The 57,671-nt window shown below is 39.5% G+C and carries 40 protein-coding genes (2 of these 40 cut by a window edge); 19 read left to right on the top strand and 21 right to left on the bottom strand.

Annotated features, from left to right (window positions below):
* Both UABAM_RS23730 and UABAM_RS23725 read right to left on the bottom strand, forming a co-directional pair.
* Positions 1-686, bottom strand: partial view of a hypothetical protein gene (locus tag UABAM_RS23730; protein ID WP_151970482.1) — the beginning only. Its footprint begins 3,847 nt before the window's first position; only the first 686 of its 4,533 coding nucleotides appear in the window; it begins with the start codon at positions 684-686; its stop codon lies beyond the left edge, outside the window.
* Between the two features lie 597 nt (positions 687-1,283).
* Complete coding sequence (locus UABAM_RS23725) at positions 1,284-1,949, bottom strand: superoxide dismutase (RefSeq protein ID WP_152022049.1); 666 nt, start codon at positions 1,947-1,949, stop codon at positions 1,284-1,286.
* Between the two features lie 346 nt (positions 1,950-2,295).
* Between UABAM_RS23725 and UABAM_RS23720 the strand changes: the two genes are divergently transcribed.
* The 10 genes from UABAM_RS23720 (at position 2,296) to UABAM_RS23675 (ending at position 13,420) form a co-directional block, all read left to right on the top strand.
* Positions 2,296-2,706, top strand: a complete 411-nt coding sequence (locus tag UABAM_RS23720) for a hypothetical protein (RefSeq protein WP_151970481.1) — start codon at positions 2,296-2,298, stop codon at positions 2,704-2,706.
* Positions 2,707-2,942: 236 nt separating this feature from the next.
* Positions 2,943-4,097 (top strand): peroxiredoxin family protein, encoded by a 1,155-nt coding sequence (locus UABAM_RS23715; RefSeq protein ID WP_173013535.1) that lies wholly within the window; start codon positions 2,943-2,945, stop codon positions 4,095-4,097.
* 7 nt (positions 4,098-4,104) lie between these two features.
* Positions 4,105-5,868 carry a serine/threonine-protein kinase gene (locus UABAM_RS23710; protein ID WP_151970479.1) on the top strand — a complete coding sequence of 588 codons (1,764 nt, stop codon included), beginning with the start codon at positions 4,105-4,107 and terminating at the stop codon, positions 5,866-5,868.
* Positions 5,865-6,665, top strand: coding sequence for a cysteine peptidase family C39 domain-containing protein (locus UABAM_RS23705; RefSeq protein ID WP_151970478.1), 801 nt, complete (start codon positions 5,865-5,867; stop codon positions 6,663-6,665). The genes UABAM_RS23710 and UABAM_RS23705 overlap by 4 nt, the downstream gene beginning before the upstream one ends.
* A 10-nt stretch (positions 6,666-6,675) precedes the next feature.
* Positions 6,676-7,176: a phosphatidylglycerophosphatase A family protein gene (locus tag UABAM_RS23700; RefSeq protein ID WP_151970477.1), complete on the top strand. Its 501-nt coding sequence runs from the start codon at positions 6,676-6,678 to the stop codon at positions 7,174-7,176.
* 10 nt (positions 7,177-7,186) lie between these two features.
* On the top strand, positions 7,187-7,933 hold the full coding sequence (locus UABAM_RS23695; RefSeq protein ID WP_173013534.1) for a Nif3-like dinuclear metal center hexameric protein: 747 nt from the start codon (positions 7,187-7,189) through the stop codon (positions 7,931-7,933).
* Between the two features lie 14 nt (positions 7,934-7,947).
* On the top strand, positions 7,948-9,741 hold the full coding sequence (locus UABAM_RS23690) for a dynamin family protein (protein WP_151970475.1): 1,794 nt from the start codon (positions 7,948-7,950) through the stop codon (positions 9,739-9,741).
* A gap of 15 nt (positions 9,742-9,756) precedes the next feature.
* Positions 9,757-10,461 carry a DUF4852 domain-containing protein gene (locus UABAM_RS23685; RefSeq protein WP_173013533.1) on the top strand — a complete coding sequence of 235 codons (705 nt, stop codon included), beginning with the start codon at positions 9,757-9,759 and terminating at the stop codon, positions 10,459-10,461.
* A 2-nt stretch (positions 10,462-10,463) separates the two neighbouring features.
* Complete coding sequence (locus UABAM_RS23680; protein ID WP_151970473.1) at positions 10,464-12,686, top strand: serine/threonine-protein kinase; 2,223 nt, start codon at positions 10,464-10,466, stop codon at positions 12,684-12,686.
* Positions 12,683-13,420, top strand: a complete 738-nt coding sequence (locus UABAM_RS23675; protein WP_151970472.1) for a sugar nucleotide-binding protein — start codon at positions 12,683-12,685, stop codon at positions 13,418-13,420. Before UABAM_RS23680 ends, UABAM_RS23675 begins: the two co-directional genes overlap by 4 nt.
* Before the next feature lie 405 nt (positions 13,421-13,825).
* Here UABAM_RS23675 and UABAM_RS23670 read toward each other — a convergent pair whose 3' ends face one another.
* The 3 genes from UABAM_RS23670 to UABAM_RS23660 all read right to left on the bottom strand — a co-directional run bounded on the left by UABAM_RS23670 (position 13,826) and on the right by UABAM_RS23660 (position 19,000).
* The gene (locus UABAM_RS23670; protein WP_151970471.1) at positions 13,826-14,959 is read right to left on the bottom strand and encodes a hypothetical protein; all 1,134 of its coding nucleotides are present in this window, start codon (positions 14,957-14,959) and stop codon (positions 13,826-13,828) included.
* A gap of 120 nt (positions 14,960-15,079) precedes the next feature.
* Positions 15,080-16,543 carry a cysteine--tRNA ligase gene (gene cysS / locus UABAM_RS23665; protein ID WP_151970470.1) on the bottom strand — a complete coding sequence of 488 codons (1,464 nt, stop codon included), beginning with the start codon at positions 16,541-16,543 and terminating at the stop codon, positions 15,080-15,082.
* Positions 16,544-16,630: 87 nt separating this feature from the next.
* The gene (locus tag UABAM_RS23660; RefSeq protein ID WP_151970469.1) at positions 16,631-19,000 is read right to left on the bottom strand and encodes a HEAT repeat domain-containing protein; all 2,370 of its coding nucleotides are present in this window, start codon (positions 18,998-19,000) and stop codon (positions 16,631-16,633) included.
* A gap of 464 nt (positions 19,001-19,464) precedes the next feature.
* On the opposite strand from UABAM_RS23660, the gene UABAM_RS23655 reads away from it, so the two are divergent.
* From UABAM_RS23655 to UABAM_RS23645, 3 genes are all read left to right on the top strand, one after another.
* Positions 19,465-21,087: a S8 family peptidase gene (locus UABAM_RS23655; protein ID WP_151970468.1), complete on the top strand. Its 1,623-nt coding sequence runs from the start codon at positions 19,465-19,467 to the stop codon at positions 21,085-21,087.
* Positions 21,088-21,156: 69 nt separating this feature from the next.
* Entirely contained in the window at positions 21,157-21,399 is a 243-nt protein-coding gene (locus UABAM_RS23650) for a hypothetical protein (RefSeq protein ID WP_151970467.1), read from the top strand.
* 120 nt (positions 21,400-21,519) lie between these two features.
* Positions 21,520-25,767 carry an ion transporter gene (locus tag UABAM_RS23645; protein WP_151970466.1) on the top strand — a complete coding sequence of 1,416 codons (4,248 nt, stop codon included), beginning with the start codon at positions 21,520-21,522 and terminating at the stop codon, positions 25,765-25,767.
* A 109-nt stretch (positions 25,768-25,876) separates the two neighbouring features.
* Here the strand turns inward: UABAM_RS23645 and UABAM_RS23640 are convergent, their stop codons facing one another.
* Together UABAM_RS23640 and thrS are read right to left on the bottom strand one after the other, a co-directional pair.
* Positions 25,877-26,176: a GTP-binding protein gene (locus UABAM_RS23640; RefSeq protein WP_173013532.1), complete on the bottom strand. Its 300-nt coding sequence runs from the start codon at positions 26,174-26,176 to the stop codon at positions 25,877-25,879.
* 78 nt (positions 26,177-26,254) lie between these two features.
* Positions 26,255-28,069 carry a threonine--tRNA ligase gene (gene thrS / locus UABAM_RS23635; protein ID WP_151970464.1) on the bottom strand — a complete coding sequence of 605 codons (1,815 nt, stop codon included), beginning with the start codon at positions 28,067-28,069 and terminating at the stop codon, positions 26,255-26,257.
* Between the two features lie 859 nt (positions 28,070-28,928).
* Here thrS and UABAM_RS23630 point away from each other — a divergent pair.
* Together UABAM_RS23630 and UABAM_RS23625 are read left to right on the top strand one after the other, a co-directional pair.
* A complete protein-coding gene (locus UABAM_RS23630; RefSeq protein WP_151970463.1) occupies positions 28,929-29,156 on the top strand; it encodes a hypothetical protein in 228 nt (75 codons plus the stop codon).
* Positions 29,157-29,502: 346 nt separating this feature from the next.
* The gene (locus tag UABAM_RS23625; protein ID WP_229759300.1) at positions 29,503-32,646 is read left to right on the top strand and encodes a S41 family peptidase; all 3,144 of its coding nucleotides are present in this window, start codon (positions 29,503-29,505) and stop codon (positions 32,644-32,646) included.
* A 113-nt stretch (positions 32,647-32,759) separates the two neighbouring features.
* Here the strand turns inward: UABAM_RS23625 and UABAM_RS23620 are convergent, their stop codons facing one another.
* Complete coding sequence (locus UABAM_RS23620) at positions 32,760-33,179, bottom strand: Fur family transcriptional regulator (protein ID WP_173013531.1); 420 nt, start codon at positions 33,177-33,179, stop codon at positions 32,760-32,762.
* Between the two features lie 238 nt (positions 33,180-33,417).
* Entirely contained in the window at positions 33,418-34,419 is a 1,002-nt protein-coding gene (locus UABAM_RS23615; RefSeq protein WP_151970461.1) for a CobW family GTP-binding protein, read from the bottom strand.
* A gap of 310 nt (positions 34,420-34,729) precedes the next feature.
* Here UABAM_RS23615 and UABAM_RS23610 point away from each other — a divergent pair, with 310 nt between their 5' ends.
* The 3 genes from UABAM_RS23610 (at position 34,730) to UABAM_RS23600 (ending at position 37,746) form a co-directional block, all read left to right on the top strand.
* The gene (locus UABAM_RS23610) at positions 34,730-35,584 is read left to right on the top strand and encodes an endonuclease/exonuclease/phosphatase family protein (RefSeq protein ID WP_151970460.1); all 855 of its coding nucleotides are present in this window, start codon (positions 34,730-34,732) and stop codon (positions 35,582-35,584) included.
* 254 nt (positions 35,585-35,838) lie between these two features.
* A complete protein-coding gene (locus UABAM_RS23605) occupies positions 35,839-36,018 on the top strand; it encodes a hypothetical protein (RefSeq protein ID WP_151970459.1) in 180 nt (59 codons plus the stop codon).
* Between the two features lie 96 nt (positions 36,019-36,114).
* Positions 36,115-37,746, top strand: coding sequence for a nucleoside recognition domain-containing protein (locus tag UABAM_RS23600; protein WP_151970458.1), 1,632 nt, complete (start codon positions 36,115-36,117; stop codon positions 37,744-37,746).
* A 132-nt stretch (positions 37,747-37,878) separates the two neighbouring features.
* On the opposite strand, the gene UABAM_RS23595 is transcribed toward UABAM_RS23600, so the two are convergent.
* The 5 genes from UABAM_RS23595 to UABAM_RS23575 form a co-directional block, all read right to left on the bottom strand.
* Positions 37,879-38,271, bottom strand: coding sequence for a type II secretion system protein GspG (locus tag UABAM_RS23595; RefSeq protein ID WP_173013530.1), 393 nt, complete (start codon positions 38,269-38,271; stop codon positions 37,879-37,881).
* 319 nt (positions 38,272-38,590) lie between these two features.
* A complete protein-coding gene (locus tag UABAM_RS23590) occupies positions 38,591-39,931 on the bottom strand; it encodes a hypothetical protein (RefSeq protein ID WP_151970456.1) in 1,341 nt (446 codons plus the stop codon).
* A gap of 260 nt (positions 39,932-40,191) precedes the next feature.
* Positions 40,192-41,709, bottom strand: coding sequence for an acyl-CoA dehydrogenase family protein (locus UABAM_RS23585; protein WP_151970455.1), 1,518 nt, complete (start codon positions 41,707-41,709; stop codon positions 40,192-40,194).
* 4 nt (positions 41,710-41,713) lie between these two features.
* Entirely contained in the window at positions 41,714-44,749 is a 3,036-nt protein-coding gene (locus tag UABAM_RS23580; RefSeq protein ID WP_151970454.1) for an AMP-binding protein, read from the bottom strand.
* A 19-nt stretch (positions 44,750-44,768) separates the two neighbouring features.
* On the bottom strand, positions 44,769-45,806 hold the full coding sequence (locus tag UABAM_RS23575) for a MupA/Atu3671 family FMN-dependent luciferase-like monooxygenase (protein WP_151970453.1): 1,038 nt from the start codon (positions 45,804-45,806) through the stop codon (positions 44,769-44,771).
* Between the two features lie 389 nt (positions 45,807-46,195).
* Between UABAM_RS23575 and UABAM_RS23570 the strand changes: the two genes are divergently transcribed.
* The gene (locus UABAM_RS23570) at positions 46,196-47,497 is read left to right on the top strand and encodes a sterol desaturase family protein (protein WP_151970452.1); all 1,302 of its coding nucleotides are present in this window, start codon (positions 46,196-46,198) and stop codon (positions 47,495-47,497) included.
* A gap of 121 nt (positions 47,498-47,618) precedes the next feature.
* Here the strand turns inward: UABAM_RS23570 and UABAM_RS23565 are convergent, their stop codons facing one another.
* The 7 genes from UABAM_RS23565 to UABAM_RS23535 form a co-directional block, all read right to left on the bottom strand.
* Positions 47,619-48,776, bottom strand: a complete 1,158-nt coding sequence (locus UABAM_RS23565; protein ID WP_173013529.1) for an acyltransferase family protein — start codon at positions 48,774-48,776, stop codon at positions 47,619-47,621.
* Between the two features lie 20 nt (positions 48,777-48,796).
* Positions 48,797-51,883, bottom strand: coding sequence for an efflux RND transporter permease subunit (locus UABAM_RS23560; protein WP_151970450.1), 3,087 nt, complete (start codon positions 51,881-51,883; stop codon positions 48,797-48,799).
* A complete protein-coding gene (locus UABAM_RS23555; RefSeq protein WP_151970449.1) occupies positions 51,870-53,705 on the bottom strand; it encodes an efflux RND transporter periplasmic adaptor subunit in 1,836 nt (611 codons plus the stop codon). The genes UABAM_RS23560 and UABAM_RS23555 overlap by 14 nt, the downstream gene beginning before the upstream one ends.
* A gap of 293 nt (positions 53,706-53,998) precedes the next feature.
* The gene (locus tag UABAM_RS23550; protein WP_151970448.1) at positions 53,999-54,937 is read right to left on the bottom strand and encodes a diacylglycerol/lipid kinase family protein; all 939 of its coding nucleotides are present in this window, start codon (positions 54,935-54,937) and stop codon (positions 53,999-54,001) included.
* Entirely contained in the window at positions 54,934-55,758 is an 825-nt protein-coding gene (locus UABAM_RS23545; protein WP_151970447.1) for an SDR family NAD(P)-dependent oxidoreductase, read from the bottom strand. Before UABAM_RS23545 ends, UABAM_RS23550 begins: the two co-directional genes overlap by 4 nt.
* Positions 55,759-55,769: 11 nt before the next feature.
* Positions 55,770-56,630: a phosphatidate cytidylyltransferase gene (locus UABAM_RS23540; protein WP_151970446.1), complete on the bottom strand. Its 861-nt coding sequence runs from the start codon at positions 56,628-56,630 to the stop codon at positions 55,770-55,772.
* A gap of 20 nt (positions 56,631-56,650) precedes the next feature.
* Positions 56,651-57,671 carry the 3' end of a type I polyketide synthase gene (locus UABAM_RS23535; RefSeq protein WP_173013528.1) on the bottom strand. The gene runs 6,551 nt beyond the window's last position, so the window shows 1,021 of its 7,572 coding nt (coding positions 6,552-7,572); its start codon lies off the right edge, out of view; the stop codon is at positions 56,651-56,653.

The following is a 57,671-nucleotide window of genomic DNA, read 5'->3' as shown; positions in this document are numbered from 1 at the left end:
TCTTCGTCCATAGATATTACGGAAAAAAAACGACTGTTGTACTTTTCCATTTCGCTAAAACAATTGCTAAAAGTTCCCTGCAAGTTTTCTTCATACAAAATTTCGGGCATATGATCAAAAATTAGAAATATGTACAGAGAGCATTCTCGTGCAAACAACTGTATTAGTTTGATAAGATCTACCGTCATTGGTTTCGGACACGGATTTTTTTCTAGACAGTGCAAGAATTCAAAAAAGGAAAACTCCACCATATCCTTGCGCAGATAATTGGCAAGATCAGGTGCCACAAGCAAAGCTTTATTTAACCATGTCTTTGCTTTTAATACACGCTCTAACTGCTGATAGCGATAAGGACTCTGCCGACAAGATTGTTCTAACCCCGTTACAATACTCAAATATACATCCTGCTCGTTTTCACATCCTTTCATACATATATACAAAGGAATATAGTTTGTCATTTCCTTCGAATTGAGAACTTGTCTATATAAATATTTGAGTAGAGCTGTTTTTCCGACTCCGCTTGAACCGACTAGTAGATGTAAGTGTCTTTGAAAGTGAAATGGATTTTGAACGAAGTTATTTAAATCCAAAAACATATCGGTAATAATTTTGTGGCGCCCGCAGAAAAAGACAGGATTTGTATTTGCGGGAGAAAAACGCTTTGCTATTATCTTTGAATTTTTCATCTATTTTGCGACCAAAAAAAAGGCATCGGATATAATAAAAACAAAAAACTACCATAGCTAATATCATGGGGATTTATCACAAAATTTAAAGCTGAAGGCAGGTGCATAATCGGAAAATCGATATTATAGAGTGTTGAAAAAATGAACTTGCAAAATGGACCTGCAAAATGCAGAGTGAAGATAATTGTAGAAAAAACATGGCTATCTCTGTGAAATCTTATCTGAAAAAAAGTTATAAACACAGCAAATTCACATAACAAAACATACTCAAAACCGCCCAAAAATCCCAAGGCGCAACTACAAGGAGTGATTGCGAAAAGAATTGCCAATAGTACATCGTATTTACGAACAAGGGAGGTAAACAAAAAAAGCAAAATACGTATGACAAACCACAGAGGATATATATATTCGCTACTCAACATTTTACATCCATATTTAGATTTTAAAAAACTACAACACTGAATATTTCGGTGGCATCGGTCATAAAAATAATCTAAGCGGGTATTCCCTGGAATACCACATGGCTATCGGGTTAGATAGCCAATTTCACATGGCAATATTTATTTTGGCATGTATATGGAATACCAGGGCACCACTTTATGACATAGCCTTGGCAAATCTCGCTTCAATTACTTTCCAATTGACAACGTTCCACCAAGCTTTTATGTAGTCACCACGCAGATTTTGATATTTCAAATAATACGCATGTTCCCAGACATCAAGGCCTAGAATAGGAACAGCACCGTGGCTCACAGGGTTGTCTTGATTTGGAGTTGTAACAATCTCCAATTTTTTGTCTTTTACAACCAACCATCCCCAACCACTGCCAAAAATACTTTTCGTTTGTTTAAAAAAAGTTTCTTTAAATTTATCAACAGAGGAAAACTTCTTTTCAAGAGCGGTTTTTAAAGCTCCATCTGCCAACACCCCGCCACCATCAGTACTAGGGCTCATAGACTCCCAAAACAAAGAGTGGTTGTAGTGTCCGCCACCGTTGTTGCGCACGCTCTCTCTTATGTTTTTGGGGACGGAAGATAGACTCGCCAATAACTCCTCAACGCTTTTGTTAAGAAGACTATCTTGTCCCTTTAAAGCTTTGTTTAATTTATTGACATACCCTTGATGATGTTTACTATGATGTATTTCCATTGTTTGTGCGTCAATATGAGGCTCTAAGGCTTTATATTCGAAGCCAAGCTGTGGTAATTTATGCTCAACTACGGAATTTTCCTGCGCGTTGCAACTAGCGAACACTCCTCCCATAGCCCCTAAAGCGACAACTTGCCCACTTTTTATTAAGAAGTCTCTACGTGTAGTCACTACAAATCCTTTCGATAGATTAATTTTTTGAAATCTAAACGATGATACGCCCTAAATCTTAACAAAGAATATCTCTTTTGCAAACATTATAGTTCGCAAAAATACGATCAAATAACAAAAACAATGCCAAGGTGTCAAAAATCGTAATCGTCACCATCACCGGAAATCGTCACAGTGACCCTGGCCATAGCTGTAATCGTAATCGAAAATTTTCAACGTGCCATGTATTGACCAAACGTATGTTACCTTAGAATAAACAATCGCTTCTATTTTTTTAAGGACTCCCTAAATGGAAAAATCATATGTTGCTTGGTATCGCCTACGCTCTTTTCTCGTTACGATGATGTCTTTTTTGATTTTTTCTATGTTTTTGACCACATTTCTCATTTCGCGTAGTTTTATGGCTGCGGCAGCAATAAACCACAGTGTAAAAGAAAAACCAGTATATAGCACCTCACAAATTTTACATGTAGATAGTTATTTTTTGCAAGTTTATCTAGATTTGTCCGACCAACAGATCGAAGAGTTACATTTACTGTATAACAAATATATAAATTGTATTGTCACCTATCCACAGACGAAATATTGGCATTGGCTGGATTTGATGGAAAAAATAAGATTCATACTAACGCAAGAACAGCGCGAATTATTCGAAAAAATATTAAAAAAAATTAAATACCGCGAAAAGTTTGTTTGGTAATTGTCATTGATGACATAGAGAAGATTTTGTAAAATCCACAAATACATTTTATTCTGTCTCTGGGGGGTGGACATCATACACCTTTAATATTTAGGGGAAACAAATTGTTTTACGTTAAAATATTATGCTACTTGATCATTTGCATTTTTTGCATGTCTTGTTCTACTTCTAGTTCAATGGATAATTCCAATAATCTATCACCACAAAAAAATGGAGATGTTTCACAGGATACGAAGGTGCAAAACGATGCATCACAAAACACTCAAACGAACAATCAACAAGTTGACCCTGCATCTAAAGAAAATAATGTAGACGTACAACAAAATTCTTCACAACAAACCACTGTGCAAAGCGGCAACGTTGCACAAGCGAAACCAAATACACCCCAAACATTGGACAATAATGATGATAAAGCGGCGATGATGGACAAAGTCGCTAACGCCAACGATGATAAAGCGGCGATGATGGACAAAGTCGCTAACGCCAACGATGATAAAGCGGCGATGATGGACAAAGTCGCTAACGCCAACGATGATAAAGCGGCGATGATGGACAAAGTCGCTAACGCCAACGATGATAAAGCGGCGATGATGGACAAAGTCGCTAACGCCAACGATGATAAAGCGGCGATGATGGATAAAGTCGCTAACGCCAACGATGATAAAGCGGCGATGATGGACAAAGTCGCTAACGCCAACGATGATAAAGCGGCGATGATGGACAAAGTCGCTAACAACAGCAATGATAAAGCGGCAATGATGAACAAAGTCGCTACAATGAATAAGGAAAAACGCAAATTTAACCCGCAGGCTGTTTTTCTTTCTCCTGAAGATGTAAAAGGAAAAAAGAAAAAATTTAGTAATATTTTTCAAAAACGCTTTAGTTCAGACAAGATAGTAACCGCGCGACCAAATGCACTTCTTGGCAATCGTTTACCAGTTACGCGATTTTTAGGAAGCGGTGGAGATCTCATCGATATTGCAGATTTTGCAGATAAAAAAATTGTATTGGTTATCTTGCGCGGCTTCGCCGGAGGAATATGTTTAGCGTGCTCTGCTCAAACTTTGGCATTATCCAAATCCGTAGACAAATTCAATGACAAAAATGCACAAATTATTCTTGTATACCCGGGAAAAGCAGAGTCTATTCCCGTATTTACTTCGGTATTAGAAGCGTTAGAAGAAGATTTCCAAGCCCCTTTCCCCATCGTTTTGGATGTCGAGTTAGAACTCATTAGACAACTCACCATTGAGGGAAGTTTGGCAAAACCCACCTCAATGATTGTTACACCCGACGGTAAAATAGAGTATGTTTATGTAGGGAAAAATATCACCGATCGTCCTACGGTCAAAACATTGTTGTTAGAACTTGACAATTTGTCTCAAAGATAGGATCACAATGGATAATCATGGCAAAGAAGAAACAAAAATTAGCTCTTTTGCACGACAAAAAACAGTACAAACACCCCATAACGGTAAAGTAGTCAGTTCCAGCGAGACGCAAAAGTTAAATCGCGATAGTTTTTCGATACCAGATGTTGAAATCGTCGATGTTCTCGGCGAAGGTGGCATGGGAGTGGTTTATAAAGGAAGACAAACTTATATAGACCGCGATGTCGCAATTAAAATCATGAAACCCGTCGAAGATTCTTCTTTCCAGGAACGCTTTAAGAGAGAAGCAAAAATTCTAGCTGGTTTATCTCATCCTAACATAGTCGCTTGTTATCATGCGGGTGTTACCAATGGACATTGTTACATAGTGATGGAGTTTATTAAAGGAATCGACCTACATCAATACATAAAGCAACATGGCGCTCTTTCCGAACAGCAAGCACTTTATGTGATCAAGTCTTTGGCCAATGCTCTCGAATACGCACAAGAGCAGGGCATTATGCATCGCGACATAAAATGCGAAAATGTTCTTTTGGAAAAGATTACCGGCGAAGATAGTACCGTGACGGCTTTCTCTGTTGATTTTCCTTATCGCGTTAAGTTAGTTGACTTGGGACTTGCCAAAGGTCACACACAAAACCAAAACGATGATGACAATAACATCACCCAGGAAGGTAACATCGTCGGGACACCCTCAAATATGGCCCCAGAACAATTCAATGCGGATGATGAAGTCGATTATCGCGCCGACATATACGCTCTAGGTTGTGTATTTTTCTTCATGTTAACCGCAAAGCGCGCCTTTCCCGGACGCAATGTTCTGGCCATCATCACCGAAAAAATGCAAGGGCCTATACCATCCGTCCAAAGTGTAAATAGCAAGACCTCTAAACGCAACAACGATTTTATTACCCAGCTACTTGCCTCTTCCGCCAAAGATCGTCCACAAACATATCGCGAAATTATTGAATTTTGCGAAGGAAAAAAAATCTTTAACAGCAACAAATCCAGATCACTCGTACCTTTAATTGCCTCCAGTGTAAGCGTCATTTGTATTGTCATTACCGTATTTTTCTTGATGACGGGCAACATGACAAATGACAATAATTCTAACGGTTCTACCGATCAAGTGGCGAACAATAATTCCTCCAGCAATGCGACAAACAATACACAGGGAAACAACAACACCGGCAATGTTGACAACACCGAAAATACATCGCAAACCAAACCAAAAACTAAAATAAATGAGGTGGTGTGGGACGAAAAACCATCTCCATTGTTTGTTGATAATTATCTATATCGTCTACAAGGATGGGAAAGAACAGGAAACTGGGCTCCTTCAGAAGAGAAGTTGGGAATAACCGGTATTGGCAGTGGTACAATTACCCGCGATGTTCCAAGCGGACCGTGGTTTATTAAAGGAACAATCGAATCATTATTTGCCAAAGACCGTAAATATGGCGTTGGTATTCATTGTTCTTCCGCCTCCTACTATATGATAGTACAAAACATTAGTTCGAGCTTATCCGTAGTACAATTGTACGAAAAAATCGGCGACAACAAGAAAAAGTCACTGGTTTCACAATCGTATCGTGGCGGAAAAGAATTTACCTACAAAATTATGTACGAAAACAATCGTTTGACCTTTGATTTAAATGACAAAACCTTGTATCAACAACCTTGTGATGAACCTAAGCAATTAAAACTTATCGTGACAAAAGTACAGGCGGTATATTTTTTCTTGGAAATGACAGAAGGAAGATATAAGTGAAAATAGCGATTTTCGCATTGTCTCTCATTGTGAGTATTGGACTGTATCGTTTGGGATGCTTTTTCGCCAAAAGTAACAAAAAAACCGTTGTTTGTTTGGCAATCCTCTCTCTAACAATTTGCTTTGTGCTCGAAATTCTACGTGTGTACCGCGCATGGCTTGCAGCACTTGTGCCTATTGACATTGCAGTTTACATGGAAAAAGGCGCTTTTGTTCCGTTTGCGGTGTTCTTTTTTGCCATATGTTCCAAAAGTGTGAGCAGTAAATTTACGGAAAAAGCCTTACATGGTATCTGCTTTTTGGCGATAGGGTATATGTGTGTCTACAGTAGTTGGATGATTATGCCCGTGGTAAAATGTGGTAATTTCAAAATAGTTGACTCGGTATGTATTCAGTCAACGCCAACGACGTGTGGCCCAGCATGCCTAACAACCATCGCACGATTCCATGGCCTCAAAACCACTGAGCAACAAATGGCGCATCTGTCACATACAACAAACGTATGGGGAACAACTTCGCTACGCATGCTAAAAGCTATGCGTGATTTTTTAACCCCGCAGAAGCGCTTGTTTTCCGCATCAGTTCATTATACGGACTGGGAAGGGTTGCAAAAAATATCCAAACCATGTATTGTGAATACCGAATACAGTACATACGTAAACCATGTCATGGTACTTTTTGCCATAGAAAACGGTAGAGTTGTTTTAGGAGATCCTTTAGAAGGAAGAATATATTTATCCAAAAATAGATTTATGCGAATGTGGACAACAGAGGTCATTACCTTTAATATAAAATAAGGAACAAAACATGGATTTTCTATGTAAAATAATTGCGACATTTTTCTTTCTCGGAAATAGTCCCAAAATGCCTGGAACTATGGGGACCGTGGGCGCTGCCATTGTGTACAGCATCCTACTTGTTTTCGAATGTCTCAATTTTTATGTGTTACTATCATGTATGTTAGCAGCATCTATACTCAACATTCTTATCGGGAAATGGGCAGAAAATTACTACCAAACAAAGGATCCTCAAAAAGTCGTGATCGACGAAGTGGCTGGTTACTTTATGACCGTAATGTGCTTTCAACCTTCTTGGGAAGTCGCCATATTTGGTTTTATTGCTTTTCGCATTTTTGACATTTGGAAACCATACCCTGTTTGTAAGGTAGAAAAGTTCCCTCATGGATTTGGTGTTCTTGCTGACGACCTACTCGCAGGTGTTTACGCGGCAATACTGCTTTTGGCTATTGGTTATGCCTTACCTTTTATCACCACCGCGTGGTCTATTACACTATTTCAATTTGTCTAGAGGTTTTTTTATGAAATTATATAAACTGGTTGGCTACCTAAATGAATACTTAAATGTCAGGGATTTTGAAGATATATCGCAAAATGGTCTACAAGTCGACAGCGGAAATGCAGAGATAAAAAAAGTCGCCATAGCCGTAGATGCGACTTTGGACACTTTTAAGCGTGCCAAACGCGCCAATGCTCAAGTAATTATTGTACACCACGGACTATTTTGGGGAAAAAGTCTTCTCATTACCGGAGCACATCGCGACAAAATATCGTTCTTACTGAAAAATGATATTTCACTTTATGCCGTTCATTTACCCCTAGACGCCCATATTGAGCTAGGTAACAATGCGCAATTAGCAAAACTTTTAGATATTGAAATTACCGCTCCTTTTGGCCGTGGAATTGGGTATCAAGCTAAATTTGCAAAAGCCATAGACCGCGATACCTTAACAAAAAAGGTACTTAAAATTGTCAATGCTTCGAATCACCGCCTTTTGCCTTTTGGCAATAAAAAAATTCGCAAAGTAGCGCTTATGTCTGGTGTGGGTTCTTCCTTCATTTATGAAGCAGTGGTGAAAAAAGTAGATATGCTCATTACCGGCGAAGGGAATCACGTTTCGCATAATATTGCAAAAGAAGAAAAAATAAATGTGTTGTACGCTGGACACTATGCCACGGAAACATTGGGAGTTAAGGCCGTAGCACAGCACATCGAAGACAAGTTTTCCATACCTTACCATTTTATAGATATTCCGACGGGATTTTAGTAGGAAGGTTTACAATGCAAGATTCAGGTAAAATACTGGAGATGATTTTAGAGTCGCAAGAATTTTATGAATTTTACAGTGAATTTATAGCTCCATCGATCGATGATGAAAAAGACAAATCAGGGGATATGCGCGAAAATTATTTACAAAAAGTACGTTCTCCAGAATGTCGTATGGCCATTCTTGGAATCCAAGGTTCGGGAAAATCATCACTACTCAATGCACTTCTTTTCCAAGACGAAATTTTACCCGTCGCAGTGGAAGAGACAACATGTATCCCGACAATGATTCGTCGTCCATACGATGGAGAAGAAGTCGGAGCAGAAGTGCACTATTTAGACGGAAAAGTAGAAGAAGTACCTCTAAAAAGAGAATTTCTTGCAAAAATAGTCGACAACAAATACAACCCAAGCAATATTATGGGGGCTGCTTATGTATTGTGCAAAATGGAGAGTGCACTCTTAAAGGAAGGCTTTGTATTTGTCGACTTACCAGGTGTGGGAAGTCTCACTGAACAAAACGAAGAAACCACAATGAAATTCTTAAAAGACACCAACGTTGGAATTTTTTTACTGCGTACCGTTCCTCCGATTACTCAGTCAGAGGCAGGTTTTATTCGCATTGCGTGGCCGATGATCCAGGATAGCATTTTTGTACAAAATTTGTGGAAAGAAGAGAGCGACGACGAAATAAAGTCTGGGATGAAGCACAATGAGGGAGTTCTCGCGGCAATTGCCGAAGAGCGTGGTGCACAAATGCCACAAAACATATTACCGGTAAATGTGAGCATGGCACTCCGCGCTTCTATGGACGACAATGAAGAGTTATGGACAAATGCAGGTGCCAAAGAATTACGTAAAAGTATACGTCAACAAATACGAGGTGACTTTGTCAACCGTCTTCACCAGAATACCGCGGCATTTTTTACCAATCAAATTGTACGCGCCCGAAGACGTATAAAAGAAAGACTTCAGGTTTTACAAAGTGATCACGAACAAATTCTAGAAAAATTCAACGAGGAAAAAGAACGCTACAATGAACATAAGAGCGAGCTGGAAAATAAAGTCATTTCTCACTGCCAAGAATTTCGTGATCGTATTAACGACTTAAAGATAAATTGGCTTCCCGATGAGCTCAACGAAAGTGTAAAAAGAGTCATTAGTAAAATCGAAGAAACCGCCGTAGAGAATTTCAAAGAAGAAGACTTTAGACAAATGGTACGCGAAGAGTTCTCCAATGTATTTCAAGTCACATACAAAGAGTTACGCGAACAATTGTCGAAGTGCGCGAGTGATTATGTCGACAGTTTGAGTGCAACTCTACAAAACATGGCGTCTTTAGACTCTCTCTTTGGTGATGAACTGTACGCCGGAAAAAAAGAAAAAAAAGACCCTAATGCTGCTTCTGGCTGGAGCATTGCTCTAAGTGGTGGTGTCGCTCCCTTAATACTCACAGGTCCCGCAGGATGGTCAATATTAGGTGGTTCTCTTCTTGCCGGTGGTATTGTACGTTGGATTTCAGGAGCCACAGCGCGTAAAAGAATTCTTCGCGGCCTACGCAAAGCAATTAACGATAGTAAAAACAAAGTAAAAGAAGATATGCTCAACGAAATTTCCGTATTCTTTGATTCGATTGTCAGCTCTATTCAACAAACCGTACATCAAGAATTGAAGTATTATGAGAAGGAACTAGAGCGTATTGAAAATTTACTCAATGAAGAGGAAGAAAACCAGGAACAGCTCGTGATTGAATTGGAAGAAAAATTAAAAAACTCCAAAGATTTTATCGACTTTTTTGCACGGGTTTAATAAATGGAGGTAGCAATGCGGAAATGTTTATGGGTGAAAAGTGTCGTCGTTCTCACCATGCTGACCTTTTTGTATAGTGAAGAAGATTTAACGAAAAGAAAATTTACCGTGGCATTTCTATCTCTACAGAAGAGGGATGTGGCAAAAATTCAAGACGAACTATTTGAATTTTTGTCAAACAAACAATATTTGCGTTATCGATATGCCGCAAAAAAAATCTATGAGAAAAAACGTCAAAAATTTATTTCTAAATTGCAAAAGTCCATTGGCAATTGGAAAAAAACAAACTACAAAATTACTTTGACAGGTAACTTTGGCGAGTACAATTTTAAAAAACAGCGTTTCCGAATACAAAACATTATTGCGGTGGGTGGTGAACAAAAACTGAGTGCTCCGATCTTACTATACCGCAGCACCAATTCTCTAAAAATTCCCGCAATTGTATTCACCAATACAAAGAAATTTCGTTCTTTTTTTGTTCCTTTGGAAACAGCAAAACAACTCTATGATAGCCGCAAATACGAACAACCGATGAATCGCAATGTGCAAATAGATATATATGCTACACTGAACGGATTTCGCAGTGGAAAAATATCCGCTGTCGAATTTACGATTTCGCGCTTGGAAGTATTTGACGAAGAAAAAAACCTGCTTTCGATTGTGAAGCCCAAAGCGGTTGCAGATAGCAAATCGAAATCAAAGTTAAAAAAAGAAAAGTAGTCATGGCAGAAACTCTAGTCAATCAGCGATATAAAATACAAAAAGTTATTGGCAAAGGTGCTTCGGGTAACGTGCATCTAGCAATGGATGTCAAAAAAAACACCTTAGTTGCGATAAAACAGTGCTATATCGAGGACGATGAAAAAAGTATACAGCGTCTTCATAGGGAATACCAGTACATGCAACAAATACAGCACAAAAACGTCGCAAAAGCGCTCGACTTTTTTATTGTAAAAAATAACTACTGTATTGTTGTGGAATACTACGAAGGCCCGACACTAAAAAAACTCATTGTCGAAAAACCTTTTTCTTTAAGTGTGGAAGAACAGCTTGCCATTGCCATTCAAATATGCGCTGGTGTCGCAGAAATCAATCGTCATGGTGTTGTACATCGTGATTTAAAACCAGAAAATATCATTCTTACTCTACCAAACTATACTCCGAAAATCCTTGACCTTGGCATTTGCAGACAAATCAACGCCACATCCCAAGCGCTTACAAAAACAGGAGAAGTCGTGGGGACAATTCCCTATATGAGCCCCGAACAAGTCAATGGAAAACTATCACACAATACCGATGTATTTAGTCTGGCAACGATATTTTATCAATTTTTTCTTTGGCAAGCCTCTTCACCTTTTTATTCCGGTAACTACGTTGCAACGGCGACGCGCATTATTGAAGAAAAGCTACCCCCTTTGGCACGAGTTTATCCGCGACACAATGAACACATCGAAAAAATATCTCCGATTCTTGAGAAAGCGCTGTATAAAAAAAGTTATTTGCGTTTGTCATCCGCTCAAAAATTTCTCCATTGCCTAAAAAACGGAACTCCACCGACCAGTGCACTACGCTTTTTCAAGTACATTGCACTAGTGCTCGCCATTTTTCTCGTTATGTATAACATTGACAAACGTCAGGCAGATGGTAATGAAGATCGCATTACCAAATCCATGAACAAAATTGTATATTTCATTGGTGCAGACCAACACGAGGAAGTCATCATCGAGGCCAATAAGATTCTCACCATAGACAATACATTCGTCTCAGCATACTCCCATCGAGGTTTTGCTTACCTGGAAATGCACAAAAATGATTTGGCGCAACGCGATTTTGAAAAAGTTTTACAACTTGAACCGCAACATTTCGTTGCGCACTGCAATTTGGCCATTATTTATTTCCGCAGAAAAGAGTTTACTCTTGCCGAGAAAAAATTCAACGAAGCACTCAACATAAACCCTCAGTACTCTCCTGCCTACATAAATAGAAGTCTCATGTACGCACAGCAACAACGTTTTACCGAATCACTGCGTGATTTAAACACACTCCTAATGATCGACAAAAATAATGCCATGGCCTACACAAATCGTGGTTGCGCATACGCGCAATTGCAAAAGTACCGTTTGGCCTTGCAAGATTTTAACAAAGCAATCCTCGTCAACCCCAAATATAGTGACGCTTATAAAAATCGCGCCAATCTTTATGTAAAAATCCAGAAGTTCGATTTAGCAACTAAAGACTATACGACAGCCATCAAAATAGATTCGCAAAACGTCGACGTTTATCTCAACCGTGCCAAGGCGTATCTCATACAGAAAAAATATACACGTGCCAACAAGGACATCAATCGCTATCTTTATCATGCACCGCGCAGCGCAGAAGGCTATTTTTTAAAAGCGCGACTGTATAGAATTCAAGACAAATTCTCCGTAGCTGAACAACATTATACGCAAGCAATCGAGATAGACAAAAACTATGCGGACGCTTATGTCGAAAGGGGCTCTGTTCGCGCTGCACAACAAAAATACGCTTTAGCAGAGCAAGATTTTGCCACGGCGCTATCGCGAAAACCACAATTTTTTTTCGCATATATGAACAGAGGTAATTTGTATTTGGCGCAAGAGAAGTATTTGCAAGCCGAAAAAGACTTTGCAAACGCAAAAGCTATTCGACCACAAAATCCGCATCCATATATACAATTGGCGGATATGTACATGGCGACAAAACACTACAAAAAAGCATTACAAAATTATGAATTGGCAATAAAAATGAATCCGAAAATGCTCTATGCTCATGCGCGGCTTGGCTCGTGTTATTTCCAACAGCAAAAGTATTTATTGGCCATTCGTTCGTGGGAAGAATCGATAAAACTCGGTGCGAAGTCTTCTGAGATATCTCCCTTTATCAAAGAAGCCCAAAAACGATTACAGCAGAAAGAAAAAAAATGAAAGCAATCGTAACTGGTTTAAATGGAACACTAGCTCCCGTCCTGGCGGCTTGTTTACAGCAACACAATTTCGAAATCATCCCCTGGGACCGTTCACAAATTTCTCCCGATAATAGGCAACAGTGTCTGGCATATTTACAAGAACAGCGACCCGACTGGATCTGCCATTTGGCAATGGGAAGTGAAGATTGGGCACAACTTTTGGCGGAATATAGTTCAAAAAACAATTGTGGATTTTTATTTACCAGCACTGCAATGGTCTTCGATGCCGAACCCGATGGTCCGCATCATCCTACAGATTTTAGAAACTCTCGCGATGACTATGGAAAATACAAAGTACGTTGCGAGGATGCGATTGCTAAAGTAGCAGAACACGCAATCATTGCACGCATCGGTTGGCAAATAGGTGAGAAACGCGGCGGAAATAACATGTTAGAAGCGTTGTATGGTATGTCGGAAAACGGAAAAGTACGCGCTAGTAAGGAGTGGTATCCCGCCACTTCTTTTATGACAGATACTTGTGATGCGCTATGGCATTTAATGCAACAGCGCACTCCCGGAACCTATCATATAGACAGTAATAGCAAATGCAAATGGAACTTTTTTGAAATCGTGTGTAAGTTGCGCGATATGCACAATACCAATTGGGAAGTAGAAGAGAGTGACGATTACAAACACGACCAGCGTTTGGTTGATGAACGCGTAACGGTCGCTTGTTTGTCGGAGAGGTTGTAGTTGTTAGTGGTTGGTGGTTGGTGATTGATTTAAGAAAAGAAATTCGTCTTCACATTGGTGCCCTCACCATCGCTTTGTTGCTTTCAGCGCAGCTGAAAGCAACAAGACTCATGCCTCTCCCACGGGAGAGGCGTAACACGTCTTAATTGATCTTATTGTTTTATTTTGGGCCACTATACACACACCGCAGTTGTATAAAGAAAGCGATAACGTTTGTTCCGCAACTCAAGCGAATTTTGTTTTTACCAAAAGAGAAGCATTACACCTCTCCCTGTGGGAGAGGTATGAGAATAGCAGCTTGCAGCATAGCTGCAACTGCTTATTCGATGGTGAGGGCATCGCACACCAAATGAATAACGATACATAACACGTCTTAATACCATCAAAAAGCAACTTCAAAAATTCCTACCACTTCCACTCGTCATTTTGGCCGGTAAGCATTTTTAAACGCATTTCAATGATGCGATCGCGATTTTGGTTGCGTTTTCTCAATATATTGCGCATGCGTTCCACATTGCGTTGCATTTCTTCTAATTCACGTGCACGCTTTTGTTCACGTACTTCGAAAAGCTCGTTTAAAACGCCGCGTAGTGCATCGATCGTGCGTTCGCGTTCTTCACCTCGCAGGTGAGAAATTTCATTTGCCAATTGGCGTGACTCTCTTTCAAGTCTCTCTTCGCGTTCATTATTTCTTCGTTGTTGTGAAAAGTCACGATTGCCAAATTCATTGCGATTGTGTCGATCGTGATTGCGATGATTGCCAAATCTGCGTTGATCACCAAATCTACGATTATCAAAGTTGCGATCGTTGCCTCTGCGGTCTTCGCCGAAACCACGACGGTTGTCTCCACCAAAACCACGATTTTCGCCAAACCTGCGACGGCGTTCTTCAAATCTATTACGACGCTCTTCAAATCTGTTATCATTATTTTCATTATTGCCAAATCTACGGCGTTGTTCTTCAAATCTACGGCGACGATCTTCCGCAAAATTACGCTCTTTGTTTCTAGGGTTTTTATTTTGCTTTTTCATTTTTTTGATTTTTTGTTGTGTTTCTTTTAATTCTTGTGCCAGCGAATTGACATAGAGTTGCATGTATTCACGTTCTTCGCCGCTGCTGTTTTTCAAATCGTTTTTTGCTTCTTTTAGCTCTTGTTTTGTGCGTTGTAGATTTTTTTGTAGACTTTCGATAGTCTCTGGTTGAGGTTTTTCCTTCAGTGCACTGCGATCATCCATATCTTCCATTTGTGGTTCTTCGCTGTCGCCCATTTGCGGCTCGTCGTCTCCCATTTGTGGTTCACTGTTACCCATTTGCGGCTCATCATCTTCTTCTCCACTCATGGCAGCTTCTAATTCTTCGGCTTGTTGTGTGAGTTCCACAATGCGTTTGCGTAACTGCGGATTAAATCCATTTTCCTCGGCTTGTTTCTTCAACTCGAAAAGCTGTACATAAATATTGCGTAGTTTTGCTTCTAAATTTGCCTCTTGAGCAAACAATAAGGACGAAATAATTAGTGCTATGCAAATCAACTTTTTCATATAAAACTCCTATCACAATACATTGTGCTGGTAAATGTTCCGGCCTCAAACCTGCTCTCAGAATCAAAAACAGGTTTGAGGCGAAGAATGTCTTTCATTGTGAACAAGCACAACTATGAATTATATTTTTTTACAAATAGTGCCTTTGGGAGAATCTTCGAGAACATACCCCATTTCTGTTAAGGTGTCGCGAATTTCGTCTGCTCGGGGAAAATTTTTATTTAATCTTGCTTCATCGCGTTCTTTTACCAACTGTAAAATCTCTTCAGGTACCTGTTGTTCTTCGTCACAGAGGACACCGAGTACCCCATCTAATTTTTTTATAGTTTCTATCGCACGCGCGGCATCTTCACGCCCAAGCTGTTCTTGATCGCGTAATTTATTCACTTCACGAATGAATTGATATAGTGCAGAAAGTCCACCAGAAATATTTAGGTCATCATCCATAGCTGCGGCAAAATTTCCCAAAGTTTTTGTGGCTAAATCATCAATATTTGTGTTATCGTCTTTTTCAATTTGCTCCATAGCGGCTAAAAAATCTTTGATACGGCGAATGTTTGTTTTCGCTTCTTCCAGCGCTTCAATTTTTTGTAGCTGGCTATAATCTCCGTCCGTAACACCCGTGGTAAAGTTCATGTTCTGTCTGTAGTGCGTTGAAATAAGAGCATAACGAATTTCGCTACCGCTGTAACCTTTATCCAAAAGCTCACGCACCGTAAAAAAGTTTCCTTTGGATTTCGACATTTTTCCACCATCGACAAGTAGGTGTCTTGCATGCAACCAATAACGTGCAAAGGTTTTATGTGTCGCACATTCTGACTGGGCAATTTCTGCTTCGTGGTGGGGAAAAATATTGTCTTCGCCTCCGGTATGAATATCCAATGTTTCACCCAAATACTTCATCGCCATTGCCGAACATTCAATATGCCAACCGGGAAAACCCGTACTCCATGGAGAAGGCCATTTCATAATGTGCTTGTCGTCACATTTCCACAACGCAAAGTCCGTAGCATTTTTTTTGCGTGCGTCAACTTCGACGCGTTTACCTTCCACCAAATCTTCGACCGTATTTCCCGACAACTTTCCATACTCCGGAAAAGAACTTTGGTCAAAATAAACAAATCCATCCACTTCATAGGCATTACCGTTGGCGATAAGTTTTTCGATAATCTCCACCATTTCTTGTACATGATCGCTGGCACGAGGTCTTTGCCATGGTTCAAGGACGTTCAGCGTTTTCGAATCTTCCATAAAGCAATCGATGTACTTATCGGCAAGCTCGCGTGGATCAGTAATTCCGGTTCTCTGTGCCGCCAAAGCCATTTTATCTTGATTAGAGCCTTCGCGTGAAGGTTCCAGGTCGTCTTGGGTCATGTGTCCTACATCGGTAAAATTCATTACTTGCTTAACTTCATAGCCTTTAAATTCCAAATAACGACGAAGTAAATCCGCAAATAGGAAAGAACGAAAATTTCCTAAGTGGGCATAATCGTATACTGTTGGGCCACAATTGTACATACGTACCGTGTTGTTTTCGACAGTGAATTCTTCAAGTTTTTTGGAATAACTGTTGTAAAATTTCATTTTTAATTTCTCTATAGTTTAAGAACATCTGTTGCGATTAGAGGACGGGCGGACAAAAGTCCGCCCTGACAACGTGCTGCACAAAAATTAAGTATTTTGTGCGTTTGTGGTCTGCGCTTCTTCTACTTCACACAAAATTTCATACACGACAAAAAGCATGCGTTGCACTTCTTTCGTTTCTTCTTTGCTCATGCGATCTTTTACTTTAGGCAAAGCGCTCGTGTCACCCAGTTTCCCAATGGCTTCTGCGGAATTGAGACGCACTTTTTCATTATTGTCTTCTAGAGAATCCAAAAGCGAGTTGACCGCAGATATATCACGCAGTTTTCCTAAAGACCATGCCGCGATGATACGCACATCATCGCATTCATCGCGCAAAGCATTAATAAGTTCGGGAACCGCAGTAGTATCACCTAAACGTCCCAAAGCTCCCGCGCTGTACGTACGTACATATTCATCTTCATCTTTAATGGTATTCATTAAACCAGGTACGGCACTACTATCTCCTAGTTTACCCAAGGAGTGTGCCGCATGGCCACGCACATATTCATCTTCGTCCTTTAAGCTTTCGATAAGCTTTTTCACCGCTCCGGTATCTCCTAATTCACCCAGAGCAATGGCCGCTTCTTTACGCACATTGTATTTTTTATCGTCCAAAGCATCGATAAGAGCGGGAACCGCCTTCTTGTCTTCTAATTTACCAAGCGCAATCACAATCTGACGGCGTACACCTTCATTTTGATCTTTTAACGCCTCAATCAGAGGCTCTACGGCACGGCGGTCTTTTAGATTGCCGAGCGTACGCGCCGCCCAGCGACGAACTCTTTTATTCTTATCCTTGAGCGTTTTGATAATCGCAGGAATTGCATCTTCATTGATCAGCTTACTAATCGCGTCAGAACCTTGAGAAGAAACAAAATTACTATCATCTTTTAAAGTTTCGATAAGTGGTTGAATCGCAGAAGAATCTCCAATACGACCCAATGCGCGCGCCGAATACCCGCGAACGTCGACATAAGGATCTTTCAATTTTTTAATCAGTTCAGAAACAGCGTCGGTATCTCCTGCAGAACTGAGTGCTTCTGCTGCCGCAGCACGTACGTCCTTGCGTTCGTCTTGAAGAGCTTTTACCAACGCCGGAGATGCTTTTTTATCTCCGAGTTTACCAAGTGTCTTGGTAATTACCTTGCGCACTTCTTCATCTTCATCATCTATTGCGTCAATCAGTGCCGCTACGGTTTCGAGATCTCCCAACTCAGCTAAGGCACGCGCCGCTACTCTACGCACATCGGCAGAACTATCCTGCAAAATATTCACAAAAGCGGGAACCGCTTCTTTGTGTCCGATAATCTCAAGAGCTTCCGCTACAGCATAGCGTACTTCTTTATCGGTATCCTTCAGTGCTGATGTAAAAAAAGGTAATGAGCTAGGGTCGTCAAGTTTTGACAGTACTCTAGCTGCCGTACGGCGAATGCTCTTATCACTATCCTTAAGACTGCGGATCACATTGGGAACAGCAGAGTTTTCTTTTAAATCTTCAATGGCTAAAAGAGCGGCAAGGCGCACTTCCTTACGCGAGTCGTGGAGAGCCTTTATAATTGCTGGAATTGCACTTGCTTCTCGTAACTTCCCAAGAGCACAAACGGCTCCGTGGCGAATACGTGGTAGTGCGTGTTTTGTCGCCTCGATCAGTTCGGGTATAATCATTTTATTCATGTAGACAGCTTGTTCTACGCCATCAATCACTTTTCCGAAAGTAAGAACTGTTTTGCGAATCAATTGTCGTGTCTGTATATACAAATGGCAGGCTTTCCACAAAATAGCAAATACCACCAGACGAAATAAAACAATGATAGTGTTTACACCATATGTATAGCTTTCAATATACCCTTGAACTGGCACCAAACTGTCGAATAAATCAACAACGTCAACGGTACGGATGATTTGTTCTATCGTGTAAATTCCCCAATATGCCAACAGTGGTATATCTTCGGAGAGATTTGTAAACTCAAAGCTTTTCGGATACAGTAACGAAATTTCACGAAGTATACCGGCCATTACTAACACTTGTACCAAATTGATCACAATTATTATTAATGGTTGATATACTTTCTCGCGTTCCTTCGAATAAAACTTAAGATTATTTTCTTCGCGAGTACCAACAGTAACAATACCTTCATATGTTTCATTGCGCTCGCCGCGCAAACGGAAAAAATAAATAATAATTCCCAAATTCCAAATGAACAAGAACCACAGTAACACAAGAGGTAAATACGGCCATAGTTTACCAGCATATGGCAATATTCCGAGGAAAAACAAGATGTAAAACGAGTACATTGTTATGTGTCTTACTGTAGCACTGGGTATTTGTAGCCCAACAGCCCCAAAGGACTTGTCGGAAAAATAAGCTAATTTGTCACTAAGAAAAACAAATAGCTTGCCAATGCGTTTTAACAAAATAATTCTCCTGATACAATTTATGCAGAGATAATCGTGCCCAACAGAAGTTTACGGTGACTTGGGTTCTACTTTCAAAGATGTCGCACTTTTGTGACCATTTATTTCCATCTCCCAACGTAGTCTGTCATATGTTAATGATTTTACCTAACACTATCCAATATTTTTTTCTATAGTTTACGAATATAATAACTCGATCTCGATTCTACTCCTGTTGCCATTCCCAAAATAGAAAGATTTACGTCTACTTCTGATTTTGCCAATTACTAAATTAAACCTTAACGCGTCTAAAAAGTTGTCATTAATTCAGGGATTTTTCGGGAACGGATCGGGAGCGGGATCGGGATCGAGTTATTGTTTTTTTCTAGTGGTGCTGGTGCTATAGTTTACACAAAACATGTTGATTATTACGCGTAAAATATGTTTAATAATAAAAACATATTTTTATTCGGAGGTCATTTTTTATGAGAAATACATTGTACTTTGTACTTTTTCTCGCCGTCACCATTATTGGTGTCCATGCAGAAGAGATTTTGATAAAAGTACAGAACGGCCGCGCTTTTTCACAAAAAACTTTGCAGGCCGGAAACACAACCTTCACCATTACTCCCCTTTCCACAACACGCAATACTATGCTGAACAACTGGTATGTTGCAAAATCGGAAGGTATCAGTGAAGAATCTCCTTGGGATATCGCTCACCAAATCGTTACGGAAAACGAACAAGTTATTTATGGTGAACCAAACCGTCCCACAATTAACAAAAATCAACGAAAATTAGCCGAAGCTTTGCAAAAAGAATTTTCTGCAAAAAGAGGTTATGACAGTGATTGGGGACACCCTGACAATGCAGAGGTTTTTGCGTGGCACTTAGAAAACACTCATTCACAGCTAAAAGAAGCGCGTAAAAAAGGCAATTACAAAAGTGGACGCCGTATTCGCGTCGCTCATTTCGACACAGGATACGATCCAGATCATGTCACAACACCTAAAAATGTATGCGGTGATTTAGAGCGCAACTACATAAAAGGTGAAAATGAATTTTCTGCTGTAGATCCAGGGAAAAAAGGTACCCTAGAGCAACCTGGTCATGGAACAGGTACTTTGGGTATTCTCGCCGGAAATCTTGTGCAGCCTTCTGGGAAGAAATTTTCCGACTATCTTGGTGGTGCACCGGAAGTAGAAATTGTTCCTGTACGCCTATCTAATTCGGTAATACTTTTCCAGCTAGATGCTTTTGCAAAAGCAATTGACTATGCTGTGTCCATTAATTGTGATGTGGTGAGTATGTCAATGGGTGGCGTTGCCTCGAAGTTGTGGGCTGAATCGATCAACAATGCTTACGAGCGTGGTCTTGTCGTTGTCACTGCCGCAGGTAACAATGTTGGTGGTGGACTTCCTACACGTTACTTAGTCTTCCCCGCAAAGTTCAAGAGAGTCATCGCAGTGAGTGGTGTTTGCTACGATCACAAGCCTTATTTTAAGACAGACCCTTTCTTCTTTGCGATGCAAGGAAACTGGGGACCGGAAAAACTCATGGATTCAGCGATCGCTGCTTACACCCCAAACATGCCATGGGCAAGACTTGGCAAGCACGACGAGATTGGTAATGGCGGTGGAACATCTTCGGCCACACCTCAAGTCGCCGCTACTGCCGCTCTTTGGTTGCAAAAGTACAACAATTTTAAATTTGCGGAACCATGGCAAAAAGTCAATGCTGTACGCCACGCTCTTTTCAGTTCAGCACGCAAGGACTTAAAAGATTCCAAAAAATATTATGGAAATGGTGTACTACAATCGTCTCAGGCATTAGACGTTCAGCCAAAAACCGACACGGAAAAAATCAAAAAAGACGACGTTTATTCACCATATCTATCACTACTATTTGGCTGGGAAACACGTGACAATTCTCAGGAAATGATTAGTGTAGAAATGCTACAGTTACAACAAAACAATGCCAAACTTTGCGAACTGCTAGAAGATATCGAAGGCAAATCGCAAATAACAACACAGCAACGTCAAGCAATATTTTCAGAGATCCAAAATATCCCTGAAGCATCAGAGGCTTTACGTCAACTGACCAAATAGTGGCATTGTAAATAAAAGATAATAGGTGCGAGAGGAAAATCTCGCATCTATTTGCTCAAGGATATCCAAATGAGATGGCTAGTAAGTGGTTTTCTCTACATAATAATCTGGACAAGTACCTTAATTGGTTTTATTGCCTTATTTGCCGTTAGTGGTTACTTGATTTACTGCGGTCTCGGCTTTGACCTTCTATCTTTTTTGTTTTTTGTCATACCCGGTTCTATTTTCGGTGGAATGGTCGTCGCCCACATATTTATCAATTCCATTCCTAATTACATTTTTGAAAACCTTGATCGCGAAGACGACAAATAGCACTCCGACAACTCTTCCTTACTCTATTTGACAAACGTTCTCGACAACATGTAACTATTTTCACTGTAACAGATAATATGTGACTACGAAAGGATGTAGGTTTGAACCTACAGAAACGATATGCATACTTGGAATACTTTAGAACAAGACATACAGCGTTTTTTTAAACGCACCCAGCAATCTTTCTCCATAGAAGAATTTTGGGATATGTACGAAGAGGGGTTAGATTTACAACAATCCCTAGACGAACTGTTGCCGAACAGTGAACGCGAAAAGATTGCTCCTGTTGTGGATCCTTTAGTACGAGGTCACCACCATTTACAGAATTATCTGTTGCAACACGCTCGTGCTTCTGAAAATAAACAATCTGTTAGAGAATGGTTAGATCAACGCGTCGAGGAACTCGAAGACCGCACGCGTCATGTGATGGGGGATATTGCTCACAGTCGTATCACCGTAGCCGCCGAACTGCAATCGGTTGCTCACGAACTTTTTTTTCTCAAACGACTAGGAAGGCTTATCTACGAAAACGGTGAGAATGTTCTCCCTGACATATTAAATGAAGTTCATCACCTCGTCATGCAGTCAGAAGACGGCAACCCTTTATACCAAGATGAAATTATTCGCGAAGAATTACGACTATTATGCACGCAAGCACTTCGTGTTGAAGTAGACAAGTTTGCCGAAAAAGTTTCAGACAACTTAGAGATATACAAAGAACAACAGCAAGGCTTACACAATTTATGGGCGACTCTGCGTTGGGGCGGAGAAATCCAACCTCAAATAAGTTTGAGCACTCCTGGTAACGAAGATACGCTTGACAAATGCAAGAAACAACGCGATAAAATCAAAGACGAACTGCAACAAGAAATTACAAACTTAGAAGAAAAGCCACGTTGGGAATTTATCGAAGAAATTCTTATCGATGCCCAAGATATGATTGATGATGTTTTGGTGGGCGTAGAAGAAAAGCCACTATATGTGGCGACAAAAAGTTTGGCAGTTGTTCGCGAAGACATCGCGTGGTTAACGGAAATCATTAAACCATATTTAACAAAAGAAATTCCGGAATCTTTAACCAAACAATGGAAAAAATACAACTCACGCAACAAATTTTTTCAGTGCCAAATACAAGATAAAAAAATCCAGTATCGTATGGAACAAATCTTTGGTAAAAAGTTTGCGAAATTTTTTGATAAATTCATCATTTGGTTAATTCTTGGCGTGATTGTATTACTTCTCGTTGAAGAATTGGGAACTTACTCCGAACAAGCACATCGCAATTTCATGTATATCGACACCGCGATTTGCGTCGTATTCTTATTTGAATTTTTCACTAAGTTATTCCTTGCCGAGAGAAGATGGCTATATTTCAAACGTCATTGGTTTACCGAACTCTTACCATCTATCCCGTTTAGTTTGCTCTCGCAATTACCACAACTCAACAAAGTTCAATTCTTGCGTGGTGTACGTCTTGTTCGCGTACTGCGTATGGTACGTATTTTCCGCGTAGTCACATTTTTAATTCGCGGAACGGACCGCTTTGTGCGTTCTTACGGACGTTGGCTCAACCGCAACATTGTATTTTTCGGCAAGAATCATGCGTTGAAGAAAAAAGCCAAACCCACCGTACCACAAAGATTACACACTCTACGCAACGTATGCTTGAACCGTTCACGCTCTATTTTCAATAAAATCCACGAAGACCACAAGCGCATTCCGTTTATGATTTCCTACATCAAAACTCTAGAAATTCAAATGGAAGAAAATATTTCTGGATCTTTAGAAAAAGAGCAGGTCGGCGCTTCTTCCGACATACTCGTCGAAAAGGTAATTCACAACATGCTGTACATAAGCGGAGAACAAGTAGAGGAACACATGGGATATGATTTCCCCATCAAAGTTCACATGTACTTTCGCTTTTTTAACATACCATTACTGCGTTCATTACCTTTTATTCGCAACATCGTACAAAAAAACCGCGAAAGCGACCCAATGGAATTTACCGCATGGTTGGGGCGTTGTGTAGGACGTTTATTACAAGCGGTACTGGCCATGATTTATTGGTTCGTCGATTTATACGGAGTTCTCTCCCCGCCACGAGTTCTCGACCGCATTGGGCATACAATGGTGGAAACATTCAAGAGACCAGCCATTCGTCTAGTCGTCGCCGGTGGAGTTCTTCTCGTCTTAAAGCTATTGTTTCTCGCGTTGCCATGGCTACCACTTGGCGGACTAGTTCTGTTTCTCAATAAATTTTTAGGTCCCGTCCTTCTAGTCGTCGGGGCACTGTGTTGTGTGCCTCTGGTAATTGGAATTTGGCTACGTAACATCGCTGGCGAAGCCACAGAATTTTTTATGCGTACTGCCGAAGCTCAATTTATTAACCTTCTCGAAGATATCAAATTACAAAATGCTGAACGCGATATGCGTATTCTCTACGAGCGCGTTATGCAACCAGAGTTACAAATACTCACCGGTGCTAGTGGAGAATACGGAGAAAAGTGGCTGCTAGAGCAATGGAATAGTAGCTTGGAGGTTGGGGCATGTGTGGAAAACGACACGTGCAATGTCACCACAGTAAAGCAAGCGCGCCTGTGGAACAGACAGCGTCCTGTATTTTTACTATATCGCGACTACTTAGATGGTGCGCCCTTACACCGCAGTGACGTAAAAACCACCGAACAGCTTCTAGGGAATATTGCTATAGAGAATATCCGTCAACATCGTTTAGAGTTTAAACGTCGCGAATCACGAGCACTTGCCAAGCTTGATCTGGAAAGCTCGAAATCGGTATTCGGCCCCTATTTATGGTTTTCTTTTATTACCCACAGTGTTTCACACAACGTTGCCAATTTATTGGTCGAATACAACAAAAACGCCATACCAGAGTCTCTTCTCGCGATGCAATCCTCGGAAAAACTGGATTACTACAGTCGCTGGCTACAATGGCGCTTACAAGACGAATGGGATGGCCACAAAAGCGACATCCAAACCATTCAAAACGATGTTGCCAAAAAAGAAACCGAACGTACCGAATACGACGGTAAGAAGAAAAAGGAAAAAAAGAAGAAAAGACTCAAAAGACAAAAGCCTGTATATGCAACTACGCGTTTCAATGCACTACACTTTTTGACCTTGTCACGCGAGCAAGACCAAAGTATACGCCTCACTTTTGGTGAAGATCTCTACAAATCCTTCATAAAAGATCGTCGCGAAAACATTCGCTATATATTTGGTACTTATCCTCTCTACCTCTTACCTGCTACACAGCGCAAGGTAAACCCTTACAATCTATACCAAAACTATCTAGCGGGAGGAAAAGTCTTTACCTTGCCATTCCGTTTGCTATTTATTTTAGCGGCGTTATTCGTTACGGCGGTAAAATGGTCTTACCAAAAGGTTCGCGAAATCATCAATCCCGACATGCAAAGCGAACCACCAAAAATCATCGCCGATTTTAATGTAGCGGTACGCAAGATAAATCGTATGCGCAAGCCAGTGTACATTGAGTGTATGAAAATAAGAGCGCGTTTTGATTTTGAATACCTAGGACTAGAGTTCGAAGGTTTTCCAGGTCTTTCCACACACGAGGAAAACTTTCGCGATGACTTTTTACAAAAAGACGAGAACCCCAACTGGTTGGGACTTTTCGAAAAGGACCTAGAATTCATCAGTGCTCTAGATAGTGAACACGACTACTTCTACGACCTCTATGCACGACGTAAAGAAAGACTACACGCGTTCAACAAGTTCTTAAAACAACGTGGCTGGGACCAAGGAAATTTCAGTAAATATATAGAATCCATTGACCCTAACTGGGCATCGCGTAGCAATGAAATTTTGCGCGCACTGGCAACGGCGTATTCCATCAACTACAAAAAGCTTCCGTCGCTATTAAATGCCCGCGATGTATTAGAAACCGCTTTTGACCATGCCATCGAGCACTTAGGCTATGTGCAAAACGATCGCTTTGTCAAAAAGGGCTTGCGCTTCTTCTATCGTACCATGAAGACATGTGCCTACACCATAAAAGACCGCGACTACAAAGACTTTCAACTCTTTTGGTCACAAAGTCGCTTTGCCGATGCTCCGGCAAAACACAAAAAGTGGTGCTGGAAAACCTATCTCGCAAGACGCGCTGATTTAAAAGACGCCTTGTACTTTCTCACCGAAAGTGGTGACGTTTCGATTGCCGAAGACATCATCCAAGACATCATTCGTAATCCAACCCCATGGACAGAGGAACTACTGGCGATTCGCACCGTGCAAACACTCTCGGTACTAGATGTTCTCAATTACCGTGGACATGTAGCGATCTTAGGTGACTATCCAGAAAAAGATATTTACATGGATCGCAAGAATTAAACTAAGCCCGGTTGCAATCGCAACCGGGCTCGTTTTAGAAGATAATATGATTGTTAGAACTATTGGCTCTGCCTCGTTCTTATTCGTTGATGGGATCATTTAGAGAAGCTCATTCATCAGGAGTAAATGCATTGGTTTTTAGCAAACAGTCGTCTAGTTGCTTGCGAATTTCTTTCTCGTTAAGTTTGATACCAATAAAGACGATTTTTTGACATCGATCTCCAAAAACATCGTCCCAATTTTTGCGAATTTCTTTTTGTGATGCCGGATCTTCTGGCCATTGTTCTAATGGCATGCTATCCCACCAGTAGCCAAGGTGTTTAAAGGTCATCATATTACCAGCCTGTGACAGCTCTCCCACAGCATTTGGTCTTGTCGCAACCCAAAAAAAACAATTGTAAAAATTCAAGCGCGATATTTACGACCTGCGCTAACATTTGTGTAACAGTCATGGTTAACATCAAACCGCCGTAATCGAAAAATTCAATTACAAATCATCAGTAAAATTATCCATTTCACGAGTATCTCGCCACCTTACAACCGTTGCAATCGCTTCTTCTAATGAAGAATTTGTTTGTTCATTTACACAGTAACGACGCCATGTAACAGATTTTTGTTCCATTTCGTTATTGCCAATAATCCAAATATTCGGTATTTTTTTGACAATACCTTTACGGATTTTTTTGTTGAATTTATCACCACTGTCATCCATTTCTACACGGATCATCTTTTCGAATAACTGGTCTTTGATTCGAGAGACATATTCCATTACAGTTTCGTTTACAGGAACTAATAAAACTTGTACGGGAGCCAACCAAGTTGGAAATGCTCCCCCGTATAATTCAATTAAAAATGAAATCATACGTTCATGAGTACTAAGGGGGGCGCGATGTATGATAAAAGGTCTTTTTTGAGTGCCATCACTCGCAGTATATTGCAGATCAAATCTCTCAGGCATTACAAAGTCTAATTGACAAGTGGAAACCGTTTCTTCTCTTCCCATCACATTCTTAACTTGGATATCTACCTTGGGGCCGTAAAAAGCCGCTTCCCCGGTCTCTTCTTCAAAATCAATATTATTCTTGTGTAGTACATCACGAACAATATTTTCTGATCTCAGCCACTCATCTTCATTGTTGACAAATTTACTATTGTCTTTTTCGTGTAGAGATAATCGTACTCTAAAATTACCTAGTCGTAATTTATCGTAGTAAAATTTGTACATCTCCATTACTTTTGTAAATTCTTCTTCTACTTGCTGTGGTTCGCAATATATATGAGCATCATTCATACACATCGCGCGAACGCGCAGCAAACCTGATAACGAACCGTGTTTTTCATAGCGAAATACATCGCCGTATTCCGCTAAGCGAATGGGGAGATCTTTATAACTACGCGGCATTGCATCATATATTTTGTGATGGTGTGGACAAATCATCGGCCTAAGGTAGTATTCGTCTTTGTCATCTATTTTCATTGGCGGATACATCGACTCTTTATAATATGGCAAATGTCCAGAACGATAATACAAACTAGCTCTAGTGATAATCGGAGTGGAAACTCTTTTGAATCCATGCTTAAATTCGACTTCATGAACCCATTTCTCTAGCTCTTCGCGAATAACTGTTCCGTTGGGAAGCCACATGGGTAGTCCAACACCCACTTCTTCATCTATATAAAATAGATCTAACTCACTCCCTAATTTTCGATGCTCTCTTTGTTTTGCTAATTCTCTTTTTGCAATATAGTCTTTTAACTCTTGATTGTTCTCAAAGGCCAAAGCATATATTCTTGTCAACATTGTTCTTTTTTCGTCGCCGCGCCAGTAACTCCCTGCAATTTTGTCTAGTTTAAAAGATCCCTTAGGAACTTTGCCTGTATCTTCTAAATGAGGGCCTTCACACATATCCACAAATGGGCCATTCTTGTAAAAATTAAGCTGTCCGTTGTCAGCTTTACCCGTTTCTACAAGTTCTTTTGCATACTCTATTTTATAGCTTTGATCCGTTTCATCTAACATGCTTTCCGCTTCAGACAATGATTTTGTGAAAGTTTGAAAAGCCTGCTTTTCTTTGATAATCTTTTTCATGTTTTTTTCGATTTCTTTAAAATCATCGCTGCTGACAGGCTCTTGGCCAAAGTCGAAATCGTAATAAAAACCGTTGTCGACCGGAGGCCCAAAACCTAATTTAGCGTTTGGTCGAATTTGCAAAACTGCCTGAGCCATAATATGCGCAAGAGAATGCCTCAACTTGTATAATCCGCTATTTTTGTACTCTTCCGTTTTTTCTGACGCTTTCATATAAATAAATCCTCATATAAATGATTGCCACAAATTGTTTTTCGTTTTTTAATTGCTCGGATTAAATATCTAGTGTGATACATAGTATATTTTTGATTTTATAGCAGTTTTGGTTGAGTGAAGTACAAAATTGTCATTCCCGCGCAAGCGGGAAACCAGCATAGCTTATTTTTTTTAAAGTATTTGCTGGATCCTCGATCAAGTCGAGGATGACAAACTGTGTATCGCACTAAACTGGAAAGCGCTGTAAAACCAAAAACATCGACTTTTACGAACATAACGCAAAAGTTTAAGTTTGTTTCGAGAGTTTGATGCAGAGGCTCTTCTTTAAATTAAGGATTGAGCTAACACTCGAAGGATGATGAAGTATCGGAAGGGTTGGCGAATAAAGCTACTTTGGCAAGAGAAATCGTTGCAAAAACTTTTCACATTTTTATACATGTCACTATTGTTTTGTCAAATCACTAGTTAGTAGTCAGCGTTATGTAAATTTTTTACATATATCTATGTAAACTATTTTACACATACTCATATAAGCTGACTACTAGCTAACAGATTAGGAATTGTTATCAATGAAACAAAGTTTGATTGACGAAACTCCCTACATGTGCAGCCTTTGATAAATTTTGAAGCGAAGGCTAAATCTTGTTAGATGACTATAATAACAATGTAACAATTGATGTGAAAGTGTCAAGCCAAAAACGCAATTAAATTGCATTTTTTTAACAGAAAAAGCTTTATTGATTAATGAAAATGCAATTTAATTGCGTTTTTATGTTTAACTGACAACGGTATTGATTTAAAATAAATCCGCAAATTAATAATACGTAATATGTCAGATAATTTAAGGAAGAAATTCATGACAGAAGTAGTTATTCCAAATACATACGAAGAGTGGCTAATTTTAGTAAAATCCAAAGTCCCAGAAGTTCTGTCCAAAAAATCTATTGAAAAACGAATACAAGTATTGAGTAATTCCAACAATTCTGAAGCCGTAGAATTTCGTGACCTCTACGGTGATGAACATAGACAAAGAGTTGTTTCATGGTTTAGACGCGCCCTACGGGAATCGCACGACAAGAATTAAATTTCCTCCTCGTCTGTTTAAAAAACTTGGATAAATCTGAGTATCTTTTCCCGTTCATCATGTTCACGAACATCAACACCAACATGAAAAAACGAGGAAATCTAATAATAAACTTTTGCAAACGCGCAGCTCTTCTTACAATAATTATGTAGTTTAGAAGGAGCTAAAATCCTAAAACAGACGATAGCTATTTTGATAACTGTGTCACACGCATTGATCGTTTTGTGAGCAAAAATAGAAGAAAGGTTTTAAGTTGATAAAAAATTTATTGATAAATACTAGAACATTATTCGTACTAATCGTTGTTTTTTTTTCCTGTGCGTACGCCGAAAAGGAAGCACGTCTTTTGCGTTTTCCTGATATTCACCATCAACATATTGTTTTTACTTACGCTGGTGATCTTTATACCGTTTCCTCCGAGGGGGGTTTAGCAAAACGTCTAACTAGCCATGAAGGTTTTGAGATGTTTGCTCGATTTTCTCCCGATGGCAAAACTATTGCCTTCACTGGCCAATATGACGGCAACACAGAAGTGTATGTTGTACCGGCAAACGGTGGCTCACCAAAGCGCCTCACATATACCGCAACTCTCGACCGCGATTTTGTGTGGGATCGCATGGGACCTAATAATATCGTCATGGCATGGACCCCTGACGGTAAGAATATTGTTTTTCGTTCGCGTATGCGTTCATTCAATAGCTTTATCGGACAGCTCTTTAGCGTCAAGTTAAAAGGGGATATTCCCACGGTCTTACCGTTGCCCAAGGGCGGTTTTTGTTCTTTTTCTGCAGATGGTAAGAAACTCGCCTACAATCAAATTTTTCGCGAATTTCGTACTTGGAAACGCTATCACGGTGGAATGGCCGATGACATATCTATTTATGACTTTGATACAAAACAAACAACTCAAATCACCCAACATAAGGGACAAGATATCATTCCTATGTGGCACGAAAATCGTATTTATTTCATCTCCGATCGTAACAAAACGATGAACCTATTTTGCTATGATTTAGAAACGCAAAAGTTGCAACAGCTTACAGACTTTAACGAATTCGACATTAAATTCCCATCTATAGGTCCCAAAGCAATTGTATTCGAAAATGGCGGATATTTGTATCGCTTTGATTTGGATAATCATCAATACAAACAAATCCCCATTTACATTAAAGGAGATTTTTCTCATAGTCGTCCTCAATATAAAAATGTAAATGAGTACATCACAGGATATTCTCTAGCGCCCGATGGTAATAGAGTTCTATTTAATGCCCGTGGTGAAATTTTTTCTGCTCCCCAAAAACATGGCCCTACGCGCAACTTGACTCAATCTTCCGGAATACACGAACGTTCTTGTGTATGGTCACCAGATGGTAAATGGATTGCTTATATTAGCGATGAAAAAGGCGAAGATCATATATATATTGCACCGACCAAGGATATAAGCTTAACAAATATTCTCGTAAATAAGGCCGATACCTATAAATACTCGTTGTCATGGTCACCAGACAGTAAGAAAATTATGTGGGGGGACAAAAAACTACGCTTGCGTTATGTCGATATTGATACAAAGAAAATTACAGAAGTCACGCAAAATAAAAGGTGGGAAATTCGCGACTATTCTTGGTCTCCTGACAGCAAATGGATTACATTTTCACAAGACGTAGATGCTGGCCAACAAGTCTACCTCTATTCATTAGATAAACGGTCATTGAGAGCCGCCACATCTAAATGGTACAACGCCAGAGGACCGGTTTTTAGTGATGATGGAAAATATCTATTTTTTGTTTCGCAACGCAATTTTTCTCCTACTTACAGCCAAACAGAGTGGAACCACAGTTATCAAGATATGGATAGTCTCTATTTTACTATTTTAAGTAAAGACACGGCATCTCCTTTTATACCTAAAAGCGACGAAGTTACGATTGTGGATGATGCCGTCGAAAAAACTTCCAAAAAAGGTGACAACAAAAAAGAAACCATACGTATAGACGATGGTTTGGAAACGAGAACTTTAAGTCTCAATATTACCAGGGGAGGTTATTACAATATATCGGTGGTCAACAACCACATATACTATATACGCAAATCAAATTTGTGTGTGTATAACCTCAGTACACAGAAAGAGATAGTACTAGGAGAGGCGCGTAATTACCAAATTTCTGCACGTAAAAAGCATATGCTTGTAAGTCATAAGGGAAATTACTATGTCATTCCTCTGCCCAAAGGAGGAAAGTTAGCTCTCAAAAAACCTTTAAACCTATCGCAAATGAAAATGACTCTTAACCGCAAGGAAGAGTGGCGACAAATATATCGAGAATGTTGGCGACAAATGCGCGACTTCTTTTACGCTCCTAACATGCATGGAGTCGATTGGGACAAAATATACGATCGCTATCTGCCACTTGTTGCGCATGTCAATCACCGAGCAGATTTGTCGTATATAATAGGTGAAGTGATCGGTGAACTCAATGTTGGTCATGCTTATGTTGGGGCCGGTGATATGCCTAAGCCGCAGAAGATTTACACTGGATTACTAGGAGCGGAGTTGGAAAGAGATGCATCGACATCTTATTATCGCATTCGCAGAATTCTCAAAGGACAAAACTGGAATTCTAAATTACGTTCTCCACTAGAGGCTATGGGTGTAAACGCGAAAGTGAACGATTATATCCTCGCGGTGAATGGAGTTGCTACCACTGATATGGACAATATCTATCATCATCTTCTGGATACCGCAGGAAAGCAGGTTGTTCTTAGAATCAATAGTAAACCCCAAGAAAAAGGCAGTCGAGAAGTAACCGTAATTCCTGTTGCCAACGAAGAACATCTGTATTATTACAATTGGGTCCATGATAATATCGAAAAAGTGGAGAAACTTGGAAAGGGTCAGGTTGGCTATATCCATATTCCTGATATGGGAGTTGAAGGATTGAATCAATTTGTCCGATATTTTTATCCACAACTAAAGAAAAAAGCGTTGCTGATTGACGTACGTGGTAATGGTGGAGGTAATGTCTCCCCTATGATCATCGAACGTTTGCGTCGCAAATTGGTGATGGTCAATATGGCAAGAAATATTATGCCTGGCACAAACCCTGGAGGAATGCATTTAGGACCTAAAATATGTTTGATGAATGAACACTCAGCATCTGACGGTGACATTTTCCCTTATCGTTTCAAAAAACATGGTCTTGGAAAATTAGTGGGCAAAAGATCATGGGGGGGAGTTGTAGGAATACGTGGTTCATTGCCGTTATCAGATGGTGGTTATTTATTTAAACCGGAGTTTGCACCTTATAGTTCAGATGGGAAAAAATGGCTTATAGAAGGACACGGAGTAGACCCTGATGTCATCATTGCCAATGATCCGGCTCTAGAATTTTCAGGAAAAGACCAACAGTTGGAAAAAGCTGTTGAAATTTTACTAGATGAGTTAAAGACACAGAGTCAATCTTTGCCTAAAATACCTGCTTATCCCGACAAAAACTAAAGTAAATATTAATTTCATATAAACATCCTGATAAACAAAGTGTAATTTTATTTTGTTTTTGTCAGGATGTTTGATCAATGAATTGTATGTTGCAAGTCATAGGACGAAAATGTTTAACCACTTTCATTTTGGCAGTCTTGACAAATACCGAAAAATTCCAACTTGTGAGACACATCTTTATAGCCCTGCATCATCAAAATTTTCTCCATTTCCTTGACAAAACAATATTTTACAATTTCAATTTTATGGCAACTACGACACATTATATGGTGGTGATGTTCTAGGCACTTATATTCGTAACGTGAGATGTTGTCACCAAAATCGCATTTCTCAACAATCTCATGTTTTTCAAATTTTTTTATACACCGATACACTGTTGTACTATCACAATTCGAAATTTTTTGGTGTATTTCTTCAATCGAAAATGGCCCATGGTTCTGTATTAGAAACTCTAAAATAGATTTGCGAATTTTTGTATTACTGAGCTTTGCTTTTCTTAATATATGAATACTACAAATATTGTTATTGCTCATGATTTGCATCCATGTCCTAAAAAAATGTACCTATCATAACAGCTCTAAAAAAACAATCGGATTGCATTTTTAGACACAATCCCTTTTTTTTGCAATAAAATAAATCTTTAACGAAAACCCTCATGAATAATGGCTATTTTATTGTTGGGCATTTTATTATTGTTAGACTTTCAGTTTATTGTATTTACAAATAACCTCCTCACAAACAACTTTACTGTGTTTTACACATTTAAAATCTTTAGTTGGTGCACTCCATGAGTTGTTTTTCCCATTCACCATCAATATCCGCAGCAATTATTTCAACACGGCTTTCCACACATTCATCAAGTGCTATTTCTGTTAAAATTGCGTCAGAAGTTAGGTTGTAAGCAAAGATACCATCGTCAGTAATAAAAACACCCTTTAGACGCTCAACATTAAACCCACTAAACAGCAAAAACAATTTTTTGCGGTTAAAGATCCAGTCAGGTGTAATCCTCCACCCGATACTTTTAAAACCTTCTCCATTATTTTCAGCTTTTACATATCCACATTGTGGAATGGGTATATCGTTCAGGGAAATTTTTTGCTTTTTTTGATGAGCATGCTGGTGCTTCGTTGTCACAGAAGCTTGAGTGACACCTTCGAGCCAAGAAGATTCAAGAATACCTTTTTTCGTAATCACAATTTTTGCATGTTGCGCCCTTTGCATTGCCGCATAGGCCTTTAAAGAATTGCAATCCGTCTCCTGATATAGATCAGATTTATTGCCTACAATGACATCAGCAATAGCAATTTGTTGATTAAAGGTTTCATTCTCCGTATAACGACGATCGGACAAAAGGCGTGCATCCACAAGTGTAACGATTTGATGAAGAGAAAGGCACTCTTGATAGTGCTCACTGGACAGTACATTTAACACCTCTAGCGGATGACCTAAACCCGTCGGTTCAATGAGTAGTCGATCGGGCTGTGCTTGAGCAAGCAATACGTTCAAAGCAATTTGCATTGGTAATCCTGCCATACAACACATGCAACCTCCTGGAACCTCACGAATAAAAACCCCCTGTTTTTCTCCATATTTTCCTTCAAACATACTACCATCTACACCAATTTCACCAAATTCATTAACTAAAACAGCCCATCTTTCATTTTCTGGCTTACTTTTTAACAAATGTAAAATTGCAGTAGTTTTTCCTGCGCCAAGAAACCCAGTGATAATATTGGTTGGTGTGCCTAAAATTTTTTTTCTTCTTTTCATATCACCTCTTCAACCTTCATCTCAAAACATCTTTTCCATCTTGAAACCAACAACAAAAATGCAATCGACTTGCATTTTATTATTGTAACATATACAATGACAAAATGGGCAACTACACCTTTCATTTTGTAGAAAAATATTTCCCAGGCCCATATTTCTTTTAATTACAGAAGTTTCCGTGTTCCATTTTTTTGTAATGGCAACTTCTGAACAAAATTGACAACCTATTTTTTTCTGCATTTCGATTGCGTTTTACTGAATCTTAGTTCATTTTTCGCAAATAGATGTATAAATTTTAAGGAACGACAATATGCTTACTAGGCAAAGAATAGCCATTATCATTTCAATGATTTTATTACTCACCCCTTTGGTATTTTCTCAAAATCAAAGAAGAACGTATCTTAAAATGGCCTCTTGGAATATAAGAATTCTTTCGGATGCTAGCAGAACTGACAGTGAATTGCGAAAAATCTCCGAAGTGGCAAGAGAGTATGACTTGTTGTCGATCATTGAACTTCGTGATGAAAAGGTTCTTAAAAGATTAACTCAAATTATGGACGAGACCTCTTCGAAAAAGTACAAATACGTTATGAGTTCTGGTGTTGGCAGTGGTACCCATATCGAATACTATGGATTTATCTATGACTCCAGCTTTATTAAAGTAATCACAACGCCTAAGTTGTATTCTGGAAAATTCAAATTCGCGCGAAAACCCGCGACGGCAAGTTTTAAGGCCGGGAATTTTGATTTTACAATAATAACAACACATGTTATTTGGGGAAAATCAACCATTCCACGTAAAAAAGAAGTTATGGAGATGAGTAACGTTTTTCGCAATGTCGAACGACGTGGAAATGAAAAAGATATTATACTAATGGGGGACTTTAACCGAAACCCTGGTGGCGAAGAATGGAATCCTTTAATAGGACAGTCATCTATGTATATGGCTTTTGATGGTTTTGAAAAAACCATGATTAAGGATACCAACTGCTATGACAATATTTTTTTTAAATCCATGTATCTTCGTGAATGGACAGGCACAACAAGAATAGATCGTTTTGATGAAGATCATTTTTATAACAATGATCCGAAAGCCCATGAAGTAGCTAGTGATCATAGACCTGTTTATGCCCGATTTAGAATTACAGGGGCAGACGATGACTAACTTGTAAATTTGGCAATAAATACTCATCAGCTCTCAAAAGTGAATATGTCAAAGAAAAATTTTGAGCACGCCTATTCTATTAATTGCTACAAAATGAAAGACGAAAACCAATATTGTGCTTGCGGCAGTTAAGCAAGTAGCTAAAGTAAAAAGATGAGCGACGGAGGTCACGATTTTTACGATTTAGAAGGTAAGATGTGTTCGGTCCTTCAAGATTAATCAAAACAGCAGCTAAATAACAAAAGGATTTTACCATGGAAACATTTATGACACAAAAAATGAGTGATGTGACTGTTTGCTTTGTCGCCAATAATAGCGAAGTTAAAGCCCAAGAAGTTGAATACTGTATTTCAAGTGGGTTTGTTCGTATCTCTACATCTGACGAAGTTCAAATAACACATATAAGCAACGTTGTGTTGAAAACAAAAGCCTAACTCCCTGAAAGTTTATCCAAATTCCTCAGCTGAAAAAGCTGGGGAATTTGGATATTACTAAACCTAAATTTAAAACTCCATCGTGTAGAAATAAAAATGAAAAATTCTGTAATACTTATCGGTAAGGAAAGTGTTGGTAAAAGTCAACTTATTCGTTCATTAACTGGTAAAAATGCCATCTCAGAAAAAGTAAAAGGCACGACAATTAATATTCAGTCTTACGAAACAAGTCAGTTCCACTTTATCGACACTCCAGGAATTCTTCTGGAAACAGACTCCCTCACAACCAAACTTGCATTAAATGAAATCCCAAATAGCGATTGTGTTATTTTGGTAATCACAGCCACTTCTATTGATAAGGACTTATCGGATCTTTTGCCGTTAGTTCAAGACAAGCCAGGAGCCATTATTATTACCCACTGGGATTTAGTAAAATCAAAGATCCACACAGAAATATTGCAAAAACTGGAACAGGAAGTAGGAATTCCCATCATAAACGTTGACACAAGAAATATTTCCTCTGATGAAAAACAGCACATACTGGACACTTTAACAAAGCCGCAAATATTCAAAAAAGCAAAAGTCACTACTCAAGTAGAATTTACTCTCAAGCCGAAAAAAAGTATATTTGAAGTTCCCTTAGTGGGAAAGTTATTCGCAATATTGTTGCTTTTATTGCCAGCTTGGGTTGCTGTCAAATTTGCTATTTTACTGGCCGATAATCTTTATGATACCGTTTATAATGGCCTAAATCCGATTATTCAAAAAATTAACAATCTACCATCTCCCATCAGCCACCTGTTGGGAACAGACTATGGAATTATTTCGATGTTTCCATTTTTGGTTTTGTACGCATTGCCAACAGTTTTTCTTTTTGCCATTATTTTATCTTTGTATAAAACAAGCGGCTTGGTTGATAGACTAACATTAACAATTCACCCATTGGTAGCTCCCTTTGGTATAGTCGGACGTGATGTTGTACGCATTGTAATGGGTTTTGGATGTAACGTACCAGCAGTGATCAGCACAAGATCTTGTTCTTCTTGTACGCGTGGTAATTGTATTTCGGCCATTTCTTTTGGTGCAGCTTGTTCTTACCAACTTCCTGCCACAATTGCGGTTTTTGCCGCGGCTAAAATGGATTACTTGATTATTCCATATCTTCTAATTTTAGCCATCACGACTTTGATTTATCTCTGGGTAACAACGCCCAAAAAGGCAAGAATATTTAGTAGTAAATTGGTTATTAGCGAACGAGATTTTATGCAGTGGCCTTCACTAAATGCAACAAAAGCAGAAGTCTTTGCGTTAGTGAAAGAGTTTTTCAGGGTTGCTTTTCCTATATTTATAGTTATTTGCTTAATTGCAGGAGTGCTAAATTGGTTAGGCGTTATTGAAGCACTGGCTTCACTCATGTCACCAGTAATGACTTTATTTAATCTTCCGGGAGAAGCAGCGGCAAGTGTTGTATTGGGATCCATCAGAAAAGATGGTATTGCAATTGGACTTCTTAATCCTGCGATGGATGGGATCAAAATTGCCATAAGTCATCCAGTTCAGATATTGACAGTGGTTTATCTGGCAGGTGTTTTACTTCCTTGCATTGTCACATTATTTACTGTGGCTAAAGAAATAAACGTAAAATTTGCCTTAAAACTTACACTAAGGCAAATGATTGCCGCGATTATTTTTAGTCTTTTTATTGCTTGGATTGGATATCTAATATGACACTGCACAAATAACCTATTTGACAAAAACAACATCGCTAAAATTTCATCTTTACTTTAAAACCTCAAGAGGTGCAACGTAACGTGCAACCCATGTGCACCTCTTATTTAAACAACATCAATTTACCTTTACCTACTTGGGAATTTCACTGTATTTGATATCGGTATTTTGCCCTTCGCCTCCTGACTTTCCATCAGCACCTAACGAAATAATATCAAATTGTGTATGAGATCTTTTATATAAATACTGATTGCCCCAAGGATCACATGGAATTATTGTGATTAGGATATTTCCTCTTTTATCTGGAATGGTAAGATCGATTAAGTTTTTAGGGTACTTTCCTTTTTTGATACGATAAACTTCAATCCCATAACCTAAATCGCTAATCTGTGCTTCTGCACGGCGTATCAATTTATCTACGCCGAAAATTTCGCCATGGAGAAGAGCCAACAAAAAGCCACAAGAAAAAGCGAATATTGCGACTTTGATGAGTAAAGATCCTCGTGTACTTTTGTATTTTTTCATCATCTTCTCCTTCAACTCAAACGATCATGGGCTTGTCTTTTACTTCTGTTTAGAAGACGTATGTTCTCTAGAATTGTTTAGTAGAAAAATTTAACAAGTTTCTAGAAGTCCCTTTGGTCTGTTGCACTATGGTTTTCTGATTGTCGTTTATAATTAGCTTGGAAAAAAAACGGAGGTGTATCCCAAAATTTTAAAATTTTCTAAAATTAGCCCCATCATCAATAGAGATATTGCTACTAAACAAAAACAGGTCCGACTGCATGACAATCGGACCTGCATCAAACCTTACGGTAAACAAATAGGAGGTAACTCAAAAGTTCTAGGTACCTAATTTCACCACCTTCATCAAAAATGAGCCTATCGATTTTGTTAGCGAGGCAATTTTGCTTACGTGTTTTGAGAGCTCTTCTAACTTTGTGATACTCACACCAGATATTTGCTCTATTTTTTTCAAGATTTTTTCTCGTGTCGAAACATTGGCTGACGCGTATGCTTCGAGTTGTTCTTTCATTAACTTTCCTGTTTCTTCGTAACCATCTACGGCATCTTCCATCTCGAGTATTTTGTCAATCATTTCGTCGATGGTGTCATTGGAAGCCTTGAGGTGCTCTTGAGCTTTATCTTGTTTTTCTTCAAGTTCGTTTATCTTTTGTAGGTCTTGCTTCTTCTTATTTTTTGCTTTTTTAAAATAGGCAAATCGGTTTTTTGTTTTCTTTCTCAATCTTGCAATTTTCTCGTCGAGTTTATCTATCTTTTTTTGTTCTTTTTCCACTTGTTTATCGAGCTTTGTGGCCTCTTTTTTCACTTTTGCAATGTCTACTTTAAAATTTTTGAGTGCTTGTTCATAAGAAGATAGATACATTTTCGCTTGTGTTTGCCAATCTTTGTCTGTGGTGGCTTTGTTGAGCAAAATTTTGAGACTTTCCTTTTCCGCTTCTATTGTCCCTTTGATTTTTTCTTTGCGTACATTGATCAAGTCTCTTATACCGGAAACAATTGTCAGAGAAGCGGCGATCACCGATGCTGAACCTGCCACAATCGCAAGTACTGAAGCCGGTGCCCCAGGGTTCCAAGATGTTCCCGCCACCGTTGCCAATGTTCCTAAAACGGCAGTCGCAATTGATATTGCTCCTCCAAGAATCTTTATCCCAATTTTTAAACCCTTTTTGATCTTCTTTTTTTTCGCTTTACTAAGCTCTTTATCGTTATCAACTATGTGATGCCATTCTTTTCGGATAATGTCTTTTGCTTCTGCAACAATGTCTGCTTTTTCTTTTTTGTAATACTTTGCAAATCTTTTCTCTACCTTTTCAATTTGCCCTTTTATTTTGACGGGGTCAGAATCAGGTAGTTCCATTTGCTCCAGCAACGTTTTGATTTGATCGTTCTTTTCTTCTATTTTGTCTTCGAGTTCTTTGGTTTGTTTTTTGAAATATTTTTGCAAACGCCGCTCAATCATCTTTATTTCTATTTTCGACGGTGGATGATTTTCGGGGAAACGCACGTTAATTTTGACATCTCCAGAAGGTTCCTCTATGAATTTCTCGTCGCATTTGATAATGTCAAACTTAAACTCCACTCTTTCGGCATTTACGAAACCTGTGAATGCACAAATTACCATAAAAATCAATAAGAACGATTTAAAATTGAAAGTTTTCATAAGGTCTTACCTTTCTTTTTTTTGATACCGTTTATACCGGGATGAGATTGTTAACTCGTAGAATATAAACAGCAATTTTCCCGCCAATATTCATTTTTTGACGTGAAAATAAACATAGATCAAACCAGGAAGGTTTTCGGTAATTGTGCAAGGTATCACAATAAGCCTACTTTTTGCGCTTTTATGCAAAAAAGCATTCATTTATTAACAATGTTGTTAACAATGCTAACATTTACTTTGGATTTAAAACGTTACACGTATTAGATTTTTCGACGTAGCAAACGATCCATATCACATTCCTCATCGGGAATTACCTGTTCAATATCGACATTGGCAAAAGAGTTAAGAATTTCTTGTGTATCAACCTCTCTCAATAGGTTATTGTATGCCTCTAGACGCAGTTGTTGCATTTGCGTTTCAATACGGTTTAAAATCCATGCCTCTGTGAGAGAGTATTCAGGTAGTACTCTTGTTATATTGCTCAAGCGCAAAGTTGCTAAGAGCACCAACCAACATGTCATTTTTCCACGTGCACTACATGCAAAATTTTCGTCGCTACCGAGTGAAGAACTTTGCAAAACAGAATCTAGTTCTTCTAAATAGCTTTTAAGATCTGTTGCTTTTAGATGTGCGAACACTTTTGTACGTCGGCTGCGCAATTTCATGAGCTGTCCACAGTAGTAAAGTAGAGTTTCCGAAGGCCCTTCAAAGATGCGTAGTGCACGAGCGTCGACGAAGAAATAGGCAAGTAAATTGTTTTCGCTATAACCTCTCCCTCCCAAAAGTTGTAGAGCGTCATCGACGACATCTCCGAGAAACTCCGTTCCCGTAATTTTGGCGACCATGTGAATTTCGGGAATGATGATGCTTTGTTGCAACAATTCACAGGTTGTGTAAACCAAACTTTCCACAGCGGAAATTTTAGCTCTACAGGCATTGATTTTCATTTTTGTGGCAGTATTGTCAATGAGGAGCCCGGTATTAATTTTACGCCGTGATGCGTAGCGTATGGTGTAGACTAAACAGCGTTTCATCGCCCCTAAACTCATTGCTGCGACCCCTAGTCGCGTAAATTGCATGATATCATTGGCGATGATGTAACCTTCTTCTACTTTGCCAACAATATCGGAGTCTGGCACAACGACATCGCGAAATAACATGTGGTTTTGCACGGAACCGCGCATTCCGATGGACAACTGTTCTTCACCAACGCTAAAGCCGGGCGTTCCGTTACGAACAATACACGCGGTCATACTATTGGGGATTTGTTGTTCTCCGGAGTGCTTTGCAATGACGCATGTGACCCCACACCAACTTCCCATACCAATCCACATCTTTTGTGCATTTAGTAGATATTTGTTTTCTGCCGTTTTTTTTATGGTACTTGTGATTCCTTGAATATGAGATCCTGCTTGTGGTTCGGTCATGGCAAAAGAAGTCAACATTTGTCCTGTGGCCAAAACAGGCAAAAATTCGTCGCGAAGTTGCTGCGAACCGAAATTCACAATAGGGCGTATTCCCATATTGTTTTGCCCTACCATGGACGCAATCGTAAGGTCAATACCTCCTAATTGTTCAATCACTTTACAAGACTCATAATGAGAAAGTCCCAATCCGCCGTATTGCTTTTCTATTTGAATGGCAAAAATTCCCTGCCGACCAAGCTCTAATATTACGTGCGGCTGTATGCATCTACGATCATTTTGCAAACGAAAATTGACCCGAGTTTGCGCAAAAGTTTTTAACCACGATGTAATTCTCTCGACGTTTTCTGACATAAAATCATCCCTCGATCATTGCGTTTTGCGAAATGTCTTGCACCAACTCGCGGACAGTTTTATCACTAAAAAAAAGTTCGACAGGAACTTCAATATCGTATTTTTCTTCAATATAATTGATTAAGGATACCCCCGTTAAAGAACTTAACCCCAGATTTTTTACCGGAAGGTCAAGGTGAATAGCTTCGCTGTCTACGGCAAGTAAGGTTGCCAAATGTAGTTGAAGATCTCTTTCTATATTTAAGCCAGATGTTGACGACATAGGGGGAGTAAAGCCGCGTATACTTTGGGCAATAACATCAAGTTTCCCATCAAGATACGCCTTACGGCATATGTGACGTTGTATTTTCCCGCTGGTGGTTTTTGGCATATGACCAGGTTTTATAAATACAACATTGTATATTTCTAGTTGAAATGAGCTAGAGATTGCCGCGCGAATAGCTGTTGCGACTTGCTCTATATCCACTCTGCGATCCATCAACTCAAAAGCGAGTACAATTTTTGCTTGTTGGTCACTATCTATCGTAAATGCCGCCCCACTGTTCGCACGAAGCACCTCGTGACTTTGCTGAGCAATACTTTCCAAATCATGGGGATAATAGTTCTTACCGCGCACCACGATAATATTTTTTCGACGCCCCGAAACAAAAAGTTCGCCATTTTTCATAAATCCCATGTCCCCGGTACGCATTACATGACTTGCGATGCCAGAAATGCTTTGTGTAAATACTTTTGCCGTTTCTAGAGGATTATCCCAATATTCTTGCGCAATACTCGGACCCGCGACGTAAATTTCTCCTTCTTCGTCTTCGCAACAAATTTCTTGGGTATCGGGATTCAAAATATACAACTGTACGTCGTTAGCACTGTGCCCACAACTAACAAAGGTGCTACCTTTTTTGTAGTAAAGTGCTGGTTGTTCTTCGCGAACACCACCACAAACCATCAAAGTAGCTTCGGCTAAGCCATAACAAGGATAAAAAGATTCATGGCGAAAACCATAGGCCGCAAATTTTTTATGAAAGCGTTCTAATGTACTTATTTGAACAAACTCCGCGCCATTGTATGCAACTTTCCAACTGGATAAATCCAGGTTGCGGCAATGTTCCTCTTTAATGTTATCGATGCACAACTCATATGCAAAGTTAGGTCCCCCGCTTATTTCAACTTTGTATTTAGAAATGGCCTGAAGCCAACGCAAAGGTTTGCGTAAAAAATCAACAGGTGCCATGCACACCGTTGTTGTGTGACTCACCAGAGAAACAAGAATACTACCAATTAGCCCCATATCGTGATAAGGCGGTAGCCAAGTAAAACCGACAGTATCCAAAGTGATTCCGAACTGTTTTTGAATAAAACGAATATTGTGACATAAATTTTTATGACGTAGAACAACGCCTCGTGGTGCAAGTGTACTACCCGAAGTATATTGGATCATGGCAATATCATTGCACGATATCACCGGCAGAGTTTCGTTAGCACTATTCTCCGCGAAAGCATCGGTATAAAGCCATAAAGAGGTGTCTATGTCGCTAATCTTTTGTGTTTTCATAAGCTGCTGTGTTTTTGTGTTGCTCAAGACAGCGGTTGCATTCGAATTGCAATAGATGGCCTTAAATCTTTCTACGGTATTTTTGCGCGGCAGATAGCAAGGGATGGCAACAACATTGGCATATATACATCCAACAAAGGCTTTAATAAAGTCCAGTCCCGGTGGATAAACGAGTAAGACATGTTTTTTCGTGAGATTATCATTCATGAGTTGTTGTGCGATGCGACGGGCACACTTATCTAACTCGCCGAAACTCAAACGCATTTCACTGTTTTCACCGTCTTCGAGAAACACAAATGCATCTTTGTGTGAATGTTCCATAGCACTGTATTGCAATAAATCGCGCAAAGTTTGTGAATCTTCTGTTGTAGAGCAAATCGTCTGCGGTGAGAGTTTCTTATAATAACGCCTTGCTACCTGTGTGGTTTTTATCCCCAATGAATTTAACTCGGACTGCATTTTTTGATTGGTGGCTGTTACCTGCACGACGTTTACCGTTTGTAGATTTTTATGACGAAGAACCATATCTTTTATTTCCCGAAAAAGAATCGCATTCGTTCCTTTCCCCTGAAACTCGGGAACAATGCCAAAACCATTGATCACTAGACCACGGGGTTCTTGCACTGCTGCGGAAAATATTTTTGGATTGTAGATACCTTGACACTGACGCAAAGCATCAGAAAAATCGGGAAATCCGAGTATTGCACTGATCATGGTGTCTTTGTAAAAGATTGTCTTGATAAATTCAGGTACCAATCCTTTTTTTACACGTTGTGTGATCGAAAAATATATTTGTTGCGCATCGGCGTGCCCCAAATTGTGATTTTGTGCGAGCGATTGTTGCAAAGTGCCCAAAATTTGTTCTACGGGAATACTATTTACATCGTCATAACTTTGTACACAAAGTTCTCGATCATCTTCTATTTTGTCTGCTAACTCTTCCAACCACTTTGGTAGTTCGAAATAACGACGCTCTATGTGGTGAGAGGTAAAATCAAGCTCTCTAGCAAATTCATTTTCCTCGAATAAATTCACATAGTAAGAATGATGGTAAGGAGCCATATCCATTATTTGCGAAGATTCAAAGCCGCGAATTAAAATACCATCCCCTTCGAAAAAGTCGAGGCGTTGCGGGCCGGAGATTTGCGTGGCGTTGTTGTGTTGTGCCCATTTTTCGGCTGTGTCAAAAAGCATTTTCGCTGTTTCACTGTGATTTTCACATTCAAATAAAGCAAACTGCGCACATGGTTGTTGTGGCTTTTTCATTAGCATAACCCGGCCTACATCGCGATCATTGCGCGAAGCAATAAAAAAATCCACTGCACACGATTGATGAATGGGATGAAGTTCGCGATTCAAATATAGACGAATATCGTTGCGTAAGGGTGGTACCCAATATGTATTATCTTTGTAAAACTGATAAGGGATTTCGATAAAACGTTCTACATCCGCTTCTATCTTTGTGTCTATTTGAGTGATTTTTATCATGGTAACGACTCCTTAATTACTAGACAAAATGATTCTTTAATTCATTGATGTACTGTAAATGTTCGAGGACAACAGAAGTGTGTATTCCAAAATCAATCAGACACGCGATTTCATCAACTCCTGCTTGGAAAAAATCATTGGCGAGAGATGCACAGTGGTCAACGGTACCTAACATTGCAGCAGTGCGAAAATAACGTTCAAAGGCAAATTGCAACATCTTTTCCTGGTCTTTGTGGTTGATCTCACGCAAAGTTTGCGATTCTTTTGACCACAAATCCGTCGCACTTTTGAGGTAGTCGCAAAAAGGTTTACGGACAATTTTACGTATGTTGTCTTCGTCTTTTCCGACAAAACAATGCAACATAAGAGTTACATGCCCGTACTGGTGGCCGTTTTCGCGTAGAGCTTGGCGATAACGTAATATTTTACTGTGCAGTTGTTGCGGATTTTGAAACAATAAAGCCGTTAAAATATTGTAACCGTGTTTTCCGGCATCGACAAACCGTTCTACGGAACTACTGCACGTTAGCCATACATTCAATTCTTTTTGTTGTGGCTTTGGGTAGACACAAATCGGTATACGATTTCCTGTCGCATCTTTGAAAAGTACATCCTCCCCAGCCCAAAGTTTCTTAATCTTTGCGATTCTTTCCAAATTGATTTCATGGCGCCTTGTGTAATTTTGCGGTGCAAAAATAAAGTCACTTTTACTCCATCCTGCGGCAATCGATAAATCGACACGTCCTTGTGAAAGATTATCAACTACTGCCCACTCCTCGGCAACACGTACCGGGTGATGTAGAGGTAACACAACACTTCCGGCACGTAAACGAATTTTTTGCGTGGTTGTCGCAAGAGTTGCCGCAAGAATTGCAGGGCTGGGATATAAGCCACCAAAAGGATGGAAGTGTCGCTCCGGCATCCACACCGCGCAAAAATGATTGCGATCGGCAAATTGAGCGCTCTTTTGAAAAAGTTCGTACTTATTGCGTTGACGATCGCAGTCACTGCTTGAAAAGTACAGTATACTAAACTGTTGCTTGGAGTTATTTGTCACAAGTGATCACTTTCATTGTACAGTTCGATAAAATTTCCTACCTCAAACTAAGCATATTGTGTGCCAATCACCATAAGAACTCTCACAAGCTTGCGCCCGTCTCTTTTTTATACGCTTTCGTGTTTTTTCGTCACTTTGTACAAACTCCACGAGTAATCATTTATTTTGATAAAAATTATCAAACTCGATAATTTCTACGTGCATGAACGAACATTCCACGGGGCAATTTTATTTTGTTTTACGGCAATGAACGAGACTTTGAGCCCTCAAGCAAAAGATCTCTAACGTATTTTGTTTTTGGTATACAAGTTGCTTTATATGATTTGCATTCATCGGTGGGAAAACGATCAAAACCGAATTGTTGGAGTAAATATTAGAAGGTGAAAACAATGACTAGACGAACATTCATAATACACATAATTGTTTTTTGTAGCGTAGTATTTACAATACTTTATACAATGCATAACCTGAATGCATCGCGATATGTAGTTGATCGCGAAGTGAGCAATACACAATTGCAAATCCCCAGTTGGCAAGAGGCACGAGAAAAAGAGCAGGGTTTTTTTGGAAACTATGTCAAATGGTTTGTGCCTATATTTGTCTCTCTCATTCTCATCGAAGTACTCGCCGCCAAAATAATGAAACGTCGTTTGTATCGTTTAAACGACTCCATCTGTGACTTAAGTTGCGGAATAGCCGAGCAATTGAGCACCATTACCGTTAAAGCCGTGCTATTTGGCTCTTACACATTGGTGTATGAAATATGCAAAGTAAAAGGTGTTCTACTGTTTCATCTTCCCAATGATATTTTCACATGGCTGATCGCGTTTATTCTAATAGATTTTGTCTATTACTGGGTACATCGCTTTAGCCATACAACTGCGATTGGCTGGGCAGGTCACTGTGTTCATCATCAAAGTGAAGAATTCAATTTTGCAGTTGCCCTTCGCCATGGAATTTTACAATCGCTTTTTAACTTTTGGTTTTACCTTCCTTTAGCAATCATAGGTTTTCATCCGCTGATATATGCCTCCACAAAATCACTCAATACCATATATCAATTTTGGATTCACACCAAGTTGGTCAACAAAATAGGAATCATGGAAAACATTTTGAATACACCTTCACACCATCGTGTACATCACGGAAAAAACGAACAGTATATCGATAAGAATTACGCCGGAGTATTCATCGTGTGGGATCGTTTGTTTGGCAGCTTCGCCCCAGAAGAAGAAGAGGTAGTTTACGGAACAGTGGCCCCCATTAATACATGGAATCCCTTTACTGCAAACTTCCAGTTTTTAGGGCATTTACTGCAATTAAGCTACCAAGCTCCTTTCTTCATCGATAAATTCAAACTATGGCTAATGCCTCCTGGTTGGACTCCACGAGAAACCAAAATCGCAACACAAAAGCACTACGCGTTTAGATATAAATACAATCCAGCGATAAGTGCCAAAGCTGCGATCTATGCGTCTGCACAATTCGTGATGACCGCATTTTGTGCTATTTTTTTGTTCGGCAAGTACAAATATTTGGGAGTAGAGAAGTTTTTCATGGTAGGCTTTGTTGTATTTTCACTTATATGCGTCGCCGCTATTTTTGATAAGAAGTCATGGGCTTTTCGCGCCGAATGTGCACGCTGGTGTTTTGCCATAGGCTTGTATTTTTTTTGGACCCATACATCGTAATCGTCACCGCGCCCCTAGCCGTAGCCGTAATCGTCACCGTAGCCGTAATCGTCACCGTGACCGTGACCCTGACCGTGACCCTGACCGTCAATCCCATTGACCGTCACCATAGTAGTTACGGTCAACGCTTGTATGCGAATATTTTCTTCATACGCAGAAAATGAATTTCGATCAAATACCACGTAACAATAGCCACGAGTAGGGACAATAATGAACATATCGCAAACTGTAGTACAACAGCGAATAGCGGTGGTATTCCCAAAGTCACCAAGTTGTTAAAGCCTAATGGTGACTTTATGACAACGAAAACGATAAAAACGTGACAGGCATATATCGAGTAGGAATATTTTCCAAGCACTTTGAAAAACGACAGTGTACAAACTCTATGTAGAACAGTTTTATTTTCTTTTAAAACGATAATTAAGATAGCGGAGAACATCACGCCTACAATCAAATGCCGCCATGTCGAATGTAAAATTCTTTCCCCTACAGGAAAAGCAGCCACCATCGGTCTTGAAAAATCAAAAAGATAGGTGCTATAAAGGAGTAGTAAAGTTATCAAAGAGCACAAAGCAATTTTTATGAGCTTTTTATTCTCCCATCCGATGTTTAATATCGCAACTAAACTTCCCATCATGATCGTATCAGATCTTGCATAAACCACAGTATACGCATAGCTAAAATCACCCGATAGACAAAGGTAAAATCGTGAAGCGATGGAGATCGCAATGATCAAAAAGCACGTCCACATCAATTGGCGTCTAGACAAAAAATATACACAAAAAGGCCAAATACAATAAAATTGTTCTTCTACCGCAAGAGACCAAAAATGCGACAAAACACTGGGTTCTCGAAGAAAATTGGAAACATAAAACCAATAATAAAACTGATGAGGATAACCAGTTAACTCTTCTTTGATACCACCTTTTATAAGCAAAGGAGCGATCAAAAAAAAGTGTATACACAAAAGCGCATAATACAGCGGAAATACACGTAAAACTCTTCTGCCGTAAAACGCTTTAAAATAGTTTGTCGTTTCTTTGTTATCCAATAGAATTTTCGTAATTAAAAAACCAGAAATAACAAAAAACAAATCAACGCTACACCAAAATAAACTGACGATTTTTAAAACAAAGTTTGACAATACACTGAGATTTGCACCGTGATGTGGATGAAGTACAAAATAGGTAATCGTTGAATGATAGGCAATAACGGGTAAAACAGGTATTCCTCGTAATCCATCAAGCTCTTCAATATAGTTTTTGTTATTGTGGGGCAAGGTTTTCTCCGTTCTATCCATTAAGTCAATTTGTAGCTAGGCTCTACATTTTCGCGGTTTGCCCACTTGCCTTTGAGCAACCAGTAAATAACCCGGCGACAAAAGTTGACAAACAAAAACAGTATGGGAACTAGAAAAAGAGTGATGATAGTAGCAAATGCCAATCCAAAAACAATGGATACCGCCATCGGAATAATAGATGATCCTTCTAAATCTGTTTCATACAATGTGGGAATTAAACCTGCTATGGTGGTGAAAGACGTGATAACAATTGCACGAAACCTAGAAAGACCCGCTTGGAAAACAGCTTCATTGACCAAATTACCTTTGCGCATCTCCACATTTATCTGATCGATAAATACCAAACTATCGTTCACCAAAATACCGGAAAGGGCGACCACTCCAAAGAGACTCATGATAGAAATAGGTAGGTGCAACATCCAATGACCGTATATAGCTCCCACAAATCCGAACGGTAAAATCACTAAAATAATCAACGGCTGTATATACGAGTTTAAAATCAATGCCAAGATGATAAAAATAGCCAACATCGCATAGGCAAATCCCAAAATTAGGTAGTTTATCGTTTGTTGATTTTCTTTTTCTTGGCCTGCGATCGAGATAACAACACCTGGATGAAGTTTTTGTAAGTCGGCCAAAAATTGTCCTTTTAATCTTTGGATCACATCAAAACTTGTGATGAGCTCGTCGTTTATATTGGCACGGATTGCCAAAAAACGCTTTTTGTTTTTGCGTAAAATGGTCTGCGCGCGGTTATTCAGAACGAACTCGACAACATTTGCCAAAGGAATTTCAAATTTGCCTGCCGCTTGGATGTTGAGGGTGTTGAGTTCTTGTGCCGATTGTTCGTAACCAAGTCTTACGACGACTTCTTCAGAATCGCGTTGTAGCTTAAAAACTTCTTGTCTTCCGAAACCACTGCTCAACTTTTGCGAAATGTCTTGTTGGGTGATCCCTAAGAAAATTCCCTCGTCTTTCAAATTTGCTGATAAAACTAATCTCTGAGGAGGAGAATTGTCATGGATGTTGTAAACACCATTCATTTGATATAACTCTTTTTTCAATTTATTGGCAGCGGACAGTAATTCTTTACTATTGGAGGATTGTAACTCTATTTCAATAGGTATACCTGTGGGAGCGTACTGATCTTCCCAGAAGTTGATAGATATCGCATCGGGAACTTCCCCCACTATTTTTTCCCATTTTGTAATTATTTCACGACTGTGGTAATTTCGAAAGCGATGGGGACACAATTGAACTTCTACGTATCCATAATTTTCGTCGGTAATCGCAAACATACTGTTCACCACTGGAACTTCGTTGGGAAACGATTTGTTGAGTTTTGCAACAGTTTTTTCTAGAAAACGCGTATGGTGATCAATGACATTTTTAGACGTTCCCGAGGGAAAGCGGAGTTCTGCTCTTATGTGAAGACTATCTACTTCTGGAAAAAATATATACTCCACAGTTCGCGATTGTATCAAACCAACAGCAATGAGCGATATTCCAAGAACCAAGGTGACAAAAATAATCTTATACGCCAAAACTTTCTTGTACACCGTGGCAAATACTTTTTGAATCAAAAAATCAATCAACGCATTTATTTTTTCACGAATGGCATTTGGCTTTTTCGGCTTTTTGCTTAAATGTGACGGAAGAATAAACATGCATTCGATAAGTGATGTCACCAAAGTGGCAATGACCGCAATAGGGATTTCCCGAATCCAGTTCCCCACCATACCCGGAATAAAAAACAGAGGCACAAAAGCAATCACCGTTGTCGAAACAGCTCCAAGGATAGGAAGAAACATTTCATTTGCCCCTTGAATGGCAGCTTCGCGACCAGACAAACCTTTTTCGAGATTGGCGGTGATATTTTCTCCCACAATGATGGCATCATCTACGACGATCCCCAGAGCAATAATCATGGCGAACATGCTGATCAAGTTTAAACTTTTCCCCAGCAAAAACAGTACAAAAAATCCACCGGCGTATGAGATGGGAATGCCCAATGCTACCCAAAAAGATACGCGAAAAGTTAAAAAAATAGACAGACATGCCACAACTAAAATGGCTCCGGTAATCGCACCATTGGATAGTGTGATGAGTTGGTCAACGATGAACTCCGAGCGATCAAACCACAAACGTAACTTCAGATTTTCTGGAAATTGCTTTTTCTTCTCTTCTAAATATTTTTTTACGTGCCGCGACACAGTGATGGCGTCCGCTTCCTGTGGACTTTCTATTTTCATACTAATGGCGGGTAAACCATTAAAACGATAATAAAAATTGTCATTGTCAAACCCCTCATACACTCTCGCAATATCTCGTAAAAGAATTTTGATACCATTTTCACTGGTAATAATGGGTATAGTTTCGTACTCTTTTGCGGAATACAAACGTTTCTCGGTGTAAATTTTTATATTGTGGTCTTCCGTTTTTAATTCACCCTCTGCACGACTAAAACTATGGGCCTTGATTGCGTCCGACACATTTGACATTTTCAAATTGTATTTTTGCAGCGAAAGCTCTGATATTTCGATCTTTACTTCGTAGTTTTCACTCCCTTGAGTTGGTACATAATCCACATCGGGTAAATCCATCACTTCGCTGCGTATGTTTTTTGCTATTTTGTTGAGTTCCCGTTTCGATAAATCACCATACAATACAAAACGCATTAAAACTGGTGAAAAAAAACGTAGACGTGTTTGCGGTGCAAAGGCACCAGAAGGAAAATCCTCGATACCATCTACACGTAACTTTATTTTTTCTAATACCTTATATGGATCTACACGTACTTTCAGCTTTGCTTTTACGACACCTAGAGTTTCTCGGGCAATAGATTCCAAATCGATAATTTCCGGAACATCTTCTAAAGCATTTTCTAGCTTTATACAAATGCTCTCCTCCACATCTAGAGGTGTGGCTCCCGGGTATAGAACTGAGATTTCGATTTCGTCGCGACTAAAGATCGGAGTTGACTGATTGGGAATATTTACAAGAGCAATGAACCCAGAGAACAAAATAAAAATCATCAATAGGTTACAAAAAATAGGACGCTTGACACACCAATCAATGAAATTCATTTTGCACTCCTTTATCCTCTGCGACCTCGTAGGGTTTCAGTTGTGTTCCTGGTATGACAAATGGTAAAGGTCGTAGTACGATCATTTCTCCTTCACTTAGTCCCTCGGTGACAAGAAATTTGTTTCTATATGGGCTTACTCTAATTTTGCGAATTTGTAAGCGACCATTGTGTACGATATGCACGGTATTGTTTTCGCGTAAAGCGGTTATTGGTAATAGTAGCGCCTTTTCGATCTCTCGACCTTGTAAGTTGACTTTGACAAAATTACCCGGTTGCAAAATTTGCTTTCCTTTTGCATTTTTCACGCGCACAATCACCGGAATTGTATAGTTTTTCTCATCCATTGGTTCAAAACGCACAACTTTGCCCTGCCATTTATGTGTGACGTTGCCAATTGTTGTCGAAACGTGTGCTGCCAATTGTAGATTGTCAATATTATCTAAGGACATGTTTTCACCTAGCAAGTCAGGTATTTGACTGATAGGTACATATGTAGGTATTTCCACATAGTTAAGATCTTCGATTACGGCGATCGGATTACGCATGGATACAAGCGAATCTTTTTCCACATACACTTCGCGAACTCGAGCGCTAAAGGGAGCAAAAATTTTTGTTTTGCCAATATTCGCATATGCCTCATTTAATTTAATTTTGGCATCTGCCAGCTCTAACTTTCTTACGGAAATTTGATTTGGTAACTGCTTTTCCTGACTCTGCAAATCAGCAATGCTCTTTTTGAAGGACAGTAATTCTTTTTGAATCTCAAGAACAACAGACTCACTCACGGCCTGCTGTCCATAAAGGCTAGAGTTTGTACGTAACTTTTTCTCCACGAGTTGTTTTTGCTGTTGCACGATTTTTATTTGGTTGGCAATACTCACTTTTTTACTTTCCAACTCATCCAGGCGAATTTCGATGGAACGAATTTGATTTTTGATATTTTTTACCTTGTTCTTATATTCCTTTTGTGAGATGGCAACAAGGAGTTCACCTTTATTGACAATATGACCTTTTTTCAATCGAGAATTTAATTTTGCAACACGTCCTTGCAGCTCAAAAGCTAGCTTATGCGTTTTCGAGGCACGTACGCGACCATATTTTTCTATTTGCAGCTGAATTTTTTCATATGTAACTTTTTTTACACTCACAAGGGGTATCTTTACTTTTACCGTTTTTACGGATTTTTTGGTGTTATTTATGAGTTGTTTATAACCCCCCCAGCTACCCAAAACTATTGCAACGAATAAAAATGACACTACCAAAAGGCGCATATAGTCTTTGCCTAGTTTGTGACCACAGTATGTACACTTCTTAACGCCGGCGGTATTCCACTCGAAACAATTCGAACATTTTAGTCCATTGGGAATATTTGCTGTGGCGTATATATCTGTAGAATCACCGGTGATATCATCATTTTGATTGCGTAAACGGCCTGCAAGAACTGTCATCAAAGAAAAGGAAAGATCTGGAATCTCTTTGATCAAGCTTTTCAAAACTTTTTCTTTTAAAAATAGAACCTTCAAATTTTGACTAGCAACCGCTGTTGCGGAACGTCTTTCTTTGGAAATAATAGCCATTTCGCCAAAAATATCACCGCGTTTCAGGGTTGCGAGACAAGTTTCGCCTTTTAAGATTTGTGCTTCTCCCTCACAAATCACAAAGGCTTCGTTTCCCCAACTTCCTTCGGAGAAAATCACTTCTCCTTCGATGAAATTTTTCACGCCCAATCTTTGCGCAATAATTTTCTGCTTTTCGGGTGATATGGATTTAAACAGGTCTATATTTCCTATCATTTGTTGTTTCTTCTCTAACGAAAACATGATTACCCCTCACTATGTAGAATTACGACCTTCTTGAAGACCACTTAAAAGACGTCTTCTATAATGACTAGGTATAAAGCAAGTTTCATACCATATGAAAAACAAATTGCGAGGGGTTCCTTCTCAAGCCTTGTTTTACTAGATTTGCGGTTATTTCGCATAAACCCTAAGGAGAAATGAATTGTACGTTGTTGATAATTTTTAGCGATAAAAATTGCAGATCCCTGGTTTGAAAAGGGATCCAGGCGCTTATAAGTCCACTTTATATTGTGAATTTCTTGCGTAATCGAGAATTAGTTATCTAGCAATGCCAAAAAAGATAGCTTATGAGGGAGAAGTTTGAAGTATTCGGGACTGTAACCAATAAATTCACCATGTAGATGAAATGGATAATTTTGCGTTATTTCCAATTGGATATTTGTAAGGTGTGAAAGTCCATAGCGGTTATATTTTTCGGTGTGACAAAAATAGTCCACCTTGGTGTCATGGATATGTTTTTGCAACAAGATCTTAAAAAAAATCCGCGCTGCGTCAAAAACATTTGTATTACTCACAATCCACAAATCAAAAATGCTGTTGTTGGTATTCGCGCATGGTGTAAAGACCAATCCACCACATTCGCGAACGTTACTTACTTCAAAAACTTTCAATAGAAAATCTTGTTTTCCATTTTCAAAATGCACGCGACATTGAACATGGCGTGTGATAAAAAAGCTGACAACAAAGCATATATAGTTCATCAAGTTGCCAAATATTTTACGCAACATCTTTACCACCAGAAAATTTTCCTGACGAAAAAGATTTGCAAAAATTCCGACACCAGCAGTGGAGCAAAAAATTTTATTTTGTCTTTGCTGATTTAGACCGGAATAGCACGTCTCCACGAGATCTATTTTGGTCAACGTCTGTTTCTCAAGAGCAGCAACCGCCTCTTCCATACTACGGATTCCCAGCATAGACGAAAAGTCATTCCCTGTTCCCAAAGGTAAAGGCATCAGTGGCACTTGAAAATCCTTTAAAGAATTGATGACGTAGAGTAAAGTGCCGTCTCCCCCAGCGGACACAAGAAGATCACACTCCCAGCCTATTGCTTTTTGCGTCTGTAGCGTAATATCGTCAACGTTACTAGTAACAAAAATTTTCGTTTCATAAGTTTTCGGAAGTAAATCGAGAAAATTTTGCAATTTACGCCTGCTTTTGCTACCGTTAAAAACAATCCCTATCTTCTTCATTTTTTCACTTCCTCATCAGCCAAAACGTCTTCTACAGAAGGCACGGGAAACATTCTATCCAAAATAAAATCTACAATCCTTTGCGGTAGAATTTTCGACAGCGTAAGTAGTAGCCACACCTCAAAATTAATCGTAATAAGCCACCGCCCGCCATGACATTTCCGCAAAATTTTTGTTGCTGCCTGCGCCGCTGTCATCACATTTGGACGTGCACCATCTCCCTTCATCCACTCTGGCATACTGGCAAATTCATAATCGTATTGTGGCGTGTCGATATCTGCGGGGCACGCCACGTAGACGCACATTTTTGTATTCTTCAATTCTCTGCGTAGAACAGCCGCGAAATGAATAACACCTGCTTTCGCCGGGCAATAAGCTGGATAACCCGCCATGGCAAGGAATCCGAGTACGGACGAAACAAAAAGAATGCGCGCATCTTTTGTCAGGAATGGTAAAAGGTGTTTTGTACATAGCATGGTACCAGTTAAGTCGATGTCTATGTCTGCGCGCAATTCACTTTCGGACATTTGTGCTAACGTACCAACATGAACAACTCCAGCATTCATGATCAGGAAATCAACACTACCTTGTTCTTTAACATGCGATACAATAGACTGTATACTTTGGCTACTACTAATGTCAGCAACCACTCCGTATATCTCTTCGTGTATTTTATGTAGCTCTTCAACCGCCTTTTTTAACTTTTGCGGATTACGACCAACAATCGTCACTTGCATGCCCTCTTTAGCAAGCTGCCGCGCCATTGCCAAGCCTAACCCGGAGCTACCTCCTGTAATCAATGCGTGCTTGTTTTTTGCCATAATACCTTCCTCTACGTTGTTATCATCACAAAATAATAAAATACCGGTGCTGTAAAAATCAGCGAATCTAACATGTCTAAGACCCCACCCTGTGTCGGAATCAGATTGCTAAAGTCTTTTACATCACACAGGCGCTTTATCTTAGAAGCCACCAAATCACCACAAGGACTCAACACCACAATCATAAATACTAAAATCACCTGTTGCCACAATGGAAATTCTGGAATCACAAACCCCATACTTAGCCCGACTCCAAGTGCGGCAAGGCCTCCGCAAATAACCCCTTCGTATGTTTTATGGGGGCTAATCGCAGGCCAAAATTTGCGACGGCCAAAAAATTTCCCACATAAATATGCGATCGTATCGTTCACTTCTACAATCGCATACAAAAAAACAACATGGTAAAAACCTTTTTCTCCACACGCCAAAAGTGTAAAATAGCTCAGAAATATTCCAGGATAAATCGCCACCACAAGGCAATAAATCGATGGCAAAGTATCGTCCCAAAGTAAGTGAATTAGACAATACATTACATATAAAACAAATAAAGCGATCGTAACCTGATACATCTGCAAATACAAGATAACGACTAACGTCATCATAAATAGCATACATACAAATTTTTGCCGCCCGAGTTTCAGGATCGTTGCCATTTCGTACGCCGTACTCCCTGCAAAAAACAGCAATGACAGCAGCAATAATATTCCCTGAAAATATATAGGAACAATGACACTACTCGTGGTAAAGGCTGTCATAACATAAATGAGCCATATATCCACGAATAGCTTTCTCTTTAACAAACTCATCATGGCGATAAAGATACCACTACCCGCAAACAACAGCAGTATCATATACAAAATCTTTGTGTCCATAACTTATTTCACTACTACCTCTAACTTGAAGTAAATCGGTTGCTGTATTCTACTTCCCTCTCTCTACTTCCAGAATCCTTACCACAGAACTCGACTATTTTTGCAACGGTATAGTCAAGTTGCTGCGGTGTATGTTCGCTGGTGATAAAAAATCGTAGCCTTGCTTCGTCTTCTGGCACTGCTGGTGCAAGAATAGGATGAACATTGATTCCGGCCAAGAACAACTGATTGGCAAGCATAAGCGTTTTTTGAGAATCCCCCACAATAATAGGAACAATGGGTGTATCCTTACTCACACCGGTATTCAAACCACTACTTCTGGCTTTTTCCAAAAATCTTTGAGAATTTCGATGCAACTTTTCTATGCGCTGTGGCTCCATGAGCATAGCTGCGATTGCAGCATATGCCGCTGCGGCATTGGCAGGTGTGATCCCAACACTATACAGAAAGCCAGGTGTTGTGTACTTCAGATACTCAATTAGACGATGACTACCTGCAATATATCCACCACAACTCGCAAATGACTTACTCAAAGTTCCCATCCAAATATCCACGTCTTGTGGCGCGACGCAAAAATGTTCGCGAATACCGCGTCCTGTTTTCCCCAGAGTACCGATAGAGTGCGCTTCGTCAACCATTAGCAAGGTCTTGTATTTGTGTTTGAGTTCGATGAGTTTTGGCAATGGAGCAATATCTCCATCCATACTATAAACCCCCTCAACGATGACAACCACTCTTTGATAGTTGTGGCGATTCTTGTGTAAGATAGACTCTAAAGACTCACAATTGTTGTGCGCAAAAGGAATTCGTTTTGCGTTGGAGAGCAAGCATCCTTGAATAATACTATTGTGTGCTAGTGAATCGTGAATAATCAAATCATTCTCGCCAAACAAGTGCCCAATAGTCGTGACATTAGTCGCATGACCGCTCACAAACACAATACTATCTTCAGTCCCCATGAGAGATGCTATTTGTGATTCTAACTCTTTATGAATGGGTTTCTCTCCTGTTGCGATACGGCTCGCAGAAGGAGACGTGCCA

This window comes from Candidatus Uabimicrobium amorphum (assembly GCF_009002475.1).
Lineage (GTDB): Bacteria > Planctomycetota > Uabimicrobiia > Uabimicrobiales > Uabimicrobiaceae > Uabimicrobium > Uabimicrobium amorphum.
This window is presented reverse-complemented; position numbering and strand designations above follow the sequence as displayed.

Excerpts from the sequence above, each read along its gene's own strand:
- UABAM_RS23680 (WP_151970473.1), top strand. The coding sequence starts at position 10,464 with ATGGCAGAAACTCTAGTCAATCAGCGATATAAAATACAAAAAGTTATT.
- UABAM_RS23670 (WP_151970471.1), bottom strand. The coding sequence starts at position 14,959 with ATGAAAAAGTTGATTTGCATAGCACTAATTATTTCGTCCTTATTGTTT.
- UABAM_RS23655 (WP_151970468.1), top strand. The coding sequence starts at position 19,465 with ATGAGAAATACATTGTACTTTGTACTTTTTCTCGCCGTCACCATTATT.
- UABAM_RS23695 (WP_173013534.1), top strand. The coding sequence starts at position 7,187 with ATGAAATTATATAAACTGGTTGGCTACCTAAATGAATACTTAAATGTC.
- cysS (WP_151970470.1), bottom strand. The coding sequence starts at position 16,543 with ATGAAATTTTACAACAGTTATTCCAAAAAACTTGAAGAATTCACTGTC.
- UABAM_RS23600 (WP_151970458.1), top strand. The coding sequence starts at position 36,115 with ATGAAAAATTCTGTAATACTTATCGGTAAGGAAAGTGTTGGTAAAAGT.
- UABAM_RS23685 (WP_173013533.1), top strand. The coding sequence starts at position 9,757 with ATGCGGAAATGTTTATGGGTGAAAAGTGTCGTCGTTCTCACCATGCTG.
- UABAM_RS23550 (WP_151970448.1), bottom strand. The coding sequence starts at position 54,937 with ATGAAGAAGATAGGGATTGTTTTTAACGGTAGCAAAAGCAGGCGTAAA.
- UABAM_RS23650 (WP_151970467.1), top strand. The coding sequence starts at position 21,157 with ATGAGATGGCTAGTAAGTGGTTTTCTCTACATAATAATCTGGACAAGT.
- UABAM_RS23570 (WP_151970452.1), top strand. The coding sequence starts at position 46,196 with ATGACTAGACGAACATTCATAATACACATAATTGTTTTTTGTAGCGTA.
- UABAM_RS23630 (WP_151970463.1), top strand. The coding sequence starts at position 28,929 with ATGACAGAAGTAGTTATTCCAAATACATACGAAGAGTGGCTAATTTTA.
- UABAM_RS23720 (WP_151970481.1), top strand. The coding sequence starts at position 2,296 with ATGGAAAAATCATATGTTGCTTGGTATCGCCTACGCTCTTTTCTCGTT.
- UABAM_RS23580 (WP_151970454.1), bottom strand. The coding sequence starts at position 44,749 with ATGATAAAAATCACTCAAATAGACACAAAGATAGAAGCGGATGTAGAA.
- UABAM_RS23610 (WP_151970460.1), top strand. The coding sequence starts at position 34,730 with ATGCTTACTAGGCAAAGAATAGCCATTATCATTTCAATGATTTTATTA.
- UABAM_RS23620 (WP_173013531.1), bottom strand. The coding sequence starts at position 33,179 with ATGAGCAATAACAATATTTGTAGTATTCATATATTAAGAAAAGCAAAG.
- UABAM_RS23645 (WP_151970466.1), top strand. The coding sequence starts at position 21,520 with ATGCATACTTGGAATACTTTAGAACAAGACATACAGCGTTTTTTTAAA.
- UABAM_RS23675 (WP_151970472.1), top strand. The coding sequence starts at position 12,683 with ATGAAAGCAATCGTAACTGGTTTAAATGGAACACTAGCTCCCGTCCTG.
- UABAM_RS23725 (WP_152022049.1), bottom strand. The coding sequence starts at position 1,949 with ATGGGAGGAGTGTTCGCTAGTTGCAACGCGCAGGAAAATTCCGTAGTT.
- UABAM_RS23590 (WP_151970456.1), bottom strand. The coding sequence starts at position 39,931 with ATGAAAACTTTCAATTTTAAATCGTTCTTATTGATTTTTATGGTAATT.
- UABAM_RS23560 (WP_151970450.1), bottom strand. The coding sequence starts at position 51,883 with ATGAATTTCATTGATTGGTGTGTCAAGCGTCCTATTTTTTGTAACCTA.
- UABAM_RS23540 (WP_151970446.1), bottom strand. The coding sequence starts at position 56,630 with ATGGACACAAAGATTTTGTATATGATACTGCTGTTGTTTGCGGGTAGT.
- UABAM_RS23555 (WP_151970449.1), bottom strand. The coding sequence starts at position 53,705 with ATGTTTTCGTTAGAGAAGAAACAACAAATGATAGGAAATATAGACCTG.
- UABAM_RS23585 (WP_151970455.1), bottom strand. The coding sequence starts at position 41,709 with ATGTCAGAAAACGTCGAGAGAATTACATCGTGGTTAAAAACTTTTGCG.
- UABAM_RS23615 (WP_151970461.1), bottom strand. The coding sequence starts at position 34,419 with ATGAAAAGAAGAAAAAAAATTTTAGGCACACCAACCAATATTATCACT.
- UABAM_RS23595 (WP_173013530.1), bottom strand. The coding sequence starts at position 38,271 with ATGAAAAAATACAAAAGTACACGAGGATCTTTACTCATCAAAGTCGCA.
- UABAM_RS23690 (WP_151970475.1), top strand. The coding sequence starts at position 7,948 with ATGCAAGATTCAGGTAAAATACTGGAGATGATTTTAGAGTCGCAAGAA.
- UABAM_RS23700 (WP_151970477.1), top strand. The coding sequence starts at position 6,676 with ATGGATTTTCTATGTAAAATAATTGCGACATTTTTCTTTCTCGGAAAT.
- thrS (WP_151970464.1), bottom strand. The coding sequence starts at position 28,069 with ATGAAAGCGTCAGAAAAAACGGAAGAGTACAAAAATAGCGGATTATAC.
- UABAM_RS23710 (WP_151970479.1), top strand. The coding sequence starts at position 4,105 with ATGGATAATCATGGCAAAGAAGAAACAAAAATTAGCTCTTTTGCACGA.
- UABAM_RS23605 (WP_151970459.1), top strand. The coding sequence starts at position 35,839 with ATGGAAACATTTATGACACAAAAAATGAGTGATGTGACTGTTTGCTTT.
- UABAM_RS23545 (WP_151970447.1), bottom strand. The coding sequence starts at position 55,758 with ATGGCAAAAAACAAGCACGCATTGATTACAGGAGGTAGCTCCGGGTTA.